The following is a 56684-nucleotide window of genomic DNA, read 5'->3' on the forward strand; positions in this document are numbered from 1 at the left end:
ACAGGCGCGCGCCCAACGCGAGCCGTACGACGTTGACCGCCCTCCCGAGGTCGAAGGCGGCCAGGGTGTCGACCCGTTCACCGGCGCCGAGTACGCCGTCCGCACGGAACCGGTCCTCGTACGTGACGGCCAGCCGCAGCGCCTCATGGGCCTCGGCCGCGTCCGACGCCGTGGCCTGGCGGCGCGTCAGGGCGTCCGAGAGCGCGGCGGCCCACTCCGGGGCCGTGGGGGTGCGGCCCAGCCGTCCGGCGAGCGAGTGCCGGATCCGGAGGACCGACTCGTACGTACGACCGACGAGCCGGGTGGCCAGCAAGGCTTCGAGGGTCTCGCGGTACGCGGCGCGGTTCAGCACGCTCCAGGGGTTGCGGAGCCGGGCACGATCCGTCCCGTACCCCTCGTAGGCGGCCCCCAGGTCGTTCCAGACGAGGCCGTTGTGCACGGCGAGATGGGCGCCGGCGGCCAGACCGTGTGCGACCGGCCCGTGCAGCGGACCGGCCCGGTGGGTCAGCAGCACGCCGCCCCGCGGCCCGCCGGACCGCGCGTGCGCCTTCGACCACGCCCGGCGGCGCCCCGGCCCGGCCGCGAGGGTGACGGCGTGGGGCGTGCCCGGATTGACCGCCAGCCGTCGCACTCCGTCCGGCCAGCGGCGCGCGAGCTCGTCGAGCCCGATCGCTTCGAACACCCAGTCGGGGTGCCAGGGCGGGAGCATGCCGGCGGTCAGCACCGTGACACACATCCGGCCGGGGGCCGTGGGATCCGGCTGCGTGGGCAGCGGGGGAGTGTAGCCGGGAGTGTCCGCGTGCAGCCGGGCGACGAGCGCGTAGAGCCTGCTCCCCGCCAGGGCGTCCAGCAGCGTGTCCCGGTCGCCGGACTCCGCCGCGTCGTGCATCAGTGCTTCCGTCCCGGTCGGCGCACCCGCCCCCGGTGCCCCCGCTCTCGTGGTTCCCGTCCCCGTCGTCACGGTCGGATCCTACGGAACGCCATTGGCGGCCGGGGAGGTGGCCCGGGGGCCCGGAGCACGGGGAGGGTCAGGCGGACGGCGTCCGGGCGGGATGCACGGCCAGGGAGAAGGAGTGCCCGGCCGGGTCCGCGTAGACGCGGACGTCGCGGGGGCCGCTGTTGTCACGGGCCTCCACCGGCCGGGCGCCGAGGCCGACCGCCTCGCGCTCGGCCTCGTCCATGTCACCGCGGTCCACCAGGATGCGGAGATGGGCCTGTTGGGAGTCCTCGGGGCGGGGCCAGCTGGGCGGGGCGTAGCCGTGATCGCGGCGGATCGCCAGACACACACCGCTCCGGCCGACGATCTCGACGAAGTCGGGATCGTCCCCCATCCGCGTCTCGGCGCCCAGCAGCGCGGCGTAGAACCCGGCGAGCTCCACGTGCTCGGCACAGTCCAGGACCAGAACACTCGTCTTCGCGACAGTCATGCTTGCACGGGTACCCGCGAAGCGGCCGGACAGGCCGGCCGACGGCCGACCGGGGCCCGCGGAACGCCCGCACGGCGCGCCCGGACGTCGATCCGGGAGCCGCGTCCTAGGGTGCGGATCATGGCAGCGAGCGCGGGGAACCGGGACACGGCCTCTTCCGGCACCGGCCCTGACGACCCCCGTCGCTGGCGTGCCCTCGCCGTCTGTCTCGTGGCCGGCTTCATAACGCTGCTCGACGTCTCCATCGTCAATGTGGCTCTGCCGTCCATCAAGGAGGGCCTCGACACCCCGGAGTCCGACCTCCAGTGGGTGCTGTCCGGCTACGCGCTCGCCTTCGGTCTCGTCCTCATCCCAGGGGGACGCCTCGGCGACGCGCGGGGTCGGCGTGCGGTGTTCATGGCGGGACTCGCCCTCTTCACCCTGGCGTCCGCCGCCTGCGGGGCCGCCCAGTCCAGCCTCTGGCTCGTCGTCGCCAGGCTCCTCCAGGGCGCGGCCGGCGGACTGCTCTCACCCCAGATCTCCGCACTGATCCAGCAGATGTTCTCCGGACGTGAGCGGGGCCGCGCCTTCGGGATGTTCGGCACCGTGGTCGGCATCTCCACCGCAGTCGGCCCACTCCTCGGCGGCCTCCTGATCCAGGTGGCCGGGGCACAGGAGGGCTGGCGCTGGGTGTTCTACGTCAACCTGCCGATCGGGATCGTCTGCCTCCTGCTGGCCCGGCGGCTGCTCCCCGACACCCCGTCGGCCACCCGGGTACGCCCGCGCGACCTCGACCCCGTCGGTGTCGTGCTGCTCGGGGCGGGAGTCCTCGCCCTGCTGCTGCCCTTCGTCCAGGCCCAGCAGTGGCCGGGTGACGGCAAGTGGCTGCTCGTGGCCGTCGCCGCCGTCCTGCTCCTGGCCTTCGTCGTCTGGGAGTCCCGCTGCACGCGACGGAACGTCCAGCCGGTGCTGGACCTGTCGCTCTTCCGGCTCCGGTCCTTCTGGCTGGGCTGCCTGATGATCCTGCTGTACTTCGCCGGCTTCACCTCGATCTTCTTCATCAGCACGCTCTACCTGCAGTCCGGGCTGCACTACAGCGCCCTGGAGGCCGGCCTCGCGATCACCCCGTTCGCGCTGGGCGCCGGGGCGTCGGCGAGCATCGGCGGCAGGCTGGTCGGCCGCTTCGGGCGGCCCCTCATCGTCGTGGGACTCACCATGGTGGCCGCCGGACTCGGACTCACCGCCCTGGCCGCGCACCTGGTGCCGGGCAGGGGCGCCGGGCTCGCGATGGCGGCCCCGCTGCTGCTGGCCGGCCTGGGCAGCGGCCTGGTCATCGCACCCAACCAGACCCTCACGCTCTCCGAGGTGCCCGTCCACCACGCGGGCAGCGCCGGAGGCACCCTCCAGACCGGTCAGCGCGTCGGCTCGTCCATCGGCATCGCCGCCGTGGGCGCGCTCTTCTTCGCCCAGCTGGGCGACGGCGACTGGGCCGCGGCGTACGACCACGGGCTCCTCGTCTCGGTCGTGTTCGTCCTCGCGGCACTGGCCGTCGCCCTGGCCGACGTCGCGGCGGGCAGGCGGGGAAAGAGACGGTCAGAAACGCCTGACTCCATGGACTCCACGGACGCCACCGACGCCCCGAAGGGAACACCATGAGCGACACCGAGGACCAGCAGCAGCGCGGCAACACCTCGTACGGCCACAAGCCCTTCAAGCGCTCGCGCAGCCACTTCGCCGACCGCATCACCGCCGACGGCCGTGACGGCCGGCGCGTCGAGGCGGGCCGCTACCGCCTGGTCGTCAGCAGGGCCTGCCCCTGGGCGAGCCGGGCCCTGGTGTCACGCCGGCTGCTCGGGCTGGAGAGCGCCCTCTCCCTGGCCGTCGCCGACCCCATCCAGGACGACCGCAGTTGGCGCTTCACCCTCGACGAGGGCGGCAAGGACCCGGTGCTCGGCATCGGCTACCTGAGCGAGGCCTACGACGCACGGGAGCGCGGCTACCCGGGAGGGGTGAGCGTGCCCGCGATCGTCGACGTACCCACCCGGACCCTCGTCACCAACGACTACCAGCAGATCACCCTGGACCTGGCCACCGAATGGACCGCACTGCACCGCCCCGGAGCCCCCGACCTCTACCCGGAGCGGCTGCGCGACGAGATCGACACGGTGATGGACGGCATCTACCGGGACATCAACAACGGGGTCTACCGCGCGGGATTCGCCGCGGGGCAGGGTGAGTACGAGGCTGCGTACGTCGACGTGTTCCACCGTCTGGACCTGGTCTCCGAACGCCTCGCCGGACAGCGCTACCTGGTCGGTGACACTCTCACCGAAGCCGACATCCGGCTGTTCACCACCCTGGTGCGCTTCGACGCCGTCTACCACGGACACTTCAAGTGCAACCGTTCGAAGCTCGCCGAGGACCCCGTCCTGTGGGCGTACGCCCGCGACCTCTACCAGACCCCCGGTTTCGGCGACACCGTCGACTTCGACCACATCAAGCGGCACTACTACCAGGTGCACACCGGCATCAACCCGACCGGCATCGTGCCGCTCGGCCCCGACCTCTCGGGCTGGCTGACTCCGCACCACAGGGAGCAGCTGGGCGGCCGCCCGTTCGGCGACGGCACCCCGCCCGGACCGGTGCCGCCCGGCGAGGAGGTCCCGGCGCGGGGGCGCCCCTGACCGGCTCACTCCACGCGCGGGGGCGGGGTGTTCACCGCCGCCAGCGGGGAACGGGCGAGGACGACACAGCCGACGGTGATCAGAGCCGCCCCGGCCAGCTGGGGCAGCAGCCACCAGCCGGTCCGCAACTCCTCGCCGAACAGGGTCACCCCGTAGGCGATGCTGATCAGTGCGTCCCCGAGCGTCAGCATCGGCTGCACCGCCACCAGCGAGCCGGCCTGCAGCGCGTTCTGCAGGAGGAACAGCGCGCCCACGCCGGCCACCGCGGTGGCGTACAGCTGCCACGCCGTCAGCAGGCCGGCCACGCCGTCGCCGTCCAGCCGCGCCATGGCGTCCTTCATCAGCGCGGCGGTCAGCGCGTACCCGCACGCCGAGGCCAGCCCCAGCAGCGCGGCCCGGGCGTCGCCGGAGGTGCCGAGCGCCGCGGCGATCAGCACGGCCTCGAAGACGCCGGTCACCACCAGGGCCGGGATCCAGGCCGCCCCGTGCACGTCGTCACTGCCACCGACCGGCGCCGCGGCGGCCATGGCGAGGGCCAGGCCCAGCGTCACGGCGGCCACCCCTGCCCAGATCTGGCGCGAGACCCCGGCCCCCATGACGAACCCGGCGACGAGCAGGGTCGCGGGCAGCTCGATCACGAAGATCGGCTGGACGACGGCGATGGGGCCCGTGGCCAGCGCCACCGCCTGGAAGACGGCGGCGAGGACCACGAGAGCGATCCCGGCGAGCCACACCTTCTGCCGAAGCAGATGACCGAACAGGGACAGTCGCATCGCCTTGCCGGCGGGCACCTGGAGGGCGGCGCGACGTTGGAGCACCGAGGCGGTGCCGTTGCTGAGCGAGGTCAGGACGGCGAACAGGATACTGATCACCGCCCCATCATGCGGGCCGATGCCGCCCTGACGGCGGTGCCGCGCACCCGTGCGAGTGTCGCCGGTGCGGGGCCGGTGTCGGAGGGCACGCGTAATCTGACGGACCATGGCCACCGGATGCGCTCCCGTACTGTCCACCCGTGCGCTCAACAGGGCCACGATGGAACGCCAGTTGCTGCTCCGCCGTACCGCCGTGCCGGTGAAGGACGCGGTCGGCCGCCTGGTGGGCCTGCAGGCCCAGAACACCAGGCCGCCCTACTTCCAGCTCTACTCCCGGCTGGAAGGCTTCGACCCGGCCGCACTCTCGGCGCTGATGGAGTCCCGCGAGGTGGTCAGGATCGTCACCCTCCGCTCCACCATCCACACCCACACCGCCGAGGACGCCCTCACCCTGCGCCCCCTGGTCCAGCCCGCACGCGACCGGGAGCTGAACGTGTTCCGGAGCGGGCTGGCGGGTGTGGACCTGGACCGGCTCGCCACGCTGGCCAGGGAGCTCGTGGAGGAGCGGCCGCGCTCCATGAAGGAGTTGCGGGAGGCACTGCTCCCGCACTGGCCGCAGGCGGATCCCCGGGCCCTCGCGGTCGCCGCCCGATGCCGCCTGCCGCTCGTCCAGGTCACCCCGCGCGGGCTCTGGGGACGCAGCGGGCAGGTCGCCCTGACGACCGCCGAGCACTGGCTGGACAGCGCGCCGCGGCCCGCGGCCTCGCCCGACGCGACCGTGCTGCGCTACCTCGGCGCCTTCGGTCCTGCCTCCGTGAAGGACATGCAGATGTGGGCGGGGCTCACCCGGATGCGGGAGGTCTTCGAACGCCTGCGGCCCCGGCTCGTCACCTTCCGCGACGAGAACGGCGTCGAGCTCTTCGACCTGCCCGAAGCCCCTCGCCCCGACCCCGACACCCCGGCCCCGCCACGCTTCCTCCCCGAGTTCGACAACGTCCTCCTCGGCCACGCCGACCGGACCCGCGTGATCCCGCCCGCGTACAGGGGGCGCAACGGTGTCGGGAACCAGGCCTACGGAACCGTCCTGGCCGACGGCTTCCTGGCCGCGCTCTGGCGCCTCGACGCGAGCGCGGACGACGCGGTCGTCACCGTGCAGGCCCTGGGTGAGCTGGACCGGACCACCCGCGAGGAGATCACCCAGGAGGCCGTGGAGATGCTGACGGTCATGTCCCCGGCGCCCGCGTACGACGTCCGGTTCGACACCTTCGTCGACTTCGGGGACTGATCCTCACGGCAGCAGCCCCGCACGGCGCGCCGCCACCACCGCCTCCAGCCGGGTGTGTGCACCCAGCTTCCGCATCGCGGACCGCAGATAGCTCTTCACGGTCTCCGGCCGCAGCCCCAGCCGTCCGGCCGTCGCGGCGTTCGTCGCCCCCGACGCGACGCAGGCGATCACATCCACCTCACGCGGCGCCAGCCGTACCAGCCCGGTCTCCGGACCCCGGTCCGCCCCGGCGGCCGACGCGAGCCGCCCGCACACCGCGAGCAGTTCCCCGCGCAGCGACGCGTCCACGATCTTCGGGGCCAGGGCCCGCAGTTCGCGATGAGCCTCCCGGACGTCCTCCCAGGTGCCGGCACCCGCGCCCGGTTCGGTGATCTGCTCCCGGGTCGCGGCCAGGAGCTGCCGTACCTCGTCCCGGACGGCCAGGGCCTGCTCCACGTCCCGCGCGGCCGAGGCCGCCGCGTCGAACGCGCGGTCCCCGAGCGTGAGCGGCTCGCGCAGCGCCCCGTACAGCACACCGCGCACCGTCCGGCGTACGACGACGGGCACCGCGACGACCGAGCGCAGGCCCTCCGCCGCGACGGCCGTGTCGTACTCATGGCTGATGTGGCGCGAGGACGGGTAGTCCGTGACCGCGCACGGCCGTGACAGTGCGATCGCCTTACCGCCGAGCCCGCTCCCCGCCGAGATGACGAGCCCGCGCAGGGCCGGGGTCTGGGCACCGCTCAGCTCGGCGATCATGGCGCGGCGGGCGTCGGACAGCAGCCCGCCGAAGACCACCGGCAGTCCGCTCGTCCGGCGCAGCCTCAGCAGGGCCGCCCGCAGCTCGGTCGCCTCGCCCGGTTCCGCCACGCCGATGCCTCTCCGCCCTGTCCGCCACCCCTGTTCGGGGGTGGTGAGATCCAGGTCACTGTTCGCATGATGTTAAAGGACGCGTTCGTAATGAGGAGGGCACATGCCGGCAACGAGTGCGACGGAGACGTTCCGGGCGGCCCGGGACTTCCTGATCGAGCACCGTGAGGACTACACCACGGCGTACGAGGGCTTCAGCTGGCCCCGCCCCGACCACTTCAACTGGGCGCTCGACTGGTTCGACGTCATCGCCGAGAACAACGAGCGCACCGCTCTGCACATCGTGGAGGAGGACGGGGAACGCACCGAGGTGTCCTTCGCCCGGATGGCCGCCCGCTCCGACCGGGCGGCGAACTGGCTGCGGGCCCAGGGCGTCGCCGCGGGTGACCGGATCCTCGTCATGCTCGGCAACCAGGTGGAGCTGTGGGAGACGGCACTGGCCGCGATGAAGCTGCGTGCCGTCGTCATCCCCGCCACCCCCCTGCTGGGGCCGGCCGATCTCCGCGACCGGGTCGAGCGAGGCAGGGTCCGCCACGTCCTCGTGCGGTCGGCCGACACGGCGAAGTTCGACGAGGTGCCGGGCCACTACACCCGGATCGCGGTCGGTGCCGACACCGAGGGCTGGCTCTCCTACAGCGGGGCCGACGAGGCGCCCGCGACGTTCACCCCGGACCGGGAGACGGACGCCGACGAACCCCTGATGCTCTACTTCACGTCGGGCACCACGGCGAGTCCGAAGCTCGTCGAGCACACCCATGTCTCTTATCCCGTGGGCCACTTGTCGACGATGTACTGGATCGGCCTCAAGCCCGGTGACGTCCATCTGAACATCTCCTCGCCCGGCTGGGCGAAGCACGCCTGGTCGAACCTCTTCGCGCCGTGGAGTGCCGAGGCCACCGTCTTCATCTTCAACTACACCCGCTTCGACGCCGCCCGGCTGATGGCGGAGATGGACCGCTCGGCGATCACCAGCTTCTGCGCCCCGCCCACGGTCTGGCGGATGCTGATCCAGGCCGACCTCGCTCAGCTGAAGACACCGCCGCGCGAGGTCGTGGCGGCCGGTGAGCCGCTCAATCCCGAGGTCATCGAGAGCGTCCGGCGCGCCTGGGGCGTCACCATCCGCGACGGCTTCGGCCAGACGGAGACCGCCGTGCAGGTGGCCAACACCCCCGGACAGCGGCTCAAGACGGGGTCGATGGGACGGCCCAGCCCCGGCTTCGTGGTCGAGCTGCTGGACCCGGTCTCCGGTGCGCCGGGTGTGGCGGAGGGGGAGATCTCCCTCGTCCTGTCCGCGGCGCCCGTCGGCCTTATGACGGGCTACCACGGGGATCCGGACCGTACGGCGGAAGCCATGGCGGGCGGCTACTACCGCACGGGGGACATCGGAGCACGGGACGAGGACGGTTACATCACCTATGTCGGCCGGGCCGACGACGTGTTCAAGGCCTCCGACTACAAGATCTCGCCCTTCGAGCTGGAGAGCGCCCTGCTGGAGCACGAGGCGGTCGCCGAGGCCGCCGTCGTGCCCGCCCCCGACCCGCTGCGGCTGTCCGTCCCGAAGGCGTACGTGGTGCTCGCCGAGGGCTGGGAGCCAGGACCTGGCACGGCGAGGGTGCTGTTCCAGCACTCACGGGCGGTCCTCGCCCCCTACAAGCGCATCCGGCGGCTCGAGTTCGCCGAGCTGCCCAAGACCGTCTCGGGGAAGATCCGCAGGATCGAGCTGCGCGAGCGCACCGCGCAGGGCACGGGCGTCGAGTTCGACGAGGGGGACCTGCGGTGAACGGCCTCTCCTACGCGCACGGAACCGGCGAAACGGCTCTGCTCGGCGACACCATCGGACGCAACCTGGACCGTGCGATCGAGACGTACGGGGAGCGGGAGGCCCTGGTCGACGTGGTGTCCGGGCGCCGCTGGACCTACACCGCGTTCGGTCACGCCGTCGAGGAGCTGGCCCGGGGGCTGATGGCGTCCGGGGTGGCCAAGGGGGACCGGGTCGGCATCTGGGCGGTCAACTGCCCGGAATGGGTCCTCGTCCAGTACGCCACGGCCCGGATCGGCGCGGTCATGGTCAACATCAACCCGTCCTACCGCGCGCACGAGCTGGAGTACGTGCTGAAGCAGGCCGGTGTCTCCGTCCTGGTCGCCTCGCTCGCCCACCGCACCAGCGACTACCGCGCGCTCGTCGGGCAGGTCCGCGCCGACTGCCCGGAGCTGCGGTCCGTCCACTACATCGACGACCCCTCCTGGGGCGAGCTGACTGCCGCGTCCGCATCCGTGACGTCGGAGCAACTCGCGGCTCGCGAGGCTGAGTTGTCGTGCGACGACCCGATCAACATCCAGTACACCTCCGGGACCACCGGCTTCCCCAAGGGGGCCGTCCTCTCCCACCACAACATCCTCAACAACGGCTTCTTCGTGGGGGAGATGGTCGCCTACACCGAACAGGACAGGGTCTGTCTTCCGGTGCCCTTCTACCACTGCTTCGGCATGGTCATGGGGAACCTCGCCATCACCTCGCACGGTGCCTGCATCGTCATCCCCGCGCCGGCCTTCGAGCCCGCCGCCGTACTGGACGCCGTCCAGCGGGAGCGCTGCACCTCGCTCTACGGGGTGCCCACGATGTTCATCGCGGAGCTCGACCTCCCCGGTTTCGACGCGTACGACCTCTCCTCGCTGCGCACCGGGATCATGGCGGGATCGCCGTGCCCGGTCGAGGTGATGAAGCGGGTCGTCGCGGAGATGCACATGGAGGAGGTGTCCATCTGCTACGGCATGACGGAGACTTCGCCCGTCTCCACGCAGACCCGCCGGGAGGACGACCTGGAGCGCCGCACGGGCACGGTCGGCCGGGTGATGCCGCACATCGAGGTGAAGGTCGTCGATCCGGTGGCAGGTGTGACCCTGCCGCGTGGTGAGGCCGGCGAACTGTGCACCCGGGGCTACAGCGTGATGCTCGGCTACTGGGACCAGCCGGAGCGGACAGCCGAAGTCGTCGACGCGGGACGCTGGATGCACACGGGGGACCTCGCGGTGATGCGGGAGGACGGGTACGTACAGATCGTCGGCCGGATCAAGGACATGATCATCCGTGGCGGCGAGAACGTCTATCCGCGTGAGATCGAGGAGTTCCTCTACGGCCACCCGAAGATCGCCGACGTCCAGGTGGTCGGGGTGCCGGACGACCGGTACGGCGAGGAGATCCTGGCCTGCGTCATTCCCCGTGATCCGGCCGACCCGCCGACGCTCGACGAGGTGAAGGCGTACTGCCGTGAGCAGTTGGCGCACTACAAGATCCCGCGCGGGCTGCGGATCCTGGAGGCGTTCCCCATGACGGTCAGCGGTAAGATCCGGAAGATCGAACTGCGGGAGGGGTACGGCGCGTAGCCCGTGCCGGGGGCGGCGGGGTCAGGCGGCCTCGATGATGCCGGAGCCTATGCCCTGGGTCGCCGCCGCCCACTCGATGAGCAGCACCTCGTACTCCGCTGCCTCCGTCGGGGTCCAGTCCTGGCCGGCACGGGAGTCGACGAGCGCACGGATCGCTTCGTTGGCCTCGACGACGGACGGGTGGACGGGCTGGGAAAGGAAGACGGAGGTGGGGTGAGTGGGAAGTCGGGGAGTTAAGACCATGCCTTCACTCTACGTCCTCATGCTGACAACAGCTCGAACATATGCGGCTGGCAGGGCACAGGTGACCGAAATCATTCGACGGGGGCGGGTGGCTCGGGGTCGACGCTGATCAACTCGTCGGCGGGGCCGTTCACCGGCTGAGGGGTTCCGGTGAGGTCCAGGACGAACAGGGGGATGGCGAGGTCGTCGGCGCGTGAGCGTGCCTCGTCCGTGTAGCCGGCCAGGGAGAACAGCACGCTGGACACCGAGGTGTTCAGGCCGTTCAGCCACAGGCATTCGACGTCGCGCAGGGCGGTCGGCCGCGTCGTCGCGTCGACCTGGGCGATGATGCCGGCGGCCCTCAGGTCGATCCGGGAGCCGGTCCGCACCTCGGGCTGGACGACCTCGCTGAAGCCCAGCCACTTCAGGTACAGCGCCGCGGTGTCCACGGCGTCGCGGGCCGTGCGTATGACCAGTGGTCGGAACAGGGGGCGCGCAGGCGTGGCCTTGCGTGTCGCCGGTATGTGGGGCGGCCCGGGTGGTCCGGCCGTGGCGGGCGGCGGCATGGGGGCGCGCCTGGCCACCGGGCGCACGGGTATGCGCAGCACCGTGCCGCAGGGGCAGCAGAGTTCGGGGTGCGGCCACTGGTCGCGGCGCCCGCAGGAGTGGCACCGCACGCTGACCCAGTCGTCGTTCCACGTGCGGTGCGTGATGACCGCGGCCGGCGCGCCACGCATCAGTGGCGGCGCTGTCGGGGAGCCGCACGGGCAGGGATATACCGGCGTGATGTACGCGTGATCCCGGCGGCAGGCCGGGCAGCGCACCGGTACGGACTCCACGTGCTGCCCCTTCCTTCCGCCCGGCGGCGGCGACTGCGTTCCGTACCTCCATCGTCCACCAGGAGCGACGTTCAGGGGACGGAATCGCGTACTTCGGCCCTCCGGTTCCCCGCCGCTTCCTCCGCCCTCCCTTGACGGCTGTCCGGGGCCGTCCTAAGTTGATTCCGTATAGCAGAACAAACTTTCCGTAGTGCGGAATTGGTGCTCTCAGGTGGCGCGACAGAGCCCGACTCCACCAGGTCCGAGCAGGAGCACTCATGCCTCGTATGACCGCTGCCCGAGCGGCAGTTGAGATCCTCAAGCGCGAAGGTGTCAGCAACGCGTTCGGTGTGCCGGGTGCGGCGATCAACCCCTTCTACGCGGCCCTCAAGGCCTCCGGCGGGGTGCAGCACACCCTCGCCCGCCACGTCGAGGGCGCCTCCCACATGGCGGAGGGGTACACCCGCGCCGCGGCCGGCAACATCGGCGTCTGCATCGGTACGTCCGGACCCGCCGGAACGGACATGATCACCGGCCTCTACTCGGCCGTCGCCGACTCGATCCCGATCCTCTGCATCACCGGCCAGGCGCCGACGGCCGTCCTGCACAAGGAGGACTTCCAGGCCGTCGACATCGCGTCGATCGCCGCACCGGTGACCAAGGCCGCGACCACCGTCCTGGAGGCCGCGCAGGTCCCGGGCGTCTTCCAGCAGGCCTTCCACCTCATGCGCACCGGCCGGCCCGGACCGGTCCTCATCGACCTGCCGATCGATGTGCAGCTCACCGAGATCGAGTTCGACCCCGAACTGTACGAACCGCTGCCCGTTCACAAGCCCGCCGCGAGCCGCAGGCAGATCGAGCGGGCGCTCCAGATGCTCAACGCCTCGGAGCGGCCGCTGCTCGTCGCGGGCGGCGGCATCATCAACGCGGACGCGTCGGAACTCCTGGTCGAGTTCGCGGAACTGACCGGTGTCCCGGTCGTCCCCACCCTGATGGGCTGGGGCATCATCCCCGACGACCACGAGCTGAACGCGGGCATGGTCGGCCTGCAGACCTCGCACCGCTACGGCAACGCGAACTTCCTGGAGTCCGACTTCGTCCTCGGTATCGGCAACCGCTGGGCCAATCGTCACACCGGCAAGCTGGACGTCTACACCGAGGGCCGCACCTTCGTCCACGTCGACATCGAGCCCACCCAGCTGGGCAGGATCTTCGCCCCGGACCTCGGCATCGCCTCCGACGCGAAGGCGGCACTCCAGCTGTTCGTCGAGGTGGCACGTGAACTGAAGGCCGCCGGCGAGCTGAAGGACCGCTCCCGGTGGGCGGCGTCCACGCAGGAGCGCCGCGCGACCCTGCAGCGCCGCACGCACTTCGATGACGTCCCGTTGAAGCCGCAGCGCGTCTACGAGGAGATGAACCGGGCGTTCGGCCCCGAGACGCGGTACGTCACCACCATCGGCCTCTCCCAGATCGCGGGCGCGCAGATGCTGCACGTGTACCGGCCGCGCCACTGGATCAACTGCGGCCAGGCCGGGCCCCTGGGCTGGACGATCCCCGCCGCGCTGGGCGTCGCCACGGCCGATCCCGACGGCTCCGTGGTCGCGCTCTCCGGCGACTACGACTTCCAGTTCATGCTGGAGGAGCTGGCCGTCGGCGCGCAGCACCGTATCCCGTACGTCCACGTGCTGGTGAACAACTCCTACCTGGGGCTCATCCGGCAGGCGCAGCGCAACTTCGACATCGACTTCCAGGTCAACCTGGAGTTCGAGAACCTCAACTCCCCGGAGCTGGGCGTCTACGGCGTGGACCACGTCAAGGTCGTCGAGGGCCTGGGCTGCAAGGCGATCCGGGTCACCGAGCCGGACCGACTGCTGCCGGCCTTCGAGGAGGCGAAGAAGCTCGCCGCCGAACACCGGGTCCCGGTCGTCGTCGAGGCGATCCTGGAGCGGGTCACGAACATCTCGATGAGCGGGTCCGACATCGCGTCGGTCAACGAGTTCGAGGACCTGGCGACCGAGCCGGGCCACGCGCCGACCTCGATCCGGACGCTGACGGTGTCCTGACGCCGTTCCTCCCCGGCCGCGCGACGCCGGCCCCCGGGGCCTCGACAGGTTCCGGGGGTCGGCGTCCGTCACGTGGCCCGGAGCGCCCACGACATCGATCCACGTATTCCTGGATTCAGAGAAGCGTGTACTGTCGTGGGGTGCTTACAGTCGCCCACGACATCGAGGTGCTGGCCCGCTTCGGCCGCGCGCTCGCCGACCCGATCCGCTGCCGCGTCCTGCTCGCCCTCCGTGATGCCCCCGCCTATCCGGCAGACCTCGCCGACGCCCTCGGCGTCTCGCGGACCCGGTTGTCGAACCACCTCGCGTGTCTGCGCGACTGCGGCCTGGTCGTCACCGTCCCCGACGGCCGTCGCACCCGTTACGAGCTCGCCGACGCCCGCCTCGGTCACGCCCTGGACGACCTGCGCGCCGCCGTGGTCGCCGTGGAGACCGACCGGACCTGCGCGGATGCCGACGAGAAGGGGTGTTGCTGACCATGACCGCCGACGCAGTCATATCCCTCGGACCCGGCCCGGCACGGCGCGAGGCCCTGGCCCGGCGTATACGGCTCCTGGTCGCCGCCACGATCGCCTACAACGTCGTCGAGGCGATCGTCGCCATCACGGCGGGGACGATCGCCTCCTCCACGGCCCTGATCGGCTTCGGTATGGACTCGGTGATCGAGGTGTCCTCCGCCGCCGCGGTGGCCTGGCAGTTCTCCGCCCGTGAGCACGCCGTCCGCGAGGCCCGGGAGAGGACCACCCTGCGGATCATCGCCGTCTCCTTCTTCGCGCTCGCCGCGTACGTCGGTGTCGACGCGGTCCGCGCGCTGGTCGGCACCGGTGAGGCCGAGCCGTCCGTACCGGGCATCGTGATCGCCGCGCTGTCCCTGGCCGTGATGCCGTTCCTGTCCTCCGCCCAGCGGCAGGCCGGCCGTGAACTCGGCTCCGCCAGCGCGGTCGCCGACTCCAAGCAGACCCTGCTGTGCACCTATCTGTCCGCCGTACTCCTGGTCGGCCTGGTGCTGAACGCCACGCTCGGCTGGTCCTGGGCCGACCCGATCGCCGCCCTGGTCATCGCGGCCATCGCCGTGAAGGAAGGCCGCGACGCCTGGCGAGGCGAGGGCTGCTGCGCGGTCCCCGCCGCCGCGACGGTGCCTTCGGCCGGTGCCGCGGCCGACGTCTGTGGCTGCGCCTGACCGCACCCTGCTCGCGCCCTTCCGCCCTGCGCCGACGGATACAGGTCCCGCTCCGCCGGGGCATGAGGGGCCCCGGTGGTCCGGTGTGCCTCATGTGCCGCTCGGGCCCCCGGTGGTAAGAGGTGCCCCGTCCGGCACGGCCGGATCGCGCCCTGTCCGGCCCGCAGGCCTGACCGGATCATCGAGCCATGGGGGACATCGACGACTCCGACCACGTCACCGAGACCTTTCACGCACTCCTGGAGGGCGCCACGGCGCCACGGCCGCCCTCGCCGCCCGACTGCCCGTTCTGCGACCTCCCGCAGGACCGGTACGCCACGGCCTACCCGGGGTACTGGATCCTGCTCGAACCGCGCATCCTGATCCCTGCCCACACCGTGCCTCCACGGCGCCGGTGGGTGATCACGTCGACCGGGACCGCGATGAACCTCTGGGACGCGGAGCCGCTACCGGGCACCAGGTGCCGCATCCCGCACCGCATCGCCTGCCCCTGCCTGGTGCCGGAGGACCTCTGGCCGTGGGTCTCCGCTCTCCGTGTGCACAACGATCGCCGGTCGCAACGTCTGTTCGATCTGCCTGACGAGGGTTTCCCGTAAGCGAGGCGGGATACTCGGTTAAAAACATTACCCAGTTGCTTTATTGTTGAGGGATGCCACGCTCCGAGTCCGTACTCAGTGACGCCCTGATCAGGGAACGTGCCCACCACGACGCATGCCGAGCGGCCTTGCGGGCCATGATCGACGGTGCGCAAGAACAGGTGGTTGTCGGCGCGGACGCCTCCGCTTGTACGTGGCGCTCACCCGAGCGGTCTCGCGCCTCCACGTCGTGCACTCCCTGCCTCTGCCGCCCGGACTCCGGCCCGTGGAGTCGCGGCGAGACCGAACGGCTGGGGGCTGAGGTGGCCCGCGGTGAGGACGTGGAACCCGGCCATGCGGCGGACGCGCTGCGAGGCAGGAAAGGGATGCGGTGTACGCCCCACGCGCACACCGCACCCCGGTGATCCGTCTTCACGGCGACCGCGACGGCGGGCTGCGGGCGGTGGGCGGACCGGTTCCTTCAGGTCTGGAGCCGGGCCGCCCGGCCCTCGCCACCGCACTGGCGTCGTCCGCCGCCGCGGTCCCGTCCTGCCGTGCCGCGCGGCACCCCTCATCCGGGTGCGCGGCACGGGCAGGGCCCTGGGCTGGAGGCTCAGTCCTCGCGCAGGGCGCGGACGGCCTCCTCCACGCGCTTGCCGTAGTCGGCGTCGGCGGCGTGGAAGTGGGCGAGGTTCTTCTCGATCACGTCGTCGCGGGTGACCTGCGAGAGGCCTCCGGCGATGTTGGCGATCAGGCGGTCCTTCTCGTCCGCGGACATCAGCCGGTAGAGCTCGCCCGCCTGGAAGAAGTCGTCGTCCTTCGTGTGGGCGGGCGCCTCGTGCGTGCCCGTCCAGCCCTGAACGGGCAGGGGCGCGGCGAGCGCCTGGCCGGTCTGGGCCGGTCCGGCGTACGAGTTGGGCTCGTAGTTCCTGTCCTGGCGCGAGCCGTAGCGCGTCGCGTGGAGTCCGTCGCGCCCGTAGTTGTCGACGGTGGCCGCCTTCGGCGCGTTGACCGGGAGCTGGGTGTGGTTGATGCCCAGGCGGTAGCGCTGCGCGTCGGCGTAAGCGAACAGCCGGCCCTGGAGCATCTTGTCCGGGGACGGGCCGATGCCGGGCACGAAGTTGTTCGGCGAGAACGCGGCCTGCTCCACCTCGGCGAAGACGTTGTCCGGGTTGCGGTCCAGCACCAGCCGGCCGACGCGTCGCAGGGGGTAGTCGGCGTGCGGCCACACCTTCGTCACGTCGAACGGGTTGAAGCGGTAGTCCGCCGCCTCGGCGGCCGGCATGACCTGCACGTGCAGCGTCCAGGACGGGTTGACTCCGCGTTCGATGGCCTGGAGCAGGTCCGTCTGGTGCGAGTTGGCGTCCTTGCCGACCTGTTCGGCGGCCTGCTCGGCGGAGAGCGAGCGCACGCCCTGGTTGGTCCTGAAGTGGTACTTGACGAAGAAGGCCTCGCCGTCGGCGTTCGTCCACTGGTACGTGTGCGAGCCGAAGCCGTTCATGTGACGGTACGAGGCGGGGATGCCGCGGTCGCCCATCAGCCAGGTGATCTGGTGCGTCGCCTCGGGGGAGTTCGCCCAGAAGTCCCAGACGTTGTCCGGCTCCTGGCGGCCCGTGAAGGGATCCCGCTTCTGTGAGTGGATGAAGTCGGGGAACTTCACCGGGTCCTTGATGAAGAACACCGGGGTGTTGTTGCCGACCAGGTCGTAGTTGCCCTCGTCCGTGTAGAACTTGAGCGCGAAGCCACGGGGGTCGCGGACGGCGTCCGCGCCGCCCAGCGAGTCGGCGACCGTCGAGAAGCGGATGAACGTCTCGGTGCGGCGGCCCACTTCGGAGAGGAAGTCGGCGCGGGTGAAGCCGGTGACGTCGTCGGTCACCTCGAAGTAGCCGTACGCACCGGAGCCGCGGGCGTGGACCACGCGCTCCGGGATGCGCTCACGGTTGAACCTGGCGAGCTTCTCCAACAGGTGCTGGTCCTGGAGGAGGATGGGCCCGCCGGCGCCGGCCGTGGCGGAGTTCTGGTTGTCGGCGACCGGGGCGCCTGACTCGGTCGTGAGCACACGCTGGGACATGGGGGCCTTCCGTACGGGGCTGCTGGCGGCCTCAGGAGCGTAGATTCGCCGGGAACAGCGCGTCAACAGTTTGTTGAAATTGGAGGGTGAGGTTCCGGATCGCGGCGGCGCCTGGGCGCGACAGGACAGGTGTCAGCGCCACCGCGACCCGGAGTTCAGGGGGCCCTGGGAAGGGTCGGGGTGTCAGACCTGGGAGCCGGAGAGCCGCTCGACCGAGCGCAGCAGCGCGGAGTGGTCCAGGCCGCCGTCGCCCTGTGCGCGCAGGGAGGCCACGAGTTGCGCCACGACGCCGCCGACCGGCAGGGCGGCGCCGACGTTGCGGGCGGCGTCCGTGACGATGCCCATGTCCTTGTGGTGCAGGTCGATCCGGAAGCCCGGTGCGAAGTCCCGCTTGATGAAGTTGTCCTTCTTGCGGGTCAGGACCGTCGAGCCGGCGAGCCCGCCGTTCAGCACGTCGAGCGCGGCGGCCAGGTCGACCCCGGACTTCTCCAGGAAGACGACGGCCTCGGCGCAGGCCTGGATGTTGACGGCGACGATCAGCTGGTTCGCGGCCTTCACCGTCTGTCCGGAGCCGTGCGGACCGCAGAGCACGATCGTCCTGCCGAGCGCGTCGAGCAGCGGCTTCGCGGCGTCGAAGTCGGCCTGCTCGCCGCCGACCATGATCGACAGGACGGCCTCGATCGCGCCGGCCTCGCCGCCGGAGACGGGGGCGTCCAGTACGCGGATGCCCTTGTCCTCCGCGTTCTTCGCGAGGTCCACCGAGGTCTGCGGAGTGATCGAGGACATGTCGATCAGCAGGGCGCCCCGCCTGGCGTTCTCCAGGATGCCGTCGGGGCCGTACGCGATGGCCTCGACCTGCGGGGACGCGGGCACCATGGTGATGACCACGTCGGCGTCGCGCACCGCGTCCGCGATCGAGGCGGCCCCCTTGCCGCCCGCCGCGACGAGCCGGTCGACCTTGGCCTGCTCCAGGGTGTAACCGGTCACCTGGTAACCGGCCTTGACCAGGTTCTCGGACATGGGGGAGCCCATGATGCCGAGCCCGATCCAGGCGACCTTGGGGAGGGTGCTGCTCATGAGGGTGCCTTCCGATAGGCGTGTGTGCGGGAGGGATGGCCCTGGGTTGTGTTTCGGAAGTGGCGCCGTCCGCCCGAAGGGCCGGCCTGGCGACGCCTGGCACGCCGGGACTTCCGAAACACGCCCTAGCGGGTCGGCCGGTGTTCGGCGGGGAGCCAGGCGAACGCCTCGGCGCTCGGCCGGTCGCCCGGCTTGTACTCCAGGCCGATCCAGCCGTCGTAACCGGCCTCGGTCAACTCGTCGAGGAGCCGCTCCAGGGGGAGCGAGCCGGTGCCGGGCGCGCCGCGGCCCGGGTTGTCGGCGATCTGGACGTGACCGGTCTTCGCGGCGTACGCCTTGATCACCTGGCTGAGGTCCTCGCCGTTCATCGACAGGTGGTAGAGGTCCAGCAGGAACGCGGCGTTGCCCAGCCCCGTCGCCTCGTTGACCCGGTCGACGACCTCGATGCCCGCCGGTGCGCTGACCAGCGGATAGAGCGGCGACTCCGTGGCGTTGAGGGTCTCGATCAGGAGGGTCGCCCCGATCCGGTGGGCCGCGCGGGCGGCCAGGACCAGGTTCTCCAGGGCGAGATCGTCCTGGACGGCCGGGTCCACGCCCTCGACGCGGTTGCCGTACAGCGCGTTGAGGGCCTTGCAGCCGACCGAGGCCGCGAAGTCCGCCGCCACCTCGATGTTGGCGCGGAAGCGGTCCGATTCCCGGCCGGGCAGCGAGAGTGCCCCGCGGTCGGGGCCGGGGAGCTCGCCGGCGTAGAAGTTCAGCCCCACCAGGTGAGTGCCCGCGTCGTCGAGCGCCTTCTTCAGGGCGCCGAGCTCGGCCTGCGCGGGGGTGGGGGTCTCGATCCAGGGCCACCAGAGCTCGACCGCCGTGAAGCCTGCGGCGGCCGCTGCCGCCGGGCGCTCCAGCAGCGGGAGTTCCGTGAAGAGGATCGAGAGGTTCACTTCGAAGCGCTGGTCCGAGTAGCCCATCGTGCGCTCCTTCCGTATCGCGGAAGTTTGTTTCTGCTTAACGGAAGATTGCCTGGAGGGTGGTGAGGCTGTCAAGAGGCGATCCGCATTCCGGGCAGACGTGAGCGGGGTGGAGGCCGCCTCGCCTCCACCCCGCTCACGCTCACATTCGCCTGGTCAGACGGCCGGCACCGTGTCCTCGAACGTGGTGCCCGCACTGCGGTATCCGCTCACCAGCGCCGACACCTGCGCGGGCGAGAGGACCCGGTCCTTCACGTGCAGCACGTAGTCCACCTGCTGGTCGTACGAACGGGGGGTGGTACTGCTCTGACCGGCCAGATCGATCAGCCACTGGTTGAAGTTGATCGACATCGGCCGCTCGGGGAGGTAGGCCGCCCCGTGCGTGCCGAAGTGCTGACCGTCGACGTAGTACGTGATCGCGCTGTTGTCGATCGTCACGACCAGGTCGTGCCATCCGGCGTAGCTCCGACGCACCTCGCTGTGCTGGTTGACGGCCTCCCACGGATCGGGCCTGAAGGTCTCCCACGAGGTGGTATAGAGGATGTTGGCCGGCTCGCCCCAGCCGCCGTTGGGCAGGTACTCGAAGTCGTACTCGGCGTAGTCGTCCGCCATCGGCGCCTTCAGGTCGTTGATGGTGAAGAAGGCCTGTACGAGGTGGTCCCCGTCGGGTCCCGACCTCGGTGCGTCGTTGAACTTCACCCGGGCCGCGTAGGTGCCGTTGCGGAACTTCGTGGACCGCGTGAGGATCTCCGTCTGCTCCGTCGACGCGCCCGTGCCCGCCGTCGACGTCTCCAGGTTCATCACCGAATTACCGCTCTGGCTGCTGAAGGTCACGTTCTCGGGGGCCCAGACGGCGCCCGGCACGCCGGGTCCGCCGGAGTTCGAGCGGACGCTCCAGCCGTTCGCCGAGATCCTCGGGTCCGTGTGCCCGCTGTAGTTGAAGTCGTCGAACAGCGCGGGCCCGTCGGCCGCCGCGGCACCGGCGGTCGAGGGCAGGGCGGCGAGGGCCGTGCAGCCCAGGGCCAGGGTGACGGCGGCGGCTGCCGCCGCGCGGATACGGCTCCTGCGGAATGTCCTCATGACGGTGTTCCTCTCCGGAACGGTGGGGGATGTGTGACGGCTTCCCCCGCGACGGCGAACGGGATCCCGACGCCCTCGCGGGGGAAGCCGTCACCGTGGGGGTCGCGCTGTACCTGTGGACGCGGTCGCCAGGGACCGCGTGGTGAGCGGCCGGTAACGGACGCCGAGGGCGTCAAGCCGGGCGGTGTGGTCGTGCAGCCGCTCGACGAAACCGGCCCAGTCGCTGCGCCCGCCGGACCAGGCACGGTCCGCCAGGGCGCAGAGTCGGGGGTAGGTGAGGTACTCGATCCGGTCCGGTGTCGTCACGTACTCGGTCCACAGCTGGGCCTGTGTCCCCAGTACGCGGGAGGCGTCCTCCGGCTCCCAGTCCGGTGACACCGGCTCGTTCGAGTGGACCGCGTGCAGGGGTACGGGCTCGCCCGGCTGCGCCGCGGGCTCGTCCGGATCCGTGGACTGGGCGTAGTCCAGGTACGTCGCGCGGTGGTGCGCGGTCACCACCTGGTGCCCGCGCCGCGCCGCGGTGAGGGCGTGCGCCGGGTCCCGCCACGTCATCACCGTGAAGTCGGCAGGCAGTTCGGCTCCGCTCTCGGCCCAGCCCACGGGCCGTCGGCCGTGCTCCACGAGGAACGAGCCGATCCGGCCCATGAACCAGCCGTGCAGCTCGCCGGAGCCGGAGAGCCCCGCGGCCGCCGCACGGTCCCGGGCCGCCGGGCTGTTCTCCCATTCGCCGGTGGGGCACTCCTCGCCGCCGATGTGGACGTACGGGGACGGGAAGACGTCCATGACCTCCTCCAGCACCGTCCGGCAGAAGTCGAAGACCTCCTCGTGGACTCCCAGCACGTTGTCGCAGACACCCCACCTCGTCCAGACGTCGAGGTGCCGCTCCGGGTGGTTCCCGAGCGCGGGGTAGGCCGCGAGGGCCGCGCGCGCGTGACCGGGCATCTCGATCTCCGGCACGACGGTCACGCCCCGCTCCCGCGCGTGGCGGACCAGGTCACGCAGCTCGGCCCTGGTGTACGCCCCCGCGTGCGGGACGCCGTCGGACAGCGACTGGGCCCGGTGCCCGCCCACCGAGGTCAGCCGGGGGAAGGCTTCGACCGGCATGCGCCAGCCCTGGTCGTCGGTGAGGTGCAGATGGAGGACGTTCAGCTTGTGCAGCGCCATCAGGTCCACGTAACGGCGCAGGTAGGAGACGGGCTGGAAGTGGCGGGCGACATCGAGCATCGCGCCGCGCCAGGGGTACTGCGGTACGTCGCTGATCTCGACGCACGGCAGCTCCCAGGGGATGTCCCGCGCACCACCCGACAGGGCCTCGGGAGGCAGCAGTTGCCGGATCGTCTGGACACCCCGGAGCAGACCGTCGGGCCGTGCGGCACGCAGCAGCAGGGCCTGCGGCCCCACGGTGAGGCCGTACCCCTCGTCGCCCAGCCCGCCCAGCTGCGGGTCGAGTGCCAGGACGAGACGGCCCTCGGCGGAGGGCGGCAGGGACAGCCCGGTCGTCGGGCCGATGAGGGTGCGCAGCAGGTCCGCCGCCGCTTCCGCACCCGGGAGGGCACGTACGGAGGTGCCCTGGTCCAGGACGAGGCGGCCAGGACGCGGGGAGACCTTGCGGGGCCGGGGGACGAGGGAGAGCTCGGGACGTGGAGCGGGCACGGGGGGCCTCCGGGGCAGGGGATGTCGGACGGTTCGCGCGTACGTCGACCGGCTCAGCCCTTGACGGCGCCGGCCGCGAAGCCGGAGGTCACATGGCGCTGGAGCAGCAGGAAGATGACGAGGGCGGGCAGTGCGAAGAGCGTCGAGGCGGCCATCGTCGCGCCCCAGTCGGTGCCGAAGGTGTTCTGGAAGGACGAGAGCCAGACGGGCAGGGTGCGGTTGTCCTGCTGCTTGATGATCAGGAAGTTGGCGTAGGCGAACTCGTTCCAGGCGGTGATGAAACCGAAGAGCGAGGTCGCCATCAGGCCGGGGGCGAGCAGCGGGAGCGCCACCCTCGTGAACGCCCCCGTGCGGGTGCAGCCGTCGACCTGAGCGGCCTCCTCGAGTTCCGGCGGGATCGTCGCCAGGAAGCCCCTCAGCACCACGATCGTGAACGGCAGCGTGATCATGAAGTAGACGAGGGTCAGGGTGGGCAGCCGGTCCAGCATGTCCGTGTCGCGCGAGATGATGTAGACCGGGATGATCAGCGATTCCCAGGGCGCCATCTGGGCGACGAAGACCAGCAGCATGAACTGCCGCCGGCCCTTCCACCGCAGGCGTGCCACGGCGAACGAGGCCCCGAGCGCCACGGCCAGCGAGAGCAGCACGGCGCCCAGCGTGACCAGGACGCTGTTGCGCCAGAACAGTTCGAAGCCGTCCGCCTGAACGGCCCGGCGGAAGTGGTCCAGCGTCCAGGTGTAGGGGAAGAGCCGGGGCTCGGTGGACCGGATGTCCCGGGACGGCTTGAACGCGGTCGAGATCATCCAGTACACGGGGAACAGGCAGACCACGACGGTCACGACGGCGGCGGCGTTCAGCGGGATCCGCCGGACGCGGGGGCGCGGCAAGGTCATCGTAGGTCGTCCTCCTGACGGAACATCTGGCGGAAGTAGAGGACCAGCACCCCGGACATCAGGACCACGGTGATCATCGACGCGGCGGAGCCCAGGTCGTAGCGCTGGCCGGAGAGCGCCGTCTGGACCGCGTACACGGGCAGGATGGTGGTGGCGTCGCCGGGGCCGCCGCGGGTCATCACCCAGATCTGGACGAACGCCTTGAAGGTCCAGATCACCTCCAGGGAGAGGACCAGCATGAAGATCGGCCGCAGGATCGGGAAGGTGAGCGAGCGGAAGACCCGGGAGGCGGACGCGCCGTCCAGGCGTGCCGACTCGTGCAGCTCGGCGGGGACGGTCGTCAGCGCGGAGTAGAGGGTGACCGCCGCGAACGGCACGGACTGCCAGACGATCAGCAGGACCAGGATCGTGAACGACGCCGTACCGTTCGCGAACCACGGATAGCGGTCGAAGGACCCGAATCCGAGCGACGTCAGCAACTGGTTGACGATGCCGAACTCGGAGTGGAACAGCCATTGGAAGACCGTCGTCGCCGCGACCACCGGCACGGCCCAGGCGAGCACCAGCGAGCTGAGCACGACCGTACGGCCGACCCGGCGCAGCCGCTCCGTCATCAGCGCGACCAGCGTCGAGACGGTCATGATCAGTACGACGTTCACGGCCATGAAGACGAAGGTGCGGCCGGTCACCTCCCAGAAGCGTGGGTCGGACAGCAGGGTCCGGTAGTTGCGCAGTCCCACGAACTCGGCGTCCCCGCTGATCAGCTGGCGGAGCCGGAAGTCCTGGAGGGAGATCACCACGGCCCGCACCAGCGGGTACACCAGCAGGTAGAGCATCCCGCCGATCGCGGGTGCGATCAGGGCGTACGGCCAGAGGTTGCGCGGGGGCCGCCCCGGTGGTGACTCCGGGGGACGGTGGAAGCGTGGAGCGGGCCGATCACGTACCGCCGGCACGGCGGGCCTCCTCTCGTCTCGGTGGTGGGAAACGGAAGGTGGCGGATCAGGAGCCGGCGTTCATGGCCCGGGTGATGTCCGCGGAGGCCTCGGCCGCCTCCTCGGCGGTGTCCCCGCCGGTGAGGACGGCGGTCATGTAGTCCTTGACCGGGTTCTCCGCCTCCACCGTCGCCCAGCCCGGGGTGTTCGGCGTCGCGTGCCCGTTCGCCGCGCCGACGGCCATGGCGGAGGCACCCGGGTCGCCGGCCACGGCCGAGGCGAGCGTGGTCCGGTTGGGCACGTAGCTCATGGCCACCGCGAGCTTCTTCTGCCAGGCTTCGCCCGTCAGCTCCTTCACGAAGGTCACCGCCGCGTCCGGGTGACGGGACGCGGCGGGCACGACCAGATCGGATCCGCCGGTGAACACCGCGCCCGGGGTGCCGGCCGTCTTCCCCGGTATCGGGAAGAAGCCGAGCTTCCCCTCGAGCCCCGGTTCGTTCTCGACGACCACGTCGGCCCCGCCCGGGGTGGAGATGATCTGGGCCACCCGGCCCTGCGCCATCACCTCTGCCTGCGGCGGATCGTCCTCGTCGGAGTCCTTCGGTCCCTTGCCGAGCGCCTGCAGCCGGGCGTAGAAGGCCATGCCCCGCTGTGCTTCGGGGGTGTCGAGCGCACCCCTCCACGTGCCGCCGGACTCGGCGGCGAGGTCTCCGCCCTCGTCCCAGATGAATCCGGCGAGCGCGTACCAGAGCTGACCCGGCAGGTAGATGCCCTGCGTGCCGCCCTTGTTCAGCTCGGTGGTGGCGTCGATCCACTGCTCGCGGGTGGTGATCCCGGCGGCGTCGACACCGGCCTTCTCGAAGAGGTCCTTGCGGTAGATCACGACCCGGTTGGCCGCGTAGTACGGAATCCCGTACTGCTTACCGTCGTACGAACCCGGCTCGGCCAGTCCCTCCAGCCAGTCGTCGCCGTTCAGCTCGTCCTTCCTGTCGCTGAGGTCCAGCAGCCCGCCGCTCTCGGCGAACTGCGCCACCTGCGTGTTGCCCGCCTCGATCACGTCCGGGGCGTCGTTGCTCGCCAGCGCGGCGGTGATCTTCTGGCCGATGCCGTCCCACTCCTGGATCTGGACCTTGACGTCGATGTCGGGGTGAGCGGCCTCGAATCCCTCGGTGAACTCCTTCTGGAACGCGGCCGAGACGCTGTCGCGCATCAGCCACACATCGACCGTCGTCACGCCCCCGGCCCCGCCGGCGCCGTCCCCACCGGAACCGCAGGCACTGAGGGCGGCGGCCGTCACGAGCGTGGACACACCGGCAAGCAAGCGGTACTTCACGGTTCACCTCAACGGGAAGAGACCTGACCACCTGACCAGTGAAGCCCACTGGACAGCTCACCTCTTGATGGTGGACGAAGGTGGCATAGACCAATGTGGTCGTCAACCCCCCATGTATGAAGGGTCTTTGGGGAATCCGATGGCGATCGACCCGGTGATCCTGTCGACCGGGGTGGCTAGAATCCCTTGACCAGTGGTCTTGCGCTGCTCGACTGGTCAGGGGAGCGGAACGCGCGGAGGGGGACGCATGAAATCCGACGTACCGGGGACGGTGCTGAAACGGGAACGCGTGCGCGACGCGGTCCTCGAGCTGATCGAGAGCAGGAACCCCGGGGACTCCATCCCGTCCGAGCGGGCCCTCTGTGCCCGGCTCGGCGTGTCCCGGCCCACCCTGCGCGCCGCCGTGGACGAGCTGGTGGCCGCGGGACTGCTCGTACGTGAGCACGGACGGGGGATGTTCGTCGCACCGGAGAAGATCACCCAGGAGCTCGTCTCGGCCGAGCTCGCCCTGAGCGTGCCGCAGGCCGCCGGGGCGTGGTCGAGCAGGCTGCTGGAGTTCACCACCCTCCAGGCCGGCGCCCGGGTGGGCCGCAAGCTGCGGATGTCGCCCGCCGACGAGATCGTGTACGTCGCACGGCTGCGCCTGGTCGACGGTGCCCCGATGGCGATCGAGCACCTGCACATCAGGGCGGCGCTCGTCCCCGGGCTGTCGGCGCAGGAGCTGGAGAGCGGTGATCTCTACGAGCACCTGCGGGACACCCACGGGGTACATGTCCGCGAGGCGGTCCAGGCCATCGAGCCCACCGTCGTCACCCGGGCCGAGGCCCGGCTCCTGGAGGTCCCCGAGCTCTCGCCCGCCCTGCTCTTCGAGCGGCTGACCTCGGACACCGCCGGGCTGCCCGTCGAGTACGTCCACTCGCTCTACCGGGGCGACCGCTACCGGATCGTCTCCAGGCTGGCGCTCGGCCCGGCCGCCGCCACGGCCGGACTGGTCAGGGACGGGCACCACCCGGGGATCCCGCCCGGGGACTTCGCGCACGGCGACCCGATCGCCTCCTCGACCCGGGGAGACATCCAGGCCGGACCGTGAAACGGGCTTCGGAGCCGAGGCACCGCCTCCCGGGGCCCGCCCGGCCCCGGGAGGCGGTGCCTTAGGGTCGGGACGAGCCGTGCGAGCCGACCGACGCGGCGGGACATGAGGGAGGCACCGTGCGCTTGAGGGTGGAATTCACCACCGAGCCCTTCGATCTCGACGAGGCACCCGCTCACGCGGTGGTGGCCCGCGAGGTCATCCAGACCGCCGACCTGGACGCGGTGGACGTGGGCCCCTTCGGGAACACGGCCGAAGGGGGCGCCGACCAGGTCCTCACCGCGGTGGACTCCCTGCTGCGCAAGGCCCTGGCCTCGGGCGCCACCCGCGTCTCCCTGCAGGTCAACGTGGTCGGGGAGGGCACTCCGTGACCGGACCGGCCGACCATCCGCTGGTCACCGCGGTGAAACCGCTCGTCGATGCGATGGGGGCCGAGTTCCTCGACCCCGAGCAGGCCACCACCGAGGACGTGGTGCTCGCGTGGGAGGGGGCGGACGTCGTGGCGGTGCGGCTCCCTCAGCTCTCCGAATCGCTCGACCACATCCTGACCGCGATGGAGCGGCGGCACGGGATGCCACTGTCCGAGCTGGACCGGAAGGCCAAGCAGGGCGTCGTGCGCACCCTTGAGGCACGCGGTGCCTTCTCCGTGCGGCACGGAGTGGAGACCGTGGCCGGGGCCCTCGGGGTCAGCCGGTTCACCGTCTACAACTACCTGAACCGGGACAACACGGCCAAGGGTGAGTAGCCGCTCCCATTGCGGTCCAATGCCGTCGCCCGGGAATCCGGGTGGCGGCATTCTCCGTTCATGGAATTTCAACAAACTGTTGACGTGGTGTTGTGGAGGGCGTTAGCTATCCGCAGCCCGACAACGCACAGCGAAAAAGCCACGGAGGCTCCCGTGACTACGAGTTCCACGCCGGGCCTCGCCCGGTTCAACACCCTGGCGGCCGGCGAAGCCGCCGCCGCGCTGCACGAGGTGTGTGCCAGTGCGGAGTGGGGAAGGACCGTCCTCGCGCACCGGCCGTACTCCACCACGGAAGCCCTGTTCACCGCGAGCGACGCCGCCATGGCCCAGCTCACCGCGGAGGACCTGGCCGAGGCGATGGCCGGCCATCCGCCGATCGGCCGCCCGAAGCTTGGCGACCCGGCCTCCGCCCGCGAACAGCGGGGGATGGCCGGCGCGTCCGAGGAACTCAGGACCGAGATGCTCGAACTCAACCTGGCCTACCAGGAGCGGTTCGGACACGTCTTCCTGATCTGTGCCACCGGAGCCACCGGTGAACAGATGCGCGACGCGGTGAAGTCTCGGATCGGCAACCCGCCCGAGCAGGAGCGCGAGATCGTGCGCACCGAACTGGGCAAGATCAACCGCATCCGGCTGACCCACCTCGTGCAGGACCTCCCAGAACAAGGAGCGTGACGGTCTTGAGCACCGACACCACCGCATCGGTGTCCACCCACATCCTGGACACCAGCATCGGCCGCCCCGCCGAAGCCGTCACCGTCTCGCTCGCCGCACGCAGCGGCTCCGGCACGGAGTACGTGACACTCGGCGGATCCGCGACCGACGCGGACGGGCGCTGCAAAGACCTGCCGGCCCTGCCGGAAGGAACCACCCACGTACGGCTCGTCTTCGACACCGAGTCGTACTTCACCGCGAAGAAGCAAGCCGAGGCGCAGCAGGACGCCCCCCGCGTAAGGGACAGCGGCGCGTTCTTCCCGGAGGTGGCGATCGCGTTCGCCGTCACCCCGGGCGAGCACTATCACGTACCGCTGCTGCTCAACCCGTTCGGCTACTCCGTTTACCGAGGGAGCTAGCAGACAACATGCCCACGATTCTCGGCCAGAACCAGTACGGCAAAGCAGAGAACCGCGTCGTCAGGATCACGCGGGACGGCGACACCCACCACATCAAGGACCTCAACGTCTCGGTCGCCCTCTCCGGCGACATGGACGACGTCCACTACTCCGGCTCCAACGCCAACGTCCTGCCGACCGACACCACCAAGAACACGGTGTTCGCCTTCGCTAAGGAACACGGCATCGAGTCCGCCGAACAGTTCGGCATCCACCTCGCCCGGCACTTCGTGAGCTCGCAGGAGCCGATCAAGGTGGCCCGGATCAGGATCGAGGAGTACGCCTGGGAGCGCATCGCGACCTCCGACGGCAACTCGAAGTTCATCGGCGCCGACGAGGTCAAGCACTCCTTCGTCCGCAAGGGCCAGGAGACGCGCACCTCCCAGATCACGTACGACGGTGAGAAGTGGGAGGTCGTCTCCGGTCTCAAGGACCTCACCGTCATGAACTCCACCAACTCCGAGTTCTGGGGCTACGTCAAGGACAGGTACACGACGCTGAAGGAGGCGTACGACCGCATCCTGGCGACCGACGTCTCCGCCCGGTGGAGGTACAACTGGACCGACGACGAACAGCGCATGCCGAACTGGGAGAAGTCCTACGAGCAGACGCGCAAGCACATGCTCCAGGCCTTCGCCGAGACGTACTCCCTATCGCTCCAGCAGACCCTTTACCAGATGGGTTCGCGCATCATCAACAACCGGAGCGAGATCGACGAGATCCGCTTCTCCCTGCCCAACAACCACCATTTCCTTGTGGACTTGGAGCCCTTCGGCCTCAAGAACGACAACGAGGTGTACTTCGCCGCCGACCGCCCGTACGGCCTCATCGAGGCCACGGTGCTGCGGGACGGCGTCGAGCCGAAGATCCCGGTCGACATGACCAACCTCTGACGCGGTGCTGAACCGGTCCCCGCCCCGCCGTGGGCGGGGCCGGTCGTCCCGGAGGGAACATTCCATGGCACAGCCTGCAACGGGGCCGGCGAAAGGCCCATGTACCGCCCCACCGACCGCTGCCGACACGGCAGTTCACCCGGTGGACGAAAAGCTCCCGCCCTCGCGGCTCGTACCCGCCGCACTCCAGCACATCGCCGCGATGTACGCGGGCGTCGTCACCCCTCCGCTCATCATCGGGCAGGCCGTCGGACTCGACGCGGCCGGCATGACCCGACTGATCGTCGGCGTCGTGTCGTTGACGAGGGTGCGCAGCCGCTACGTCGTCGCCGCGGCCGGCGGAGCGCTGCTTGTCCTGGGCGCCTTCCCCGTGCTCGGCGCGGTCGTCTCACTCGTCCCGATGCCCGTGCTCGGCGGTGCCGGCATCGTCCTGTTCGGCTCGATCGCGGTGAGCGGCATCCGGACCCTGGCCGTAGCGGGCCTCGACGACAGCTCCAGCATCATCCTCGTGGCGGTGGCCCTCGGCGCGGGCATCATCCCGCTCGCGGCCCCCGGCTTCTACACGGGATTCCCCTCCTGGGCGCAGACGGTGCTCGGATCCGGGATCAGTGCGGGAGCGCTCGTCGCGGTCCTGCTCAATCTGTTCTTCCACCATCTCGGCACCCACAGCCGTAACGCTGTGGCACTCAAATCCTCCTAGGGTCCTGCCGTGCCCACATCGCCAGACGCAGAAGAGGGAAGCACCATGGCAGCTTCGGCAGACCCGCAACGCATCGTCATCGAGAACTGTTCGATCGCCACGGTCGACGCCCACGACACCGAGTACGCCTCCGGGCACGTCGTCGTGGCGGGCAACCGCATCGAGTCCGTCGGCGCCGGCAAGGCACCGGAGAACCTCGAAGGCGTCGTACGCCGCGTCGACGGCACCGGCCATCTCGCCACACCCGGCCTCGTCAACACCCACCACCACTTCTACCAGTGGATCACCCGGGGCCTGGCGACCGACCACAACCTCTTCGACTGGCTGGTCGCGCTGTACCCGACCTGGGCGCGCCTCGACGAGCCGATGGTCCGCGCCGCCGCCCAGGGATCACTGGCGATGATGGTCCGAGGAGGGGTCACCACCGCCATGGACCACCACTACGTCCACCCGCGCGGTTCCGGCGACCTGTCCGGCGCGATCATCGGCGCCGCCCGGGACATGGGCGTACGCCTCACCCTCGCCCGCGGTTCCATGGACCGCAGCGAGAAGGACGGCGGGCTGCCGCCGGACTTCGCCGTGGAGACCCTCGACGGGGCGCTCGCCGCCACCGAGGCGACCATCGACGAGCACCACGACACCTCCTTCGACGCGATGACACGGATCGCGGTCGCCCCCTGCTCGCCCTTCTCCGTCTCCACGGAACTCATGCGTCAGGGAGCCGAGTTGGCTCGTCGTCGCGGTGTCAGGCTGCACACCCACGGATCGGAGACCGTCGAGGAGGAACAGTTCTGCAAGGAGCTGTTCGGGATGGGCCCGACCGACTACTTCGAGTCCACCGGCTGGCTCGGCGACGACGTGTGGATGGCGCACTGCGTCCACATGAACGACTCCGACATCGCCGCCTTCGCCCGCACCGGCACCGGCGTCGCCCACTGCCCCTCCTCCAACGCCCGCCTCGCCGCAGGCATCGCCCGCGTCCCCGACATGCTCGCGGCCGGTGTCCCGGTCGGGCTCGGAGTCGACGGCACCGCCTCCAACGAGGCCGGCGAACTCCGCACCGAACTGCGCAACGCCCTCCTCGTCAACCGTCTCGGCGCCCACCGCGAGAAGGCCCTGAACGCGCGCCAGGCGCTGCGACTGGGCACATACGGCGGCGCGCAGGCCCTCGGCCGTTCCGCCGAGATCGGCTCCCTGGAACCGGGCAAGCTCGCGGACCTCGTGCTGTGGAAGCTGGACACCCTCGCCCACGCCTCGATCGCCGATCCGGTGACCGCTCTGGTCCTCGGTGCCGCGGCCCCCGTCACCCTCTCCCTCGTCAACGGCAGAACCGTCGTCGAGGACAGCCGCCTCGTCACCGTGGACGAGGACGCCATCGCCCGCGCGACCCGCGACGAGGCCAGGCGCCTGGCGCAGATCGCCGCCGGAGCCTGACGGTTCCGCCCCCCGACAGGCCGGCCGAGGGGGACGGCCCTCGGCCGGCCGCCGTGGACCCCCACGGGCTCACGGCAGCCTGTGCGGGTGCGCGTACCTTCCGCACGCGCACCCGTACAGGTGAGCACCAAGCTGCCCGCACCAGCTGTACGACCTGCACCAACGCACCACTCAGCACCACCTCCCTGACACCCACGTCGCCCGACGTGTACCCGACCGGAGGAAGCCGTGGCAGCTACGCCCAGGTTTCGTAAGAACGCAGTCGACGCCAACGCAGCCGGAGGAAGTGCCGGAGAACCGGGTCCAAAACACCCGGTCGACGAGACCCTTCCGCCCCTCAGGATGTTCACCAGCGGTCTGCAGCACGTGGCCGCGATGTACGCGGGTGTGGTGGCCCCGCCCATGATCGTGGGCCCCGCCGTGGGCCTCAGCGCCAAGGAGACCGCCTTCCTCATGGGGGCGAGCCTCTTCACCGCGGGGATAGCCACCCTGCTCCAGACCCTCGGCTTCTGGCGCATCGGCGCCCGCCTGCCGTTCGTCAACGGCGTCTCGTTCGCCGGGGTGACCCCGATGATCGCGATAGGCAAGGACCGCGGGCACGACGGCATCGCCGTCATCTTCGGCGCGATCATCGTCGCCGGCCTCCTCGGCTTCCTCCTCGCCCCGTACTTCTGCAAACTGGTGCGGTTCTTCCCACCCGTCGTCACCGGCACCGTCATCACCCTGATCGGCGTCTCGCTGCTGCCGGTCGCCTTCAACTGGGCGCAGGGCGGTACCGCGACCGCCGACGACTACGGCTCGATGACCAACATCACGATGGCCGCCGTCACCCTCGTCATCGTGCTGGCCCTGCGCAAACTGCTGCGGGGCTTCCTCCAGCAGATCGCCATCCTGCTCGGTCTGGTCATCGGCACCCTGATCGCGATCCCCGCCGGCATCACCGACTTCGGGGCCCTGGGCGACGCCGACCTGGTCGGCTTCCCGACGCCGTTCCACTTCGGCGCACCGCAGTTCGAGATCGCCGCCATCATCTCGATGTGCATCGTGATGCTGGTCTGCATGACCGAGTCCACCGCCGACATGCTGGCCCTCGGAAAGATCGTCGGCCGCCCTGCGGACGAGCGGACCATCGAGGGCGGACTGCGCGCGGATGCCCTGGGCAGCGCCGTCAGCCCCCTCTTCAACGGCTTCATGTGCAGCGCGTTCGCCCAGAACATCGGGCTGGTCGCCATGACGAAGGTGCGCAGCCGGTTCGTCGTCGCCGCCGGCGGAGTCATCCTGGTGCTGCTCGGCCTGGTCCCCGTCGCCGCGTCCGTGATCGCCCTCGTACCGCTCCCGGTCCTCGGCGGCGCGGGGATCGTGCTCTTCGGATCGGTCGCGGCGAGCGGCATCCAGACGCTGGCCACCGCGGCACTGGAGAAGGGCGAGAACGCCCTGATCGTCGCGGCCGCCGTCGGCGTCGGGCTCGTCCCGATCGCCGCGCCCGGCTTCTACCACGCCTTTCCCGAGGACCTGCTCGTCGTCCTGGACTCGGGCATCTCCACCGGCTGCGTGGTGGCGATCGTGCTGAACCTGGCCTTCAACCACTGGGGCAGAACGCCGGACGCCGAACCGGAGGCGGAAGCCGCGTACAGCGAACAGCCGAAGGACCCGATGGCCCTGCCCGTAGCCAACTGACGCACCGGTGCGCGTACGGGCCCTTCGCCGGGTCCCGTACGCGCACCCCGTGCGGCGGGGTCAGCCGATGTGGAAGCTGTCGCCGTAGACCTGCCAGTCCAGCGGCGGATCCAGATTCAGGTTGCCGTTCCGCAGGAACACCCGCTGGGCCGTGTCGACCCGGCTGGTGTCCGAGTGGGCCTCCTCCTGCTTCATCGCCCGGACCCGCGCGTCGAGGAACGCGTCGAGGTAGGCGACCTCGTCACCGCCCTGCGACGGAGGACCGGCCTGCTCCGACGCCATCTGCCGGATCGCCCCGAAGCTCGCGCTGTCGGTGCCGCCGCCGTGCATCACGATGGCGTCGTAGTACGCGAACTGGCCGAGCGTGCCGAGTCCGTCGGCCTTGCCCTGGCGCACCGCCGGGTCGAAGTAGACCCGGTCGCGCTCGTCGTCCTGGGCCTGCCGGAACGCGGGGTCCGACGCGGCCTCGGCCCAGTGGCCGGCGAACCCGGGGTCGAGCCCTTCGTGCGAATCGGTCCCGTCCACCTCGCGCAGGGCGGGCAGGTACGCCGCCAGGACGTTGCCCGGCACGCGCTTCGTGTACAGCTCCACCAGGTCGAGCATGTCCCCGGTGCCGGAGCAGAATCCGATGATGCCGGCGGTGTATCCGCGGCCGTCGCCGATGTCCTCGATGTAGTCGTACTGGGACGTCCAGTCCAGCGTGGAATTCTCCGCGCTGGAGACGAGGCGCATCGCGATGTCCTTCTTCGCGGGGTCGTCCAGGCCGGTCGCGGCTGCCTCCAGGTGTGCGGCCGGCGGCGTGGGGGCGCCGGCGAGGGCGAAGGCCGGGATCGCCGTGAACGTCAGCCCGAGGGCCAGCGCGGCGAGTCCGACGGTACGGGTGAACCGGGTGGTGCGACGTGAGGTGCTGATGTGGGGGTGGTGCACCGGACCTCCATCAGGAGTTCGTCGTTCCGATATTCTGTTAGGAAACTTTCCTACCAGGGGTCGGGGCGCACGGTAACCCCTCGTGCACGGATGCGTCCGGGCACCTCGGCCGGACAGGGCCGAGGGGCGGTGCCGACGGGGCGCCCGGCGCCTGTAGCGTTCGCGATATGGAAGATCAGTCTGTTGTGGACGTCGGCGAAGTGCGGCTGGCGTATCGGACCTGGGGCGATCCCTTCGGCTCGCCCGTCGTCCTCTTGCACGGTCTCGGCGCCTCGTCGCTGAGCTGGGAGGCGGTGGGCACCCTTCTCGGCGAGGAGTGGCGGGTGTACGCCGTGGATCTGCGCGGCCACGGCGAGAGCGACTGGCCCGACGAGTACGGCCTCGAACAGATGCGGGACGACATCCTGGAGTTCCTCGACGCCTGCGACCTCGACCGGGTCGGCCTCGTGGGCCATTCGACGGGCGGAGTGGTCGCCTATCTGCTCGCCGAGGAGCACGCGGACCGGGTGGAGCGCCTGGTGCTGGTCGAGACCCCGCCGCCGTTCCCGGGACAGCTGGTCGACGACGGTCGCCCCGCGGGACCGGTGGACTACGACGAGAACGCCCTGCCTGCCGTCCGGACGCAGATCGCCGAACCCGATCCCCGTTGGGAGGAGGAGCTGGGCCAGATCGTCGCTCCCACGCTGATGATCGCGGGCGGTCCGGAGAGCGGTATGCCGCAGGAGCGGCTGGCGGACATGGCGTCGCTCATCCCCGACTGCCGGCTGATCACCCTGGGCGGCGGCCACCAGGTGCACAAGAGGCACGCCGACCAGGTGGCCCAGCAGATCACCGAGTTCTTCACCAGCTGAGCGGCCCGAACATCTCCTCCGACGGACGCGGAGCGCGCCGCACGAGGCGTCACCGCTCTGTCACAGAAGGACGGCCGGCCGCAACCCTTCCTGTGCGCCACGGATCCAACGTGTGACCGCGACCCACCGTTGACCCGCACAGGGGAGCCGATCATGACCCACAGACGTTCCACGGCCGTTGCCGCCGCGTCGTTCCTGCTGCTGGGCGGTGCGGCTCTCACGCCCGCGGCCTTCGCGGGCACGCCCGGGGGGACGTACGCCCATGACCGCAACAGCGACTTCGACGGCGACGGCTACGACGACGTCCTGACCGGCGCTCCGGGCGGCACCGACGGCGGCAGGAAGGGGGCGGGGTACGTCACCGTCCAGTACGGCGCCGCGAGCGGGATGGGCACCGCCACCAGCGTGCCCCGGGTCCGCACCGCCGTCTTCGGCCAGGCGACCGCGGGCGTCCCGGGCTCGGCGGAGCCCGGTGACGGCTTCGGCACCGCGGTGGCCACGGGGGACCTCGACGCCGACGGTTACGACGACGCGGTCGTCGCCGCCCCGGGTGAGGACGAGGGTTCCGTGAGCGACGCCGGACGGGTGACGGTCCTTCACGGATCCCGGGACGGGCTGACCTCCGCCCGCAGCGTCTCCCTGGTGTCGGACGTGCCCGCGCCGGACGCCCGGTTCGGCCTGTCCGTCGCCGCCGCCCGGCTCTCCGGGGCCACCCCGGGTGACGTCCTGGCCGTGGCCGACCGCGGGGGCGTCTCCCTGTTCGCCCACGGTGCCGGGTCCCTGGGCGGGGCGGGCCGCCTCGACACCGCCGGTGTCCCCGGCCGTCACTCGATGCGGCCCGTCTCCCTGACCACCGGGAACTACGACGGCGACGGCTACGCGGACCTGCTCGTGTCCGGGAGCAGCCTGGAGGAGGACTACAGGCCGCGGTCCTTCCTGTACATGGGCGCCGCGGGCGGCCCGGCCTACACCTGCAGCCTCGCCGGGGGCTCCGCCACGGCTTCCGGTGACATCGACGGCGACGGCTACGACGACCTCGTCTACGGCAGGCCCGACAAGCCCGAGGACGAGAACGAACCGCTCACGGGCGGATCCGTCGGCGTGTACCTGGGCTCCGCGGACGGTATGGAACACGTGGACGAACTCGGCAGTCCCGTACAGGTGTGGACCCAGGACACCGCCGGGGTGCCGGGTACCGCCGAGCTCGGCGACGGATTCGGCGCCGATGTCTCCCTCGCCGACATCGACGGGGACGGCCACGCCGATCTGGCGGTGGGCGTGCCCGGCGAGGACGTCGGCACCGTGGCGGACGCGGGCGGGGTGCGGATCCTGCGCGGCTCGGCGACCGGACTGACCGCGGTGGGCGCGAAGTCCTTCGACCAGAGCGCGGCGGGTGTGCCCGGTACCGCGGAGGCCGGGGACCGCTGGGGCGGGCAGGTCCGGCTCGCCGACTCCGACGCCGACGGGCGCTCCGAACTGCTGGCCGCGGCGCCCGGTGAGAACACCGGTGACGGGGTGGTCTGGTGGCTCGCCGCCTCCACGGAGGGGACGGTGAGCACCGGATCGTGGTCGTACGGAGGAGGCTCGCTCGGCGCTTCCGGAACCGGTGCGCGCTTCGGTGCGTCGATCGACGAGTGATCCCGGCCTCCGGGTGATCACCGCGGGCACCCGCTGGACGTGACGTGACGGACGGTCGCCGCTGTCGTTGCTCCTGTCATGGATACGGACCTGGGTACCGGGGGCGCGGGAGACCGCGTCGTGGCTCTCCCGTCGGCGTTCTCGCACGAGCGTGGGCGTCCCGGCCGGGAGGGCCACGTCGGCGCCGGTCCGGACGCTCCGCTCTCCGCGCGCGAGGCGATCCCCACGGCCCCCTCCCGTCTGCCGTCGTTGACGGGACTGCGGTTCGTGGCCGCTCTGCTCGTCTTCGCCGGGCACGTCCTGTGGTTCACCCGACTCGTACCGGGCGAGATCGGGACAGCGCTCAAACTGGCCTTCTCCCTCGCCGGTCCCTACGGTGTCGGCTTCTTCTTCGTCCTGAGCGGATTCGTCCTGACCTGGACCGCGAGGCGGGAGGACACGGCTCGCTCGTTCTGGCGCCGCCGGCTGGCGAAGATCGGCCCCACCCATCTGGTCGCCTACGGCCTGGCCGCCCTCCTGTCGGCCGGTTCGGCCCGGCCCGCCTCCGCGGTCGACCGGCTGGCGTCACTGACGCTCCAGCAGGCGTGGTTCCCGAACCTGCGGACGGCCCTGGCCGTCAACGAGGTCGGGTGGTCGCTGTCCTGCGAGTTCTTCTTCTACCTGGTGTTCCCGGCCCTGTTGCCCCCTCTGCGCCGCCTGCCCGCCAGGTGGTTGTGGCCGGCGGCGGCAGTGGTGACCGTGCTGATCGCGGGTGCGTTCCTCGTCGCGCGGTTCCTGGTGCCCGACCAGCCACGGCTCACCCTCTTCTCGATGACCGCCCCCGTCTCGTTCGACCAGGTGTGGTTCGCGTACTTCTTCCCGCCGGTGCGCGCGCTCGAGTTCGTCCTGGGCATCCTCCTGGCCAGGATCGTCACCGCGGGCAGGTGGCCTCGGATCGGGCTGCTGCCCGCCCTGGCCATGGCCGCCGTCGGATATCCGCTCGGCCTGTGCGAGCCGTACCTGGCGGGCAGGGGCGGGCTGGCGTCCGTGTGCACCGCGCCCCTCATCGCCGCCGCCGCGGTCGCCGACCTGCGCGCCAGGCCTTCGGTGTTCCGCCTGCGGACGATGGTGTTCCTGGGGGAGATCTCCTTCGCGTTCTACATGGTCCACCTGACCGTCATCATGACGGCCGCTCACCTCATCGGGCCGGTCCGCACGTTCTCCCCGGTGACCGGCGTGGGCCTGGTCCTTGTCCTGTTCGCGGTCTCCCTGGGGTGCTCGCTGCTGCTCCACCGGTACGTGGAGACGCCTGTGACACGCCGCTTCGGACGGCACCGGCCCGGCTGAGGGCGGGCGGGGCGCTCAGCCGGTTCAGGACCCGGAACCATCACGGACATTGCGGAACGTTCCTATCCGGCCCCTTGTCGTAGCACCCACCCGCATGGCATACAGGTCTGGACCATTGCTGTCGGATGGAAGGCATCACCGTGCAACGCCCCCACGCTCGCACCGCGTCGGCCTGCTCCACCGCGCTGCTCCTCGCCGTGCTCACCGCCTGCGGTGGGTCCGCCGAGGCGGACACCAGGAACCCGACAGCCCCCGAGGGGGTGACCGCGCAGGCCGGCAGCTCCACCTCCGTCCACGTCATGTGGGAGCGGGCCACCGACAACGAGGGCATCACCGCCTACGACGTCTTCCGCGAGGGCCGGAAGGCGGCCACGGTGGGCGCGGCGAAACTGATGACCGACATCGACGGGCTGACGGCGTCCACGGCCCACACCTTCACCGTCAGGGCTCGCGACGCCGCCGGGAACCTCTCCGCCCCGAGCGCCGCCGCCCGCGTCACCACGCCCGCCGCTGCCCCCGCCGACGAGGAGGCGCCGACCGGACCGACGGAACTGCGGGGCGAGGCCGCCGACGGCCGGACGGTCACCCTGTCCTGGGGCGGCTCCACGGACGACGTGGGGGTGACCTCCTACGACGTCTACCAGGAGGACTCCAGGATCCACAGCGTCCCCGGCACCCAAACCACGGCCCGGCTCACCGGGCTGCGCCCCGGCACCGTCTACACCTTCACCGTCCGTGCCCGCGACGCCGCCGACCGGTCCTCACCGGACAGTGAACCGCTCGACCTCACCACTCCGTCCGCACCGGGCGCCCCCGACAGCACGGCCCCCACCGGGCTGCGGACGGAGACGACGGCCCGGGGTGCGGAATCCCTGGTCGACCTCTCCTGGGACCAGCCGGACACCGGCGGCACGGTCCCCGCGTACCAGCTGTTCCTGAACGGAAGACTGACGACCACGATCGTCTGGGGCGGCACACCGCCCGCCGGCCGCGCGACGTACCGGCTCACCCTGACCGACCCGCCCGGCACCCGCTACTCACTCAAGATCCGGCCCAAGCTCCCCGACGGCACGTGGGGCGACTTCTCGGCCCAGCGCACGGTGGTCCTCCCGGGGTGACGCCGGGCGCTCGTCCCCGACGGTGCCCACGCGCTAAGGTACCGGGCCCCGGCGGAGGAGGCGGTCGGCATGCCAGGAGCGCGGAATTCCCGGCGGGTGGTCACCCGGGGCCACGTCGTGCACGGTGCCTGCGGGTTCTTCCTGAAGCACGGCACCGTGGACATGGACAGGCTCGCCCAGGACCTCGCGGTCAGCAGGGCCACCCTCTACCGGGTGGTCGGCAGCCGGGACGGGCTCCTGGCCGACGTCCTGTGGGAGCTGGCGGACCACCTCCTGGGCAGGGCGCGCCGTCGGCGTACCCGTACGGGTGTGGACGGCGTCCTGGAGATCACCCGGTACTTCGTCACCGCCCTGCGCGCCTCCGCCCCCTTCAGCGACTTCCTGCGAGCCGAACCCGAGACGGCGCGGCGCCTGCTGACCGGCGGATGCGTGCACAGGCGGGCCGTCCACGCCCAGCGGAGCATCCTGCTGGAAGCGGGGGAGAGGGACCGGCTCTGGCCACGTTCCGGCATCGACGATCTGGCCTACCTCTATGTCCGGGTCGTCGAATCCGCCCTGTACGCCGAGCTGCTGAGCAGCAGGCAGCCCGACCTCGACCTGGCCGAGCGCACTGCCCGCGCCGTACTCCAGCAAACCCGCTGAACACCGCCGGACCGGATGTGAGACCGCTGTCTCACCCTCGGACCGGCGACTGGTGGACCCGTCGGCGCCGCCCGTAGTTTCCGACTCCGACGACGGCAACTCGGAGGACACGATGACCGGTTCCCTGCCGGCCCGGACGGGCCGGGCCACGCTGCTCGCTGTGTTTCTGTCCCTGGTCGGGACGCTCGCCGCCCTGACGGCCCCGGCCCAGGCGGCGCCCGCACCGCGCGCCGCGGTCAATCCCGTGATCTTCGTGCACGGCCAGGAGGGTTCGGCCCAGCAGTGGCAGTCCCAGGCGAAGCGGTTCTCCAGCAACGGTTACGGCGACGACCTGCTGTACGCCCACGAGTACGACACCTCCCGCGCCACCGACGACCACGCGATCGCCGGGCTCGAGGAACTGGTCGACACCGTACGGGCGCGGACCGGTGCGGCGAAGGTCGACATCCTGGCCCACTCGCGCGGCACGCGGGTGCTGCACGCCTACCTCTCCGTCCCGGAGCGCGCCGCCGAAGTCGCGAAGTACGTCAACCTGGACGGGCGTACGGCGGACGCGCAGCCCGGCGGGGTGCCCACCCTCGCGATCTGGAGCGGTCTCCAGCCGAACGGGTCGATCGGCGGAGCGGTCAACGTCCGTGAACCCCGGGCGGGACACACGGAGAGCGCCACCTCCGCCGAGAGCTTCGGCCACATCTACGCGTTCCTCCGCGGCAGGCCCCCGCTCACCACCCGGGTGCTGCCCGAACTGCCCACCTCGGTGGAGATCGCCGGCCGGGCGGTGCACTTCCCGCAGAACAAGGGGCTGGCGGGCCGGCTGGAGGTGTGGCGGCTCGACCCCGCCACCGGCGCCCGGGCCGGCCTTCTCCCGCAGCACGTCGTACGGGTCGGCGCGGACGGTGCCTTCGGCCCCCTCCCGGTGAGCGGACGCGGGCACTACGAGCTGGCGCTCGTCCGCCCCGGCGAGCGCACCAACCACTTCTACTTCGAACCGTTCGAGCGGAGCGACCACTTCGTGCGGCTGCTCGTCTCCCCGCCGGGCGGAGTCGCGGACTCCATCGACGCCTGCCCCGGACACACGGCGCTCACCGTCGTCCGTGCACGCGAGTGGAGAGCCGGAACGGCGGACGACGACCGCCTCCGCATCGGCGGGACCGATGTCCTCAACCCGGCGGTCTCGCCGCAACTACGCCAGATCCTCGGCCTGTTCGTGTTCGACAAGGGATGCGACGGAGTCAGCCACCTGGACGCGGCGCTGCCGCCCTTCGACCGGATCCCCTTCCTGACGGCCACCGACCTGCACCTCCCGGCGGACGCACAGGCCGGTGGAACCATCCCCGTCGTCCGGACGATGCGCGGGACCGGTGGCGTCGACGAAACCGTCGCGGTCCCGAACTGGCCCTCAGACCGGCACACCGTGTCGCTCCTGTTCAAGGACTACGTGGACATCCCGTCCGGCAGGTGAACGGGCGCCGCCCGCCCGAACGGAACGCTCCTCACGCGGCGAGCGGGGCGAGCGCGGCGGGTTCCCCGAGCTGTGCGGCCGCCGTGCGCCAGGCGGCCGTCACCGCTGTGCGGGCCTGCTCGGTCCGGGCGGCACCGTCCGCCGTCAGTTCGAGCGCCTCTCCCACGTGCACGTGCAGTGCCGGTCGGCGCAGCGGCGCCGTGAACAGGCCCGCGAGCTGCTTGGCCGTGCTCCCCGACGTGACCCGGCGGGCACCGGCCTGGCCGACCGGCACCACCGGGGCCCCGGTGCGCCGGACGAGCCGGGACAGGCCGCTGCGGAAGGCCTCGGGTGCCGCTTCCGCGGCGTCCGTCCGGTCCGGGATGCCGCCCTCGGCGTAGATCAGGACCAGGCGTCCGCGCCCGAGTGCCTCGGCGGCCTCGTCCAGGGCGTTCGCCGCGCGCCGGTCGCCGCGATGGACGGGGATGTGCCCTTCGCGGGTGAGGGCGCGGCCGAGCACCGGGACGCGCCACAGCCCGGCGGCCGCCATGACGACCGGACGGACCCCGAGACGGTGGAGCGCGGCGAGCACGATGGCCGGGTCGGCCAGCGAGGTGTGGTTGGCCACGAGGAGGCTGCCGGGGGCGAACGAGGCTCCCGCGTCGGTCGTGACCGTGAGGCGGCCGACGGCGGGCACCAGTACGTCGGCGAAGCGGCTGAGCATGTGCGGTCTCCTGAGGTCGACGGTGCTGAGCCCATCGTCGGCCGGGGGAGGGCGCGGAGCCTGAGTAGGCGCACTCATCTTCGGGGTGGGCGGTCCTGCCCGGCAACACGCTTGTCCTCGCCGGGTGATGAGTGACGGAGGCCCCCGTTAGGGTGTGCCGATGTCATCGATCAAGCAGTTCCAAGTCACCTTCGACTGCGCGGAACCCGCGCGCCTCGCCGGTTTCTGGTGCGAGGTGCTGGGGTACGTCGTACCGCCGGTCCCGGAGGGCTGGGCCACGTGGGAGGACCACCACCGCTCGCTGCCGCCCGAGGACCAGGTCGTCTACTTCGCGTGCAGTGATCCCTCGGGTGTGGGCCCGCGCCTGCTCTTCCAGCGCGTTCCCGAGGGGAAGACCGTCAAGAACCGGGTGCATCTGGACGTGCGGGCCGGCACCGGACTCGTGGGTGAGGAACGCCTCGCCACGCTGGAGGCCGAATGCGCCCGGCTGGTCGCGCTCGGTGCGGTGCACTTGCGGACGCTGCTCGCCGACGACGACAACGAGTCCTGCGTCCTGATGCAGGACATCGAGGGCAACGAGTTCTGCCTCGACTGAGCGTCCTGCACCCCCCCCGGAGCGGGTTCCCCGGGGACCGCGCAGCCCCCGGAGCCGACGGCCCCGGGGGCTACGCGTGGGGCGTGGACGGGTCAGCGCAGCTGCTCGTACGCGGGCAGCGTCAGGAAGTCGGCGTAGTCCTGGTCCAGTGAGACCTGGAGCAGCAGGTCGTGGGCCTGCTGCCACCTGCCGGACGCGAAGGCCTCGTCGCCGATCTCCGCGCGGATCGCGGCCAGTTCCTCGGCGGCGACCTCACGGGCCAGGTCCGCGGTGGCGTGTTCGCCGTTCTCGAAGACCACGTCCGCGTTGATCCACTGCCAGATCTGCGAGCGAGAGATCTCGGCGGTGGCGGCGTCCTCCATCAGGTTGAAGATGGCGACGGCGCCCATGCCGCGCAGCCACGCCTCGATGTAACGGATACCGACCGCGACGGCGTTGCGCAGGCCGTCGTAGGAGGGCTTCGCGTCCAGCGTGTCGATGGCGATCAGGTCGCCGGCCGCCACGGAGACGTCCTCGCGCAGGCGGTCCTTCTGGTTGGGCTTCGCGCCCAGGACCGCGTCGAAGGAGGCCATCGCGATCGGGACCAGGTCGGGGTGGGCGACCCAGGAGCCGTCGAAGCCGTCGTTCGCCTCGCGGTCCTTGTCGGCCTTGACCTTCTCGAAGGCGACCTTGTTCACCTCGGCGTCGCGCCGCGAGGGGATGAAGGCCGCCATGCCGCCGATGGCGTGCGCACCGCGCTTGTGGCAGGTGCGGACCAGGAGTTCGGTGTACGCCCGCATGAACGGGGCGGTCATCGTGACCAGGTTGCGGTCCGGCAGGACGAACTTCGAGCCGCCGTCGCGGAAGTTCTTGACGATGGAGAAGAGGTAGTCCCAGCGGCCGGCGTTCAGCCCGGACGCGTGGTCGCGGAGCTCGTAGAGGATCTCCTCCATCTCGTACGCGGCGGTGATCGTCTCGATCAGCACGGTCGCGCGGACCGTCCCCTGCGGGATGCCGACGTGGTCCTGGGCGAAGACGAAGATGTCGTTCCAGAGGCGGGCCTCCAGGTGCGACTCCGTCTTCGGCAGGTAGAAGTACGGGCCCTTGCCGAGGTCGATCAGGCGCTGCGCGTTGTGGAAGAAGTAGAGGCCGAAGTCGACCAGCGCACCGGGCACCGGGGAGCCGTCGAGCTGGAGGTGGCGCTCGTTCAGGTGCCAGCCGCGCGGGCGCGTGACGACGGTCGCGAGCTCGGCGGCGGGCTTCAGGGCGTAGGACTTGCCCGACCTGGGGTCGGTGAAGTCGATGTTCCGGGTGTAGGCGTCGATCAGGTTGAGCTGGCCGGTGATCACGTTCTCCCACGTGGGGGCGGACGCGTCCTCGAAGTCGGCGAGCCAGACCTTGGCGCCCGAGTTGAGGGCGTTGATGGTCATCTTGCGGTCGGTCGGACCGGTGATCTCCACCCGGCGGTCGTCCAGCGCGGCCGGGGCCGGGGCGACCTTCCAGGTGTCGTCCACGCGGACCGCTTCCGTCTCCGGCAGGAAGTCCAGCGTGGAGGTGCGGGCGATCTCGGCCCGGCGCTCGCCGCGGAGGGCGAGCAGCTCGTCACGCCGGGGTGTGAACCGCCGGTGCAGCTCGGCCACGAACGCGAGGGCCGCATCGGTCAGGACCTCGTCCTGCCTCGGCAGGGGCTCGGCATCGACGATGGCCAGCGGGGACGGCGCTGGTGCGGACATGAGCTGTCACTCCTTCAGCGGGTGGTACGGCGGTATTCCACGGCCGCCGGGTCGCCCGGTGCGGCACGGGGTGCCAGGGCTCCGAGGTACGGCCATGGCTACCACCGAGGACCGGAAGCGGAACCATGGGCTTCTGATCAGTGGATATTAGTTTCCTCATGGTGGAAGTTCAATGGTTTGTTGATATCGAGACTCTCCGGGTCGACAGATGCGCCGCCGTCGTGGCGCGGCGTGCCAGGTCCGATACGTTCCGTTCACTCCAGGAGCGTGAGGTCCTCCGCCGTGTCGATGTCGTACCCCTGAGCCACATCGGAGCACTCGACGAGCCCGATCGCATCGCGATGCGTCCGCAGGTACGCCCGCGCTCCCTGGTCGCCGACCGCTCCCGCCGCGACACCGGCCCACCGGTCGGCCCCGAACAGCACGGGATGCCCGCGCTCCCCGGCGTACGCGGCGGCCGCCAGGGACGCCCGGGAGAGGTACGCCGAGCGGACCCGCGCCACCGCTTCCGCCCCGATGCCGGGCTGGTCGACCAGGAGTACGAGGGCCGCGTCCGCGTCAGAACCAGCCAGGGAGGACAGGCCTGCCCGGAGCGAGGAGCCCATGCCCTCCTCCCACGACGGGTTCACGGTCACCACGCACCCAGAGAGGTCCGCCAGGGCCCGCACCCGCTCGGCCGCGGCGCCCAGCACGACATGGACGGGGCCGCACCCGCCGTCACGCAGCGCCCGCACCGCGTGCTCGACCAAGGGGCGACCGCGGTGCTCCAGCAGGGCCTTCGGCCTGCCGCCGAGACGGCGGCCGCCACCCGCGGCGAGCAGTACCCCGGCGATCACGGGGGTCCGTTGTGTGTGAGCCATACGCCCTGGATACCACCACCGCGCCCGTACCTGCAGCGGGGCCGTCACCCCCCGGAGGACGCTGATTCCTTGACGCACCATGGCGCACGCCGCCTCGGATGGCGTTAACTTGTCGCAGGCCTCAGGCACTTGGTCGATACACCGGCACCGGGGCGTGCGAGGGGGGGATTGCTTTGTTGCGAAGCGCGGGGCAGGAGCGGTTGACCGGGAGCGGCGAGGACCCGCGAGTGACAGGGCTGCGTACGGCGGTCTCCCGGCTCCGCCGCGAACTGGCCGTACTGCCCGTCGAGTTCCCCGACCGGGGCATCGCCGAGGACGAGCTGGCCGCGCTGGACGCCATGGCGGTCGGCGGGAGGCCGGAGATACCTCGCCTGCGCCGCTCACTGCTCCTGGTCGCGGGGGCGATCGGCTCGGTCAGCGCACTGGCCCCGGGGCTCCGGGACGTACGCGTCGCCGTCGACCTCTTCGGGGAGCCGCCCCGCCGCCGCCCCTGACGTCAGCGGCGGATCAGACGGCGCGCCGTCGCCGCGGCCACCGCCGATGTGCGTGAATCCACGCCCAGCTTGGCGTAGATGTGCACCAGGTGGGACTTCACCGTCGCCTGGCTCAGGAAGAGCCTCTTGCTGATCCGCTGGTTCGACAGGCCCTCCCCGACCAGCTGGAGCACCTCCAGCTCACGCTTGGTCAGGGCCTGGGCCGGCGTCCGCATCCGGTCCATCAGCCGGTGGGCGACCGCGGGAGCGAGCGCCGAGCGGCCGGACGCCGCCGTGCGCACGGCGGCGGCCAGTTCCTCCGGCGGGGCGTCTTTCAGCAGATAGCCGCCGGCGCCCGCCTCGACGGCGGCCAGGATGTCGGCGTCCGAGTCGTACGTCGTGAGGATCAGCACGCGGGGCCCGCCCGTGGCGGCGGTGATCGCGGCGGTGGCCTCGGCCCCGTGCATGCCCGAGCCGAACTGCAGGTCCATCAGCACCACGTCGCACATGCCGGTCGCCGCCAGGGCGACGGCCCGTTCGGCGGTGGAGGCCTCGGCGACGACCCGGAAGTCCGGCTCGGTGTCCAGGACCGCGCGCAGCCCGGCGCGGACCACGGGGTGGTCGTCGGCGAGCAGCAGCCTGATCGGATCGGTCACGCCGCCCGCCCCTCTCCGGCTGCCGCGGCCTCCGGGCCCTGCCCGTCGGCGGCCGGGAGCGGCAGGGTGACGGCGACCGCCGCCCCCTGGCCAGGCCCCGACTCCACACTCAGCGTCCCACCCAGGGACCGGGCCCGCGTACGCATCGCCGGCAGGCCGAACCCGCCGCTGCCGCTGGTCGCCGGTTCGGCAGCCGTGTCGAATCCGCGGCCGTCGTCCACCACGTCCAGGGACACCGAGGTCTCCATGAAGCTGAGGGTGATCTCAGCCCGGCGCGCGCCCGAGTGCCGCACCGTGTTGGCCAGCGCCGACTGCGCGGTACGCAGCAGGGCCACTTCGTACGGGGTGGGCAGAGCGACCGGCCTGCCGCTGACCGCGAACTGCACCGTGAGGTCCGGGCCCGACGTACGGGAGGAGAGGCGGGACAGGGCAGCCGCCAGGGAGCCCCGCTGCAGGTCCGGCGGGGTCAGCGCGCGGACGAAGCGGCGGGCCTCGGCCAGATTCTCCTGTGCCGCCTCACGGGCCCGCCGGACGTGGGCCGTCGCGGGCGCGTCCTCGGGGAGCGAACGTTCGGCGGCCCGCAGCAGGAGCTGGATGCTGGACAGCCCCTGGGCGAGGGTGTCGTGGATCTCCCTGGCCAGCCGTTCCCGCTCGGCCAGGGTGCCCGCGGCGCGCTCCGCCTCGGCGAGCTCCGCCCGCGTGGAGACCAGCTCGTCGATCAGCTCGCGGCGCCGCTCGCTCTCCCGGAACAGGGCGTCGTAGCCGAGTACGGTCGCCACGGCCACCGCCGCACCGAGCAGCGGACCGATGAAGGTGCCCGGCGAGACCTCCTGCCCGTGCAGGAGGAAGCTCGCGATCGCAGCCCCGGCCGTGATCGCGACGGCGGGCAGGCCCCACCTCACGGGCAGCAGGTGCAGCTGCAGGAAGTAGAGCGGGAAGGCCACCCACAGGGCGTCGGGGGACAGGGCGAGCATGCCCAGCCACACCGCCCCCAGCGCGGCGAGCCAGACGGCCGCGGCCCGGGTGCGAGGCCGGACGACGGGGGCGAGCGCGCCCGCCGCGTACAGCGCGGCCATCGCCCCCGCGAGCAGGACGACGGCCGTCGCGTGCCGGGTGCCGTCGCCGGTGGTGCGCAGCGCGGCGAGTACCAGCAGCCCCACGAGCAGCGCGTGCAGACAGAGCCGCAGCGCGGTGGTGACGGGGGTGTGTGCTCCTGCGTTCATGGTCGTTCCAGCGTAGACGCGCGGAGCGCCGGACCGGTCAATCGAAAGGTTGAGGTGGGCCCCGTCCGGCGCGCGATGTCTTCGGGTGTCCGGAGCGCGAGCCTGGAGGCATGTTCGTCGCATGGAGAGATCTACGGTTCGCCAGGGGCAGATTCGCCCTCATGGGCACGGTCGTCGTGCTGATCACTTTGCTCGTGGGGCTGCTGTCCGGCCTGACCGCGGGACTGGGCAGGGAGAACACCTCGGCCGTCACGGGGCTGGACGCCGACCACATCGCCTTCGCCGCACCACCGGACGGCGAGGCGGTGTCCTTCGCCGGTTCGGTCGTCGAGGAGAGCGCCTGGCGGGCCTGGGCAGGACGCCCGGGGGTGACCGCCGCCGAGCCGCTGGGTATCCGGACACTGAACGCATCCGCCGGTGACGGTGCGCGCACGGCCTCGGCGGCCGTGTCGGTGTTCGGCGTCGAACCGGACGGCGCGCTCGCACCGGCCGGCGTGGCGGACGGCCGGCTCGTGCTCTCCGAACAGGCGGCCGAGGACCTCGGTGCCGGTGTCGGGGACACGCTCGGACTCGGTGACGGCTCCCGTTCCACCGTCGCGGCGGTCGCGGGCGACGCCTCGTACAGTCACACGCCGGTGGTGTGGACCTCGCTCGGTGACTGGCAGCGCGTCAGCGGCACCGGGAAGCAGGCCACCGTGATCGCGCTGACCACGACCGGAGGTGCGGATCTCGCCGCCGGTGACGAGACGGCGGGCACCAGCACGTCGACCCTCGACGACTCCCTCACGGCGATCGGCTCCTACCAGGCCGAGAACGGCTCGCTCCAGCTGATGCGCGGCTTCCTCTTCGCCATCTCGGCGCTCGTCATCGGTGCCTTCTTCACCGTGTGGACCATCCAGCGCAGCGGTGACATCGCCGTGCTCAAGGCGCTGGGCGCCTCCACCCCGTATCTGCTGAAGGACGCGCTCGGACAGGCCGTGGTGATGCTCGGCGCCGGTACGGGTCTGGGCACCGCGCTGGCCGCGGGCATCGGCGCCCTGGTCGGCGGGGAAGGCGGCGCCGTGCCCTTCGTGCTCGACGCGTCGACCGTTCTCGTACCGGCCGTCGTCATGATCGTCCTCGGCGTGCTCGGGGCCGCCCTTTCCATCCGGCGCATCACCGCCGTCGACCCCCTCACCGCACTCGGGAGCGCCCGATGACCCTGACCCTCACCGATGTCACCCTCACCTACCCCGACGGCGACTCCCGTCTCACCGCTCTCGACCGGGTCTCCCTGGACACACCGGCCGGAACGCTCACCGCAGTGGTCGGACCGTCCGGCTCGGGCAAGTCCAGCCTCCTCGCGGTGGCGGCCACACTCGTCACCCCGGACAGCGGACGTGTCGTCGTGGCCGGTACGGACACCGCCGGGCTCAGCCGCGCCGACAAGGCCGCCCTGCGCCGTGACCGCATCGGGATCGTCTTCCAGCAGCCCCATCTGCTGCCGTCGCTCACGGCCGCGGAGCAGCTCCAGGTGATGGCCCATCTGTCGCGCGGCTCGGTGCGCGCGGCCCGCGTACGGGCGCTGGAGCTCCTGGACTCGGTCGGCCTGGCCGACGAGGCGCACCGCAGACCGCACCAGCTGTCCGGCGGTCAGCGCCAGCGGATCAACATCGCCCGGGCCCTGATGAACGAACCGTCGGTGCTGCTCGTCGACGAGCCGACCAGCGCCCTCGACCACGAGCGCGGCGCGGCGGTCCTCGACCTGCTGCTCCGCCTCACCCGGGAACGCGCGACGGCCACGGTCATGGTGACCCACGACCGGGCCCACCTGGACCGGGTGGGCAAGACGGTGAGCATGGCGGACGGGCGCCTGTCGGAGCCCGCCCCGGCCCTCACACCCTCGCGGTCCCGCAGGGTGTGAGGGCCGGGTCAGCCCGCCGAGCCGCCGTTGCTCGCCAGCGCCTCGGACAGCTCCTTCGCGATCTGCTGCAGGATCGGCACGATCCGCTCGGTCGCCGCCTCCGTCACCCGGCCCGCGGGCCCGGAGATGGAGATGGCGGCCGAGGTGGGGGAGTCCGGCACCGACACCGCGAGGCAACGGACCCCGATCTCCTGCTCGTTGTCGTCCACCGCGTAGCCGGCCCTCCGCACCAGTTCGAGTGCGTCGAGGAAGCCGTCCGGCGTGGTGATCGTCTTCTCGGTGGCGGCCGGCATGCCCGTGCGGGCCAGCAGGGCCCGTACCTCGTCCGCCGGCGTGTGCGCGAGGAGGGCCTTGCCGACCCCGGTGGAGTGGGGGAGCACCCGGCGGCCGACCTCGGTGAACATCCGCATCGAGTGCTTCGACGGCACCTGGGCGACGTAGACGATCTCGTCCCCGTCGAGCAGTGCCATGTTCGCCGTCTCGCCCGTCTCCTCGACCAGCCGCTGGAGATAGGGCCGCGCCCAGGTGCCCAGCAGCCGGGACGCGGACTCGCCGAGGCGGATCAGACGCGGGCCCAGCGCGTAACGTCGGTTGGGCTGCTGGCGTACGTAACCGCACACGACCAGGGTGCGCATCAGCCGGTGGATCGTCGGGAGGGGCAGTCCACTGCTCGCGGAGAGCTCGCTGAGCCCGACCTCACCCCCGGCATCCGCCATGCGCTCCAGCAGATCGAAGGCGCGCTCGAGGGACTGCACACCGCCACTGGGACCGGTGGGTTTGGAGTCGGAAGTGCTGGCGTGGGACGGCGGCACGTCAACGGTCCTTTCGAAGCGGAGGCAAGGCAGCAGCCTACCGGCTGTTCCCGATGGGCCCACTGCTCCCGGTGCGGCGTCCTTGCCGGTCAGGGCCTGTTTTGTCCTGGTGTCGGCGGTCCGGGCCGGGTGGGGCCCGCAGCGCGGGGGTGCCGCTCCTGGCCCATCCTACGTTCCGCCTGTCGAAATTGAACTTTTACTTCGTGGAAATATCCAAACGATGCGATGTGGGCGCGGCCGGCGTGCCGCACGGTGCGGTGAGGTCTTGACGGGGGTGCGCCCCCAAGTGAAGACTCCTTCAACAAAACGTTGAATCTGCGTGAGGAGCACAGGTGCCCGGTGTGGACATGAAGCTGGTACTCCGCTCGACGCGCGTCGTCACCCCCGAGGGGACCCGCGCCGCGTCGGTCCTCGTCGACGGCGGCACGATCGAGGCCGTCCTGCCGTACGACGCGGACGCGCCCGACGGTGCCCGCGTCGCGGACCTCGGTGCGGACGTGCTGCTGCCGGGACTCGTCGACACGCACGTCCACGTGAACGACCCCGGCCGCACCGAGTGGGAGGGCTTCTGGACCGCCACCCGAGCCGCCGCCGCGGGCGGCATCACGACCCTGCTGGACATGCCGCTCAACTCCCTCCCGCCGACCACCACGGTCGAGCACCTGCGCGTCAAGCAGGGGGTGGCCGCGCCCAAGGCACACATCGACACCGGCTTCTGGGGCGGCGCGATCCCCTCCAACGCGAAGGACCTGCGTCCGCTCCACGAGGCCGGCGTCTTCGGCTTCAAGTGCTTCCTCTCGCCCTCGGGTGTCGAGGAGTTCCCCGAGCTGGACCAGGGGCAGCTGGCCCGTTCCATGGCCGAGATCGCGGGCTTCGGCGGACTGCTGATCGTGCACGCCGAGGATCCGCACCACCTGGCGGAGGCGCCGCAGAGGGGCGGTGAGAAGTACGCCGACTTCCTGGCCTCCCGCCCCCGCGACGCGGAGAACACCGCGATCGAGGGACTCATCGCCCACGCCGAGCGGCTGAACGCCCGCGTCCACGTCCTGCACCTCTCCTCCGGCGACGCCCTGCCGCTCATCGCCGAGGCCAGGCGCAGGGGCGTGCGCGTCACCGTGGAGTCGTGCCCGCACTTCCTCACCCTGACGGCCGAGGAGGTGCCGGACGGGGCGACGGAGTTCAAGTGCTGCCCGCCCATCCGGGAGGCCGCCAACCAGGACGCGCTCTGGGCCGGGCTCGCCGACGGCACGATCGACTGTGTCGTCTCCGACCACTCGCCCTGCACCACCGACCTCAAGACCTCGGACTTCGCCTCCGCGTGGGGCGGGATCTCCTCGCTGCAGCTCGGCCTGCCGGCCATCTGGACCGAGGCGCGCCGACGCGGTCACACCCTCGACGACGTCGCCCGCTGGATGTCCGCCGCCCCGGCGGAGCTCGCCGGACTCGCCCGCAAGGGCGCCATCGAGGCCGGACGGGACGCGGACTTCGCGGTCCTCGCCCCCGACGAGACGTTCACCGTCGACCCGGCCGGACTCTTCCATCGCAACCAGGTCACCGCCTACGCGGGCAGGACGCTGCACGGCGTGGTCAGGTCCACCTGGCTGCGCGGCACGCGGATCGCGGCCGACGGTGTACTCGCCGAACCCACCGGCCGTCTCCTCGAGAGGAGCCGCTGAGGGAGGGGCCGGTCGGTGTGCCGGTTCCTGACCGGCTTGTGGTGATATGCGACCCTGGGCGCTACGTCACCGCATCGGCCGGTCACCGCATCGGCCGGTCACCGCACCGATCAGGAGTCGCCATGATCTTCATCGCCGTCAAGTTCACCGTGCGTACCGCCGAGCGGGACAACTGGCTCCCGGCTCTCGAGGACTTCACCCTCGCCGTCCGTCAGGAGCCGGGCAACCTCTTCTTCGACTGGTCCTACAGCGTGGAGAACCCGGACCAGTTCGTCCTGCTCGAGGGGTACGCCTCGCAGGAGGCGGGCGTGGCGCATGTGAACTCCGAGCACTTCAAGGCGGCGATCGACACCATGTCGGAGCTGGTCAGCGAGATCCCGGAGATCATCAACTTCGAGGTGCCCGGCGACGACTGGTCCCGGATGGCGGAGGTCACCCCGCGCAACCGGTGACCGTCGTCCCCCTGTCGGGCGGTGGCCGTCGCTCTCAGAACTCCTCGTGGGTCTCGGGATCCCCGCCGAAGCGGTGCGGCGGCCGGGCCCCGATGCGGTCCAGCTCCTGCTGTGTCAGCTCGAAGCCGAACAGGTCGAGGTTCTCCCGCTGCCGCCCGGGATCGGCGGACTTGGGGATCGGCACCGCCCCCAGCTGGGTGTGCCACCGCAGGACGACCTGGCCCGGCGACACACCGTGGGCCTCTGCGGCGGCGACCACCTCGGGGGCTTCGAGGACCTGACGCCCCCGGGCCAGCGGACTCCAGCTCTCCGTCACGATGCCCTTCGCGGCGTGCACCGCGCGCAGCTCCTCCTGCGGGAGCAGCGGATGCATCTCGATCTGGTTCACCACGGGCACCACACCGGTCTCCCGCTCCAGCCGGTCCAGATGTTCCGCGGTGAAGTTGGAGACGCCGACGGCACGTACGAGGCCGTCCTCGCGGAGCTTGATCATCGCCTTCCAGGTGTCCACGTACTTGTCCACCCGGGGCAGCGGCCAGTGGATGAGATACAGGTCGACGTACTCCAGGCCCAGTTTGCTCCGGGACTCCTCGAAGGAGGCCAGCGTCTCCTCGTAGCCGTGGTGGCGGCCGGGCACCTTGGTGGTGACGAAGACGTCCTGCCGCGGCACGCCGGAGCGGACGATGCCGCGCCCGGTGCCGGTCTCGTTCCCGTAGTTCAGGGCGGTGTCGACGAGGCGGTAGCCGAGCCGCAGCGCACCGGCGACGGCCTCCTCGGCCGCGTCGTCGTCCAGCGGCCAGGTCCCGAGGCCCACCGCGGGGATGGTGCTGCCGTCGTGGAGGTTGCGGACCGGGGGCGGTGTCTGGCTCATGGTCTCCCATTTCGTTCGCGGACCGTCCCCGCCAGCGTAGGACGGTACGCGGGACGGGGCGCGGGACGCTCAGCAGAATGCGTCGTGCCGGTCGCCGGCCTCCAGGTGGCGGATTTCGCCGGGCGTACCGATGAGTTCCGGCCGAAAGTGGGGTCGGAACAAGTGGAAGCACACGGGCTGCCGGAACCCGGGGCAGCGGCACGGAGGAGGAGAGGACCATGGCGAAGCTGACACTCACCACGTTCGTGTCCCTCGACGGGGTGATGCAGGCGCCCGGGGGCACCCAGGAGGACACCAGCGGCGGCTTCGCGTGCGGCGGCTGGCAGGTGCCCTTCTTCGCCGACGAGGACATGGGGACGTTCATCGACGAGGTCTTCGACCGGTCGGGCGCCTATCTCCTCGGGCGGCGTACGTACGACATCTTCGCGGGGTACTGGCCCAGGGTCACCGACCCGCAGGACCTGATCGCCGCACGGCTGAACACCCTGCCCAAGCACGTCGTCTCCACCACCCTGACCGACCCGGCCTGGGAGAACACGACGGTGGTCTCGGGTGACGTGCCGGCCGAGGTCGCCCGGCTCAAGGAACGGACGGCGGAGGGCGAGCTCCAGATCCACGGCAGCGGCACCCTGGCCCGGTCCCTCATGGCGCACGACCTCGTCGACGAGATCAACCTGCTCGTCCACCCGGTCTACCTCGGCAGCGGCAGGCGGCTCTTCGCGGAGGGCGGGCAGCCGAAGGCGTTCGAGCTGCTCGGTGCCCGGACGACCGCGAGCGGCATCGCTATCCACACCTACCGGCCGGCGGGCCGGGCGCGGTTCGGGGACTTCGACGCGCCGGGATCCTGACGCGAGGGCCGCTGCCCGCCGCTCAGGGAGCGACCGGCAGCGGGGAAGGGTCGGTGGCGACGCGCTGCAGTCGTCCCAGGATGGCCCGCGCCGCCTTGGTGTAGCCGGGGTTGTTGCTGTGCAGGACGGACTCGGCGTTGGCCAGCTCCATGAACGCGATGAGCTCGAAGGCCAGTTGCGAGACGTCCGTGTCCGGGACGAGCTCACCCCGCACCCTGGCTTCCTCCAGGGTCTCCTCCACGAAGGTGACCCAGCCGGTCTGGGTGGCTGCCAGCGCGTCGTGCACCTTGCCCTCCCGGGAGTCGAACTCGGCGATCGTGGCGTAGAAGAAGCAGCCGCCGCTGAACACCCGGCGCTGCGAGTAGGAGAGCCAGCTCTCGCACATCCGCCAGACGCGCCCCAGACCGGGCGGCGCAGCCCTCGTCGGAGTCAGCACGTGCTCGACGAAGACGGCCACGGCGGCGCGCACGGTGGCGAGTTGCAGCTCCTCCTTGGAGCCGAAGAGGGCGAACACGCCGCTCTTGCTCAGCTTCAGCTCCATGGCGAGCCTGCCGAGCGACAGCCCCTCCAGTCCTTCGGTCGAGGCGACGTGGACCGCGCGCCCCAGCACCAGCTGTCTGGTCTGGTTCCCCCGCTCGACCCGTCCGTCCAGCCGCGCTCCACCCATGTGCCAACTCCGTGTGTCCGAGCGTCCCAAGACCGACATTCTAGGAGGAGCCGACAGCGGCGGGAGACCGCTTCGACCGGGTGTGACCCCTGCGAACAGGTGGCCGAGCCACCCTGAGGACACGGATTCACGAAGGGGGCAGCCGTTCGGTACGGTGATCCCTCCCCGTGTGAGCCGGTGAGGTCTCCACATCGTTCCCGTTGTGGAGAACCAGGAGAACCAGGTGTCCTCTGCCGTCCTGCCCGCCCTCACCCCGTCCCGCCGCGCGTGGGTCACCGACCTTCCGCTCCTGCTCGTCGCCGCCGTCTGGGGCGCCAGCTACCTCGCGGCCAAGGGCATCACCACCACACACACCGTGATCGCCGTCCTCGTGCTCCGCTTCGCGATCGTGGTGCCCGCCCTGACCGTCGCCGGATGGCGCGGCCTGCGGGCGCTGACCGGTGCGCAGTGGCGTGGCGCGGGCCTGCTGGGACTCGTACTCAGCGGGATCTTCCTGCTCGAGACCTACGGAGTCGTGCACACCTCGGCGACCAACGCGGGGCTCATCATCAGCCTGACGATGATCTTCACCCCGCTGGCCGAGGCGGCCGTGACCCGGGTCCGGCCCCCGACCGCCTTCCTCGCGGCGGCGGGCCTCTCCGTCGCCGGTGTGGTGCTGCTGACCCAGGGAGGCGGTTTCACCAGCCCCTCCACGGGCGACTTCCTGATGCTGCTCGCGGCCCTCGCCCGTACGGTGCACGTCCTGGCGATGGCGCGCATCAAGGCGGTCCAGGACGCCGACTCGCTCTCCCTCACGACGGTGCAACTCGGCAGTGCCGTCGCGGTCTTCGCCGTACTGGCCGCCGTCCCCGGGACCGGGCCGGCGCCCTGGACGGTGGCGGCGGACTTCGGCGCCGGGGAGTGGGCGGGACTCCTCTTCCTGTCCGTGTTCTGCACGCTGTTCGCGTTCTTCGTGCAGATGTGGTCGGTGCGCCGCACCTCGCCGTCCCGCGTCAGCCTGCTGCTCGGCACCGAGCCGCTCTGGGCCGCAGCCGTCGGCATCGCCATCGGCGGCGAGCACCTCGGCACGCTCGGCGTGCTGGGTGCCGTGCTCGTGCTGGCGGGCACGGCGTGGGGACGGCGGAGTGCCGACGGCACTTCCTGACGGGGCCCGCGTCGACCCTGTCCGGACCGCCCTGTCGGTCCACCACGCGGGTCTCCTTCATGAGAACGAGGACGGGGACGCGAGGCGACGCCTAGGCTGAGGTGATCAGACGGGACTCAGACCGGATGAGGGGCGGGACGATGACAGTGGTCGATCTGCGCGGGGCCCGGGACTTCAGCGCGAATCCGTATCCGCACTACGCGAAACTGCGTGCCGAGGGGCCGGCGCACGCCGTGCGCACCGACGACATCGAGCGGGTCTGGCTGATCGTGGGTTACGAGGAGGCCCGGGCGGCCCTCGCGGACCAGAGGTTCAGCAAGGACTGGCGGACGGCGGAGCGCTTCTCCGCGACGAGCAACCCGATCAACGCCAACATGCTGGAGACGGACGCTCCGCACCACACCCGTCTGCGCAAACTCGTCGCCCGGGAATTCACCGCCCGGCGGATCGAGGCCCTGCGCCCGCGCGTCGAGCGGATCACCGAGGACCTCCTCGACGCGATGGTGCCCGCCGGGAGTGCCGACCTCGTCGACGCGCTCGCCTTCCCGCTGCCGATGACCGTGATCTGCGAGCTCCTGGGCGTCCCCGACATCGACCGGGACGCCTTCCGCCTGTTGTCCAACGCCGTCGTCACGCCCGTCTCGCCGGAGAAGGGGGGCGAGGCGGTCGACGCCATGGGCGCCTACCTCGTCGAACTGATCGAGGGCAAGCGGCGCGCCCCCGGCGACGACCTGATGAGCGCGCTGATCGAGGCACGCGACGACGAGGGCGACCGGCTGACGCCGGACGAACTGATCGGCATGGCCTTCCTGCTCCTGGTGGCGGGGCACGAGACCACCGTTAACCTGATCTCCAACGGCGTACGGGCCCTGCTGGACCATCCGGAGCAACTGGCCCTGCTCCGTGCCGAACCGGAGCTGATCGACGGGGCCGTCGAGGAGATGCTCCGCTACGACGGGCCCGTCCAGACGGCGACGTTCCGCTTCACCCGGGAGCCGGTCCAGGTCGGCCCGGTCGTCATACCGGAGGGCGAGGCGGTGCTGGTGGCCCTGGGCTCGGGCGACCGGGACGCGGGGCGCTATCCGGATCCCGACACCTTCGACATCCGGCGTGCGGCGCAGGGGCACCTGGCCTTCGGCCACGGCATCCACTTCTGCCTGGGCGCGCCGCTGGCCCGGATGGAGGGCCGCAT

At 71.1% G+C, this 56684-nt stretch carries 54 protein-coding genes and 2 pseudogenes (2 of these 56 cut by a window edge); 33 read left to right on the forward strand and 23 right to left on the reverse strand.

What is annotated here, in order from left to right; genetic code table 11:
* Positions 1-961 carry the 5' portion of a DUF1266 domain-containing protein gene (locus tag ABT001_RS12335; protein ID WP_502967458.1) on the reverse strand. Its footprint begins 221 nt before the window's first position, so only the first 961 of its 1182 coding nucleotides appear in the window; its start codon is at positions 959-961; its stop codon lies beyond the left edge, outside the window.
* A 67-nt stretch (positions 962-1028) separates the two neighbouring features.
* Positions 1029-1427 carry a VOC family protein gene (locus tag ABT001_RS12340; RefSeq protein ID WP_351275813.1) on the reverse strand — a complete coding sequence of 133 codons (399 nt, stop codon included), beginning with the start codon at positions 1425-1427 and terminating at the stop codon, positions 1029-1031.
* Between the two features lie 120 nt (positions 1428-1547).
* Here ABT001_RS12340 and ABT001_RS12345 point away from each other — a divergent pair, with 120 nt between their 5' ends.
* On the forward strand, positions 1548-3062 hold the full coding sequence (locus ABT001_RS12345; RefSeq protein WP_351275815.1) for an MFS transporter: 1515 nt from the start codon (positions 1548-1550) through the stop codon (positions 3060-3062).
* Complete coding sequence (locus ABT001_RS12350) at positions 3059-4090, forward strand: glutathione S-transferase family protein (protein ID WP_351275817.1); 1032 nt, start codon at positions 3059-3061, stop codon at positions 4088-4090. The genes ABT001_RS12345 and ABT001_RS12350 overlap by 4 nt, the downstream gene beginning before the upstream one ends.
* Positions 4091-4095: 5 nt before the next feature.
* On the opposite strand, the gene ABT001_RS12355 is transcribed toward ABT001_RS12350, so the two are convergent.
* Positions 4096-4962, reverse strand: a complete 867-nt coding sequence (locus ABT001_RS12355) for a DMT family transporter (RefSeq protein ID WP_351275819.1) — start codon at positions 4960-4962, stop codon at positions 4096-4098.
* 106 nt (positions 4963-5068) lie between these two features.
* Between ABT001_RS12355 and ABT001_RS12360 the strand changes: the two genes are divergently transcribed.
* On the forward strand, positions 5069-6187 hold the full coding sequence (locus ABT001_RS12360) for a winged helix DNA-binding domain-containing protein (protein WP_351275821.1): 1119 nt from the start codon (positions 5069-5071) through the stop codon (positions 6185-6187).
* 3 nt (positions 6188-6190) lie between these two features.
* Here the strand turns inward: ABT001_RS12360 and ABT001_RS12365 are convergent, their stop codons facing one another.
* Positions 6191-7036, reverse strand: coding sequence for a response regulator transcription factor (locus tag ABT001_RS12365; protein ID WP_351275823.1), 846 nt, complete (start codon positions 7034-7036; stop codon positions 6191-6193).
* A gap of 103 nt (positions 7037-7139) precedes the next feature.
* On the opposite strand from ABT001_RS12365, the gene ABT001_RS12370 reads away from it, so the two are divergent.
* Both ABT001_RS12370 and ABT001_RS12375 read left to right on the forward strand, forming a co-directional pair.
* Positions 7140-8816 (forward strand): AMP-binding protein, encoded by a 1677-nt coding sequence (locus ABT001_RS12370; protein ID WP_351275825.1) that lies wholly within the window; start codon positions 7140-7142, stop codon positions 8814-8816.
* Entirely contained in the window at positions 8813-10420 is a 1608-nt protein-coding gene (locus tag ABT001_RS12375; RefSeq protein WP_351275827.1) for an AMP-binding protein, read from the forward strand. Before ABT001_RS12370 ends, ABT001_RS12375 begins: the two co-directional genes overlap by 4 nt.
* A 21-nt stretch (positions 10421-10441) precedes the next feature.
* On the opposite strand, the gene ABT001_RS12380 is transcribed toward ABT001_RS12375, so the two are convergent.
* A complete protein-coding gene (locus tag ABT001_RS12380) occupies positions 10442-10663 on the reverse strand; it encodes a hypothetical protein (RefSeq protein WP_351275829.1) in 222 nt (73 codons plus the stop codon).
* Between the two features lie 71 nt (positions 10664-10734).
* Positions 10735-11481 carry a hypothetical protein gene (locus tag ABT001_RS12385; protein ID WP_351275831.1) on the reverse strand — a complete coding sequence of 249 codons (747 nt, stop codon included), beginning with the start codon at positions 11479-11481 and terminating at the stop codon, positions 10735-10737.
* A 257-nt stretch (positions 11482-11738) separates the two neighbouring features.
* On the opposite strand from ABT001_RS12385, the gene gcl reads away from it, so the two are divergent.
* The 4 genes from gcl to ABT001_RS12405 all read left to right on the forward strand — a co-directional run bounded on the left by gcl (position 11739) and on the right by ABT001_RS12405 (position 15299).
* The gene (gcl, locus tag ABT001_RS12390; protein ID WP_351275833.1) at positions 11739-13523 is read left to right on the forward strand and encodes a glyoxylate carboligase; all 1785 of its coding nucleotides are present in this window, start codon (positions 11739-11741) and stop codon (positions 13521-13523) included.
* A gap of 140 nt (positions 13524-13663) precedes the next feature.
* Positions 13664-13999, forward strand: coding sequence for an ArsR/SmtB family transcription factor (locus tag ABT001_RS12395; RefSeq protein ID WP_351275835.1), 336 nt, complete (start codon positions 13664-13666; stop codon positions 13997-13999).
* 2 nt (positions 14000-14001) lie between these two features.
* A complete protein-coding gene (locus tag ABT001_RS12400; RefSeq protein ID WP_351275837.1) occupies positions 14002-14703 on the forward strand; it encodes a cation efflux transmembrane domain-containing protein in 702 nt (233 codons plus the stop codon).
* A 188-nt stretch (positions 14704-14891) separates the two neighbouring features.
* Complete coding sequence (locus ABT001_RS12405; protein ID WP_351275839.1) at positions 14892-15299, forward strand: DUF6083 domain-containing protein; 408 nt, start codon at positions 14892-14894, stop codon at positions 15297-15299.
* A 592-nt stretch (positions 15300-15891) separates the two neighbouring features.
* Here ABT001_RS12405 and ABT001_RS12410 read toward each other — a convergent pair.
* The 8 genes and pseudogenes from ABT001_RS12410 to ABT001_RS12445 all read right to left on the reverse strand — a co-directional run bounded on the left by ABT001_RS12410 (position 15892) and on the right by ABT001_RS12445 (position 25282).
* Positions 15892-17349, reverse strand: a complete 1458-nt coding sequence (locus ABT001_RS12410) for a catalase (protein WP_351275841.1) — start codon at positions 17347-17349, stop codon at positions 15892-15894.
* A 183-nt stretch (positions 17350-17532) separates the two neighbouring features.
* Entirely contained in the window at positions 17533-18426 is an 894-nt protein-coding gene (locus tag ABT001_RS12415) for a 2-hydroxy-3-oxopropionate reductase (protein WP_351275843.1), read from the reverse strand.
* A 125-nt stretch (positions 18427-18551) separates the two neighbouring features.
* The gene (locus tag ABT001_RS12420) at positions 18552-19391 is read right to left on the reverse strand and encodes a TIM barrel protein (RefSeq protein ID WP_351275845.1); all 840 of its coding nucleotides are present in this window, start codon (positions 19389-19391) and stop codon (positions 18552-18554) included.
* Positions 19392-19547: 156 nt separating this feature from the next.
* A pseudogene (locus ABT001_RS12425) lies at positions 19548-20357 on the reverse strand (glycoside hydrolase family 16 protein); the annotation flags it as partial.
* Between the two features lie 204 nt (positions 20358-20561).
* Entirely contained in the window at positions 20562-22124 is a 1563-nt protein-coding gene (locus tag ABT001_RS12430) for a beta-N-acetylhexosaminidase (RefSeq protein ID WP_351275847.1), read from the reverse strand.
* A 53-nt stretch (positions 22125-22177) separates the two neighbouring features.
* Positions 22178-23017, reverse strand: a complete 840-nt coding sequence (locus ABT001_RS12435; protein WP_351275849.1) for a carbohydrate ABC transporter permease — start codon at positions 23015-23017, stop codon at positions 22178-22180.
* On the reverse strand, positions 23014-23970 hold the full coding sequence (locus ABT001_RS12440; RefSeq protein ID WP_502967459.1) for a carbohydrate ABC transporter permease: 957 nt from the start codon (positions 23968-23970) through the stop codon (positions 23014-23016). Before ABT001_RS12440 ends, ABT001_RS12435 begins: the two co-directional genes overlap by 4 nt.
* A 46-nt stretch (positions 23971-24016) precedes the next feature.
* The gene (locus ABT001_RS12445; RefSeq protein ID WP_351275851.1) at positions 24017-25282 is read right to left on the reverse strand and encodes an extracellular solute-binding protein; all 1266 of its coding nucleotides are present in this window, start codon (positions 25280-25282) and stop codon (positions 24017-24019) included.
* 247 nt (positions 25283-25529) lie between these two features.
* On the opposite strand from ABT001_RS12445, the gene ABT001_RS12450 reads away from it, so the two are divergent.
* The 9 genes and pseudogenes from ABT001_RS12450 (at position 25530) to ABT001_RS12490 (ending at position 32933) form a co-directional block, all read left to right on the forward strand.
* Positions 25530-26372, forward strand: coding sequence for a GntR family transcriptional regulator (locus tag ABT001_RS12450; protein WP_351275852.1), 843 nt, complete (start codon positions 25530-25532; stop codon positions 26370-26372).
* A 119-nt stretch (positions 26373-26491) separates the two neighbouring features.
* The gene (locus ABT001_RS12455; RefSeq protein ID WP_351275854.1) at positions 26492-26743 is read left to right on the forward strand and encodes a YkoF family thiamine-binding protein; all 252 of its coding nucleotides are present in this window, start codon (positions 26492-26494) and stop codon (positions 26741-26743) included.
* Positions 26740-27117: a helix-turn-helix domain-containing protein gene (locus ABT001_RS12460; protein ID WP_351275856.1), complete on the forward strand. Its 378-nt coding sequence runs from the start codon at positions 26740-26742 to the stop codon at positions 27115-27117. The genes ABT001_RS12455 and ABT001_RS12460 overlap by 4 nt, the downstream gene beginning before the upstream one ends.
* 153 nt (positions 27118-27270) lie before the next feature.
* Positions 27271-27792, forward strand: a complete 522-nt coding sequence (uraD, locus tag ABT001_RS12465; RefSeq protein WP_351275858.1) for a 2-oxo-4-hydroxy-4-carboxy-5-ureidoimidazoline decarboxylase — start codon at positions 27271-27273, stop codon at positions 27790-27792.
* Between the two features lie 5 nt (positions 27793-27797).
* Complete coding sequence (gene uraH, locus ABT001_RS12470; RefSeq protein ID WP_351275860.1) at positions 27798-28190, forward strand: hydroxyisourate hydrolase; 393 nt, start codon at positions 27798-27800, stop codon at positions 28188-28190.
* An 8-nt stretch (positions 28191-28198) separates the two neighbouring features.
* Positions 28199-29122: a factor-independent urate hydroxylase gene (gene pucL, locus ABT001_RS12475; protein WP_351275862.1), complete on the forward strand. Its 924-nt coding sequence runs from the start codon at positions 28199-28201 to the stop codon at positions 29120-29122.
* Positions 29123-29405: 283 nt separating this feature from the next.
* Positions 29406-29822: pseudogene (locus tag ABT001_RS12480) on the forward strand (solute carrier family 23 protein); the annotation flags it as partial.
* Between the two features lie 45 nt (positions 29823-29867).
* Positions 29868-31256 (forward strand): 8-oxoguanine deaminase, encoded by a 1389-nt coding sequence (locus ABT001_RS12485; RefSeq protein ID WP_351275866.1) that lies wholly within the window; start codon positions 29868-29870, stop codon positions 31254-31256.
* 228 nt (positions 31257-31484) lie between these two features.
* Complete coding sequence (locus ABT001_RS12490) at positions 31485-32933, forward strand: nucleobase:cation symporter-2 family protein (protein WP_351275868.1); 1449 nt, start codon at positions 31485-31487, stop codon at positions 32931-32933.
* Positions 32934-32993: 60 nt separating this feature from the next.
* Here ABT001_RS12490 and ABT001_RS12495 read toward each other — a convergent pair whose 3' ends face one another.
* Entirely contained in the window at positions 32994-33860 is an 867-nt protein-coding gene (locus ABT001_RS12495; protein WP_351275870.1) for a chitosanase, read from the reverse strand.
* Positions 33861-34027: 167 nt separating this feature from the next.
* Here ABT001_RS12495 and ABT001_RS12500 point away from each other — a divergent pair, with 167 nt between their 5' ends.
* The 6 genes from ABT001_RS12500 (at position 34028) to ABT001_RS12525 (ending at position 40897) form a co-directional block, all read left to right on the forward strand.
* Positions 34028-34711, forward strand: coding sequence for an alpha/beta fold hydrolase (locus ABT001_RS12500; RefSeq protein WP_351275872.1), 684 nt, complete (start codon positions 34028-34030; stop codon positions 34709-34711).
* A gap of 153 nt (positions 34712-34864) precedes the next feature.
* Entirely contained in the window at positions 34865-36349 is a 1485-nt protein-coding gene (locus ABT001_RS12505) for an FG-GAP repeat protein (RefSeq protein ID WP_351275874.1), read from the forward strand.
* A 78-nt stretch (positions 36350-36427) separates the two neighbouring features.
* Positions 36428-37675 carry an acyltransferase family protein gene (locus ABT001_RS12510; RefSeq protein WP_351275876.1) on the forward strand — a complete coding sequence of 416 codons (1248 nt, stop codon included), beginning with the start codon at positions 36428-36430 and terminating at the stop codon, positions 37673-37675.
* 125 nt (positions 37676-37800) lie between these two features.
* Positions 37801-38793 carry a fibronectin type III domain-containing protein gene (locus ABT001_RS12515; RefSeq protein ID WP_351275878.1) on the forward strand — a complete coding sequence of 331 codons (993 nt, stop codon included), beginning with the start codon at positions 37801-37803 and terminating at the stop codon, positions 38791-38793.
* A gap of 69 nt (positions 38794-38862) precedes the next feature.
* Positions 38863-39435: a TetR/AcrR family transcriptional regulator gene (locus ABT001_RS12520; RefSeq protein ID WP_351275880.1), complete on the forward strand. Its 573-nt coding sequence runs from the start codon at positions 38863-38865 to the stop codon at positions 39433-39435.
* 112 nt (positions 39436-39547) lie between these two features.
* Entirely contained in the window at positions 39548-40897 is a 1350-nt protein-coding gene (locus ABT001_RS12525; RefSeq protein ID WP_351275882.1) for a hypothetical protein, read from the forward strand.
* Between the two features lie 31 nt (positions 40898-40928).
* Here ABT001_RS12525 and ABT001_RS12530 read toward each other — a convergent pair whose 3' ends face one another.
* Positions 40929-41600 carry a lysophospholipid acyltransferase family protein gene (locus ABT001_RS12530; RefSeq protein ID WP_351275884.1) on the reverse strand — a complete coding sequence of 224 codons (672 nt, stop codon included), beginning with the start codon at positions 41598-41600 and terminating at the stop codon, positions 40929-40931.
* 160 nt (positions 41601-41760) lie between these two features.
* Here ABT001_RS12530 and ABT001_RS12535 point away from each other — a divergent pair, with 160 nt between their 5' ends.
* Entirely contained in the window at positions 41761-42195 is a 435-nt protein-coding gene (locus tag ABT001_RS12535) for a VOC family protein (RefSeq protein WP_351275886.1), read from the forward strand.
* Positions 42196-42287: 92 nt separating this feature from the next.
* Here ABT001_RS12535 and aceB read toward each other — a convergent pair whose 3' ends face one another.
* Entirely contained in the window at positions 42288-43907 is a 1620-nt protein-coding gene (gene aceB / locus ABT001_RS12540) for a malate synthase A (RefSeq protein ID WP_351275888.1), read from the reverse strand.
* Positions 43908-44161: 254 nt separating this feature from the next.
* Positions 44162-44767: a nucleotidyltransferase family protein gene (locus ABT001_RS12545; protein ID WP_351275890.1), complete on the reverse strand. Its 606-nt coding sequence runs from the start codon at positions 44765-44767 to the stop codon at positions 44162-44164.
* 173 nt (positions 44768-44940) lie between these two features.
* On the opposite strand from ABT001_RS12545, the gene ABT001_RS12550 reads away from it, so the two are divergent.
* On the forward strand, positions 44941-45261 hold the full coding sequence (locus ABT001_RS12550; protein ID WP_351275892.1) for a DUF5955 family protein: 321 nt from the start codon (positions 44941-44943) through the stop codon (positions 45259-45261).
* 2 nt (positions 45262-45263) lie between these two features.
* On the opposite strand, the gene ABT001_RS12555 is transcribed toward ABT001_RS12550, so the two are convergent.
* Positions 45264-45896, reverse strand: a complete 633-nt coding sequence (locus ABT001_RS12555) for a response regulator (RefSeq protein ID WP_351275894.1) — start codon at positions 45894-45896, stop codon at positions 45264-45266.
* Positions 45893-47119: a sensor histidine kinase gene (locus tag ABT001_RS12560; protein ID WP_351275896.1), complete on the reverse strand. Its 1227-nt coding sequence runs from the start codon at positions 47117-47119 to the stop codon at positions 45893-45895. Before ABT001_RS12560 ends, ABT001_RS12555 begins: the two co-directional genes overlap by 4 nt.
* A gap of 110 nt (positions 47120-47229) precedes the next feature.
* Here ABT001_RS12560 and ABT001_RS12565 point away from each other — a divergent pair, with 110 nt between their 5' ends.
* Together ABT001_RS12565 and ABT001_RS12570 are read left to right on the forward strand one after the other, a co-directional pair.
* Positions 47230-48318 (forward strand): ABC transporter permease, encoded by a 1089-nt coding sequence (locus tag ABT001_RS12565; RefSeq protein WP_351275898.1) that lies wholly within the window; start codon positions 47230-47232, stop codon positions 48316-48318.
* Positions 48315-49022, forward strand: a complete 708-nt coding sequence (locus tag ABT001_RS12570; protein WP_351275900.1) for an ABC transporter ATP-binding protein — start codon at positions 48315-48317, stop codon at positions 49020-49022. Before ABT001_RS12565 ends, ABT001_RS12570 begins: the two co-directional genes overlap by 4 nt.
* An 8-nt stretch (positions 49023-49030) precedes the next feature.
* On the opposite strand, the gene ABT001_RS12575 is transcribed toward ABT001_RS12570, so the two are convergent.
* On the reverse strand, positions 49031-49834 hold the full coding sequence (locus ABT001_RS12575) for an IclR family transcriptional regulator (RefSeq protein ID WP_351275902.1): 804 nt from the start codon (positions 49832-49834) through the stop codon (positions 49031-49033).
* A gap of 347 nt (positions 49835-50181) precedes the next feature.
* Between ABT001_RS12575 and allB the strand changes: the two genes are divergently transcribed.
* Both allB and ABT001_RS12585 read left to right on the forward strand, forming a co-directional pair.
* On the forward strand, positions 50182-51510 hold the full coding sequence (allB, locus tag ABT001_RS12580) for an allantoinase AllB (protein ID WP_502967460.1): 1329 nt from the start codon (positions 50182-50184) through the stop codon (positions 51508-51510).
* A 122-nt stretch (positions 51511-51632) separates the two neighbouring features.
* A complete protein-coding gene (locus ABT001_RS12585) occupies positions 51633-51962 on the forward strand; it encodes a putative quinol monooxygenase (protein ID WP_351275906.1) in 330 nt (109 codons plus the stop codon).
* A gap of 34 nt (positions 51963-51996) precedes the next feature.
* Here the strand turns inward: ABT001_RS12585 and ABT001_RS12590 are convergent, their stop codons facing one another.
* Positions 51997-52833 carry an aldo/keto reductase gene (locus ABT001_RS12590; protein ID WP_351275908.1) on the reverse strand — a complete coding sequence of 279 codons (837 nt, stop codon included), beginning with the start codon at positions 52831-52833 and terminating at the stop codon, positions 51997-51999.
* Between the two features lie 218 nt (positions 52834-53051).
* Between ABT001_RS12590 and ABT001_RS12595 the strand changes: the two genes are divergently transcribed.
* The gene (locus ABT001_RS12595) at positions 53052-53681 is read left to right on the forward strand and encodes a dihydrofolate reductase family protein (protein WP_351275910.1); all 630 of its coding nucleotides are present in this window, start codon (positions 53052-53054) and stop codon (positions 53679-53681) included.
* 22 nt (positions 53682-53703) lie between these two features.
* On the opposite strand, the gene ABT001_RS12600 is transcribed toward ABT001_RS12595, so the two are convergent.
* Positions 53704-54348 carry a TetR/AcrR family transcriptional regulator gene (locus tag ABT001_RS12600; protein WP_351275912.1) on the reverse strand — a complete coding sequence of 215 codons (645 nt, stop codon included), beginning with the start codon at positions 54346-54348 and terminating at the stop codon, positions 53704-53706.
* Between the two features lie 223 nt (positions 54349-54571).
* Between ABT001_RS12600 and ABT001_RS12605 the strand changes: the two genes are divergently transcribed.
* Both ABT001_RS12605 and ABT001_RS12610 read left to right on the forward strand, forming a co-directional pair.
* Complete coding sequence (locus tag ABT001_RS12605; protein WP_351275914.1) at positions 54572-55492, forward strand: DMT family transporter; 921 nt, start codon at positions 54572-54574, stop codon at positions 55490-55492.
* Between the two features lie 140 nt (positions 55493-55632).
* A protein-coding gene (locus ABT001_RS12610) for a cytochrome P450 family protein (RefSeq protein WP_351275916.1) crosses the window boundary here: on the forward strand, positions 55633-56684 show its 5' portion. 121 nt of this gene lie beyond the right edge of the window; the window shows 1052 of its 1173 coding nt (coding positions 1-1052); its start codon is at positions 55633-55635; its stop codon lies beyond the right edge, outside the window.

The organism is Streptomyces sp. NPDC002793 (assembly GCF_040295485.1).
Classification (GTDB): domain Bacteria; phylum Actinomycetota; class Actinomycetes; order Streptomycetales; family Streptomycetaceae; genus Streptomyces.

Excerpts from the sequence above, each read along its gene's own strand:
- ABT001_RS12450 (WP_351275852.1), top strand. The coding sequence starts at position 25,530 with ATGAAATCCGACGTACCGGGGACGGTGCTGAAACGGGAACGCGTGCGC.
- ABT001_RS12380 (WP_351275829.1), bottom strand. The coding sequence starts at position 10,663 with ATGGTCTTAACTCCCCGACTTCCCACTCACCCCACCTCCGTCTTCCTT.
- ABT001_RS12400 (WP_351275837.1), top strand. The coding sequence starts at position 14,002 with ATGACCGCCGACGCAGTCATATCCCTCGGACCCGGCCCGGCACGGCGC.
- ABT001_RS12535 (WP_351275886.1), top strand. The coding sequence starts at position 41,761 with ATGTCATCGATCAAGCAGTTCCAAGTCACCTTCGACTGCGCGGAACCC.
- ABT001_RS12345 (WP_351275815.1), top strand. The coding sequence starts at position 1,548 with ATGGCAGCGAGCGCGGGGAACCGGGACACGGCCTCTTCCGGCACCGGC.
- ABT001_RS12515 (WP_351275878.1), top strand. The coding sequence starts at position 37,801 with ATGGAAGGCATCACCGTGCAACGCCCCCACGCTCGCACCGCGTCGGCC.
- ABT001_RS12565 (WP_351275898.1), top strand. The coding sequence starts at position 47,230 with ATGTTCGTCGCATGGAGAGATCTACGGTTCGCCAGGGGCAGATTCGCC.
- ABT001_RS12485 (WP_351275866.1), top strand. The coding sequence starts at position 29,868 with ATGGCAGCTTCGGCAGACCCGCAACGCATCGTCATCGAGAACTGTTCG.
- ABT001_RS12570 (WP_351275900.1), top strand. The coding sequence starts at position 48,315 with ATGACCCTGACCCTCACCGATGTCACCCTCACCTACCCCGACGGCGAC.
- allB (WP_502967460.1), top strand. The coding sequence starts at position 50,182 with ATGAAGCTGGTACTCCGCTCGACGCGCGTCGTCACCCCCGAGGGGACC.
- ABT001_RS12350 (WP_351275817.1), top strand. The coding sequence starts at position 3,059 with ATGAGCGACACCGAGGACCAGCAGCAGCGCGGCAACACCTCGTACGGC.
- ABT001_RS12435 (WP_351275849.1), bottom strand. The coding sequence starts at position 23,017 with ATGACCTTGCCGCGCCCCCGCGTCCGGCGGATCCCGCTGAACGCCGCC.
- ABT001_RS12545 (WP_351275890.1), bottom strand. The coding sequence starts at position 44,767 with ATGGCTCACACACAACGGACCCCCGTGATCGCCGGGGTACTGCTCGCC.
- ABT001_RS12530 (WP_351275884.1), bottom strand. The coding sequence starts at position 41,600 with ATGCTCAGCCGCTTCGCCGACGTACTGGTGCCCGCCGTCGGCCGCCTC.
- ABT001_RS12360 (WP_351275821.1), top strand. The coding sequence starts at position 5,069 with ATGGCCACCGGATGCGCTCCCGTACTGTCCACCCGTGCGCTCAACAGG.
- pucL (WP_351275862.1), top strand. The coding sequence starts at position 28,199 with ATGCCCACGATTCTCGGCCAGAACCAGTACGGCAAAGCAGAGAACCGC.
- ABT001_RS12505 (WP_351275874.1), top strand. The coding sequence starts at position 34,865 with ATGACCCACAGACGTTCCACGGCCGTTGCCGCCGCGTCGTTCCTGCTG.
- ABT001_RS12600 (WP_351275912.1), bottom strand. The coding sequence starts at position 54,348 with ATGGGTGGAGCGCGGCTGGACGGACGGGTCGAGCGGGGGAACCAGACC.
- ABT001_RS12405 (WP_351275839.1), top strand. The coding sequence starts at position 14,892 with ATGGGGGACATCGACGACTCCGACCACGTCACCGAGACCTTTCACGCA.
- ABT001_RS12370 (WP_351275825.1), top strand. The coding sequence starts at position 7,140 with ATGCCGGCAACGAGTGCGACGGAGACGTTCCGGGCGGCCCGGGACTTC.
- aceB (WP_351275888.1), bottom strand. The coding sequence starts at position 43,907 with ATGTCCGCACCAGCGCCGTCCCCGCTGGCCATCGTCGATGCCGAGCCC.
- ABT001_RS12510 (WP_351275876.1), top strand. The coding sequence starts at position 36,428 with ATGGATACGGACCTGGGTACCGGGGGCGCGGGAGACCGCGTCGTGGCT.
- gcl (WP_351275833.1), top strand. The coding sequence starts at position 11,739 with ATGCCTCGTATGACCGCTGCCCGAGCGGCAGTTGAGATCCTCAAGCGC.
- ABT001_RS12500 (WP_351275872.1), top strand. The coding sequence starts at position 34,028 with ATGGAAGATCAGTCTGTTGTGGACGTCGGCGAAGTGCGGCTGGCGTAT.
- ABT001_RS12520 (WP_351275880.1), top strand. The coding sequence starts at position 38,863 with ATGCCAGGAGCGCGGAATTCCCGGCGGGTGGTCACCCGGGGCCACGTC.
- ABT001_RS12410 (WP_351275841.1), bottom strand. The coding sequence starts at position 17,349 with ATGTCCCAGCGTGTGCTCACGACCGAGTCAGGCGCCCCGGTCGCCGAC.
- ABT001_RS12340 (WP_351275813.1), bottom strand. The coding sequence starts at position 1,427 with ATGACTGTCGCGAAGACGAGTGTTCTGGTCCTGGACTGTGCCGAGCAC.
- ABT001_RS12595 (WP_351275910.1), top strand. The coding sequence starts at position 53,052 with ATGGCGAAGCTGACACTCACCACGTTCGTGTCCCTCGACGGGGTGATG.
- ABT001_RS12525 (WP_351275882.1), top strand. The coding sequence starts at position 39,548 with ATGACCGGTTCCCTGCCGGCCCGGACGGGCCGGGCCACGCTGCTCGCT.
- ABT001_RS12415 (WP_351275843.1), bottom strand. The coding sequence starts at position 18,426 with ATGAGCAGCACCCTCCCCAAGGTCGCCTGGATCGGGCTCGGCATCATG.
- ABT001_RS12560 (WP_351275896.1), bottom strand. The coding sequence starts at position 47,119 with ATGAACGCAGGAGCACACACCCCCGTCACCACCGCGCTGCGGCTCTGT.
- ABT001_RS12590 (WP_351275908.1), bottom strand. The coding sequence starts at position 52,833 with ATGAGCCAGACACCGCCCCCGGTCCGCAACCTCCACGACGGCAGCACC.
- ABT001_RS12420 (WP_351275845.1), bottom strand. The coding sequence starts at position 19,391 with ATGGGCTACTCGGACCAGCGCTTCGAAGTGAACCTCTCGATCCTCTTC.
- ABT001_RS12585 (WP_351275906.1), top strand. The coding sequence starts at position 51,633 with ATGATCTTCATCGCCGTCAAGTTCACCGTGCGTACCGCCGAGCGGGAC.